Raw genomic sequence first — 57671 nt, forward strand, 5'->3', positions numbered from 1 at the left:
CGACGGGCTCGCCGAGGGCGCTCAGGCTCGGGGCGGCAGTGCGGCCGAGCACGGTGCCCCCGCGGCGGTTGACCAGGTGCCCCCGCCCGCCGCGGTCGGCCGGGGAAGGGAGCGGGCAGCGGCACCGGCCCCAGCACCTCGGCCTCGGGCGGCAGTTGGGCCGCGCGGAGGAAGTCGGCCACCGCCTCCGCGGGGCCCGACACGGCCGCCATCCGCGACACCGGCGGAAACCCCAGCTCCGCCCGCTCGGCGAGCTCCCGCACCGCGTGCCCGACGGGGTCCCACCGGACGAGCGCCTGCACGGGCCGCAGCGTCGGCTCGGCCACGACCACCACCGTGCCGCCCTCCGACTGCGGCCGGACGAGCGACGCGGCCGCGATCCACCGCCGCAACGCGTCCTCCCCGGCCCGCAGATCGGGCCGTCCGAGCATCGCCCAGCCGTCCAGCAGCAGCGCCGCCGCGTACCCGCCCTCGGCGACGGGCTCGGCGCCGGGCGTACTCACGACCAGCGCGGGAGCCCCCGGCACCGTGTCCAGCACGTGCTCCCGCCCCGAGGTGCGTACCGGTACGGCGGGGAAGGCCCGGCCGAGCTCCTCGGCGGTCCGGCGCGCCCCGACGACCGAGGCGCGCAGGCGGAAGGAGCCGCACTCCGGGCAGTGCCAGCCGCTCTCCTCGCGTCCGCACCACCCGCAGTTCAGTCCCCCGCCGTCCGGAGCCTCCAGCGGCCCGGAGCAGTGCCGGCACCGCGCGGGCGCCCGGCAGCCGGCACACGCCATCCGCGGCACGTACCCCCCGCGGGGCACCTGCACCAGCACCGGGCCGTGCCGCAGGCCCTCCCTGACGGCCTGCCAGGCGAGGGTCGGCAGCCGGGCGGCCCGGGCGGCCTCGTCGCGGGCGAGATCCTGGTCCCCGACGGTCCGTACGAGCGGGGCGGCGGCCCGGACCTGGTCCCGGCCGGATACGAGCGGCCGCGCCCAGCCGCTCTCGACGAGCTGCGCGGCCTCCACCGTGCAGCCCCAGCTCCCCAGCAGGAAACCGCACTTGTCCTGCGCGGCCCGCAGCAGGAGCACCTCGCGGGCGTGGGGCTGCGGGGCGTGCTGCTCGCTGTGACTGTCGTCGCCGTCGTCCCAGAGGGCGACCAGGCCCAGGTCCTGGACCGGCGCGAACATCGCGGCCCGGGTCCCGATCACGGCCCGTACGGAACCGCGTCGCACCGCGAGCCACTGCGCGTACCGCTTCTCGGGGCCGGCGTCGGCGGTGAGCACCGCGTGCCGCCCCTTCCCCAGCAGGGAGGTCAGGGCGGCGTCGACCCGCGCGACCGCGCGTCCGTCGGGCAGGACGGCGAGCGCCCCGCGTCCGGAGGCCAGCGTCGCGGCGACGGCCCGGGCCAGCTCCTCGCTCCACTGCGGCCCTGGCAGCGCGTTCCACACGGCCCGGGGCGCCCCGCCGGAGGCCAGGGACTCCAGGAACGCCGCTCCTCGCTCGTACCGCTGCCAGGAGCCCGCCTCCGGCGCCGGGGGCGGTGGCAGCGGGTCGGGTGAGGGCCGCTGCTCGGCCCGTGCGTTGCGCGGCGGTACGGCGAGCTGCAAGACGTCGGCGAGGCTGCCCGCGTACCGGTCGGCGACCGCCCGGGCCAGCCCCAGCAGTTCCTCGCTGAGCACCCGCTCGGGCGACACGACCTGGGCGAGGGCTGCCAGCGGCCCCGAGTAGTCGGACTCGGCGCGGCGCTCGACGAGGAACCCGTCGATCAGTCCGCCGCCCTCGCGCCGCCCGTCCCGCACGCGATGCCGTCCGGCCCCGAACCGCACCCGTACCCGCACGCCCGGCCGGGCGTCCGCGTCCAGCTCCTCGGGGACGGCGTAGTCGAAGTAGCGGTCGAGGTGGAGGACGCCCTTGTCGACGAGGACGCGTGCGACGGGGAGCTCCTTGGCGAGCGCGGCGCCCCGCCAGGTGCGCGGTTTGGCCCGGGGCGTCCTGGCCTTGCGCACGCTGTCCCGGATGAGCGCGAGCTGCTCGGGCGGGGCACCCTCGGCCCCGCCGCCCGTCTGTTCGTTCTCGCTGCTCACGCTTGCATTCTTACCAAACGCCACTGACAAGCGGAGGCGCCCGAGTTCCCTCGCGGTGACGGCGCGCACTCGCCTTGGACCACTCGGCCACGCCACCGGGCACCGCCCGGCCGACGGCGGGATTCGAACCCGCGGGGGCTGCTTCGAGCCCAGAAGTATCCGTCACCTTCGCACCGGGCGCCCCGGCACTGTCCACCGTAGAGAGCGCCCGCGCCGCCCGCGAACCGATTTGAAGGCCCCCAGGCCCGGCAGGCCCGCAGGGCAGGCACGAGCCCGCGCAAGGCAGGAACGGCCCGCGTGAAGCGGAAACAGGCGCGCGCAAGGTAGGAGCGGCCCGCGTAAAGCGGAAACAGGCGCGCGCAAGGCAGGAGCGGCCCGCGCGAGGCAGGAACGGGCGGGCGAACGGGCGGGCGAGAGCGGCCCCGACGCGGCCCGGAGCGCACGCCGAAGGCCCGGCCCCCCAAGGGTGCCGGGCCTCACGCGATGCCTGAAGGGCGGGACCTACAGCCCCGCGGCCGTGCGCAGCGCGTCCACGCGGTCCGTCCGCTCCCAGGTGAAGTCGGGCAGCTCGCGGCCGAAGTGGCCGTACGCCGCCGTCTGGGAGTAGATCGGGCGGAGCAGGTCGAGGTCGCGGATGATGGCGGCCGGACGGAGGTCGAAGACCTCGTCGATCGCCTTCTCGATCTTCTCCGTGTCGATCTTGGCGGTGCCGAAGGTCTCGACGAACAGGCCCACCGGCTCGGCCTTGCCGATCGCGTACGCGACCTGGACCTCGCAGCGGGTGGCGAGGCCCGCGGCCACGACGTTCTTCGCGACCCAGCGCATCGCGTACGCCGCGGACCGGTCGACCTTCGACGGGTCCTTGCCGGAGAACGCGCCACCACCGTGCCGAGCCATGCCGCCGTAGGTGTCGATGATGATCTTGCGGCCGGTCAGGCCGGCGTCACCCATCGGGCCGCCGATCTCGAAACGGCCGGTCGGGTTGACCAGGAGACGGTAGTTCTCCGTGTCCAGCTTGATGCCGTCGTCCAGGAGCGCCTTGAGCTCCGGCTCGACGACGAACTCCTTGATGTCCGGAGCCAGGAGCGACTCCAGGTCGATGTCGGAGGCGTGCTGGGAGGAGACCACCACGGTGTCCAGGCGGACCGCCTTGTCACCGTCGTACTCGATGGTGACCTGCGTCTTGCCGTCCGGGCGCAGGTAGGGGATCGTGCCGTTCTTGCGCACGTCGGACAGGCGCTTCGACAGGCGGTGCGCCAGGAAGATCGGCAGCGGCATCAGCGTCGGCGTCTCGTCCGTCGCGTAGCCGAACATCAGGCCCTGGTCGCCCGCGCCCTGCTTGTCGAGCTCGTCGTCGTCACCCTCGACACGGTTCTCGTACGCCGTGTCCACGCCCTGGGCGATGTCCGGGGACTGCGCGCCGATCGACACCGACACGCCGCAGGAGGCGCCGTCGAAGCCCTTCTTGGAGGAGTCGTAGCCGATTTCGAGGATCTTGTTCCGGACCAGCGTCGCGATGTCCGCGTACGCCTTGGTCGTGACCTCGCCGGCCACGTGCACCAGGCCGGTCGTGATCAGGGTCTCGACGGCGACCCGGGATGAGGGGTCCTCGCGCAGAAGCGCGTCGAGAATGGTGTCGCTGATCTGGTCAGCGATCTTGTCGGGGTGACCCTCGGTCACGGACTCCGAGGTGAACAGACGACGGGACACAACGCTCCCTGAGGTTGCAGCGGCTGCTGGCTGATCATTGGCGGACGGCGGGGGCTGCACCCGGCGCCGTCCGTGGAACAGTTTACGGGTCACGCTTCGGCCACGGTCCCCCCGTCTCGCCACTCGGGAGTGCTGTGACCTGCGGCACGGGCATTCTGCCCAATGCCGAGCGACGTTGGCCAGAGGCGCCACGCCCCGATCCACCCGCATTCGAGGGGGTACGCGGCGCCCGGGTCATCAGCTCAGGCGCTCGGCCACCAGGTCCCACACGGTCTCGGCCAGGGCTTCCTTGGGCCCGTGCGCCACCGCGGTCTCGCTGCCGTCGGCGCCGAGCACGACCGCCTCGTTCTCCTCGGAACCGAAGGTCTTCCGCTCCCCCACCTCGTTCACGACCAGCAGGTCGCAGCCCTTGCGCTTGAGCTTGGCGCGGCCGTTGGCCAGGACGTCGTCCGTCTCGGCGGCGAAGCCGACGATCACCTGTCCGGGGCGGGCCCGGTCGGCCGAGATCTCCGCGAGAATGTCCGGATTCCGCACCAGGGTGACCGGCTCCGGCTCCTGGCCGTCCTTCTTCTTGATCTTCCCTGCCGCGTACGCCGCGGGACGGAAGTCCGCCACCGCGGCCGCCATCACCACGGCGTCGGCCTCCGGGGCGGCCCGCAGCACCGCCTCGCGCAGCTCCACGGCGGTTCCGACCGGTACGACGTCCACGCCCGCGGGGGCCGGCAGGGTGCTGTTGGCCGCGATCAGCGTGACCCGGGCGCCGCGGGCGGCGGCGGTGCGGGCAAGGGCGTAGCCCTGCTTGCCGGAGGAGCGGTTGCCGAGGAAGCGGACGGGGTCCAGGGGCTCGCGGGTGCCGCCGGCGCTGACGACGACGTGCCGGCCCGCGAGGTCGGGCTCGGTGACGCCCCGGGCCAGGACGCGGCGGCAGACCTCGAAGATCTCCCCCGGGTCCGGCAGCCGGCCCTTGCCGGTGTCGACGCCGGTGAGGCGACCGACGGCCGGCTCGATGACGAGGGCGCCGCGGCGGCGCAGCGTCGCCACGTTCTCCTGGGTGGCCGGGTGCTCCCACATCTCCGTGTGCATGGCGGGGGCGAAGACGACCGGGCAGCGGGCGGTGAGCAGGGTGTTGGTGAGGAGGTCGTCCGCGAGGCCGTGGGCCGCCTTGGCGAGGGTGTCGGCGGTGGCGGGGGCGACGACGACCAGGTCGGCCTGCTGCCCGATGCGGACGTGCGGGACTTCGTGGACGTCGTCCCAGACCTCGGTGGAGACGGGGTTGCCGGACAGCGCGGACCAGGTGGCGGCGCCGACGAAGTGCAGCGCGGAGGCCGTGGGCACCACCCGCACCTCGTGGCCCGACTCCGTCAGCCGCCGCAGCAGCTCACAGGCCTTGTACGCGGCGATGCCCCCGCTGACCCCCAGAACGACCTTCGGCTTGTCCACGTCTCTCCCCGGACCTCGGCAACCGGCACACCGTACGACTCCATGACACACCACAGGCCCGGCAGTCGGCCTGCCGGGCCTGTGGATAAGTCAGCGCAAAGCTGTAAATCCTACTTACTGCGCCGGGCCCTCGACGGCCTCGGACGTCAGGAGCCCCGCGTTGATCTCGCGGAGGGCGATCGAGAGCGGCTTCTCGTGGACGTGGGTGTCGACGAGAGGACCGACGTACTCGAGGAGACCCTCGCCGAGCTGCGAGTAGTACGCGTTGATCTGGCGGGCACGCTTGGCCGCGTAGATCACGAGGCTGTACTTCGAGTCGGTGGCCTCGAGGAGCTCGTCGATCGGCGGGTTGATGATGCCCTCGGGCGCGGAGATGGAAGAGGACACGCTCTACCTTCCGATGGATGGGAAAGAATCTGTCGGGCTGATCAGCCGACCGGAACGGTCAGCGATGGTCACACGACGTCCATCAAGGCTAGCAGCTCGCGTGCTACGTCCTCGACGGAGGTGTTGACCAGGGTGGTGTCGAACTCCGGCTCGGCCGCGAGTTCGATCTTCGCCGCTTCGAGCCTGCGCTCGATCACCTCGGGCGGTTCGGTGCCCCGCCCGGTGAGCCGGCGCACGAGCTCCTCCCAGGAGGGAGGAGCCAGGAACACCAGCTGGGCCTCGGGCATCGACTCGCGGACCAGCCGGGCGCCCTGGAGGTCGATCTCCAGGAGGACGGGCTCGCCGTTCTCCAGGCGCTCCTGCACGGCCGCACGCGGCGTGCCGTAGCGGTTGCCGGCGAACTCGGCCCACTCCAGCAGTTCCCCGTTGGCGATCAGCTTGTCCATCTCGTCGTCGGAGACGAAGAAGTAGTGGACTCCGTGCTGCTCGCCGGGGCGGGGCTTGCGGGTCGTCGCCGACACCGAGAGCCAGACCTCGGGGTGTTCCTTGCGCATATGAGCGACGACCGTGCTCTTGCCGACCCCGGAGGGGCCGGAGAGCACGGTCAGCCGCGGACGTACGTCCGGGGGTACGGGGGACGTCCCCCGGGGTGTTGCAGCCATGCAGCGATTATCCAGCAATCGCGGAGTGCCCGGGACTCGCTTCCCCGGAGCGCCCGGTTCAGGAACCGGTGCTGCCGAACTCGCGCTCCAGGGAGGCGATCTGGTTGGAACCGAGACCCCGCACGCGGCGGCTCTCGGAGATGCCGAGTCGCTCCATGATCTGCTTGGCGCGGACCTTGCCCACGCCCGGCAGCGACTCGAGGAGGGCGGAGACCTTCATCTTGCCGATGACGTCGTTCTCCTGGCCCTGCTTGATGACCTCGTGAAGGGAGGCGCCGGAGTGCTTGAGTCGATTCTTGACCTCGGCCCGCTCCCGGCGAGCCGCGGCGGCCTTTTCGAGCGCGGCTGCGCGCTGTTCAGGGGTAAGGGGCGGAAGAGCCACGCCTACGTCACCTCGGATGTCGAACTGTCGGATACGGACCGGTGAGGAACCTAGTCGCCCCACACCTGGGGAGCCACGAGCAACACACGCTTGCCCGTTCTCTCGTCGGAGACTAGCGGGCAAGTCCGCCAGAGTCAGCGAGAACAGCGGAAAAGTCCTGGTCAGCCTTCATCTGAACGGACATTTAGGACATACTGCCCCGGATTTGAGGATGTATTCAGACTCAAGCGGGCCACTGACCACTCATCGGAGGTCTCGCGGTAAGGTCTGGACCGCCTCACGACGGCGTCACGGCGTGCCGGATCTCCTCCGCGAAGCGCTCCGCCGCGTCACGCAGAGCGACCGCGTCGGGACCGTGGCGTAGCACTCCCCGGCTGACGTTCGGCACGACGTTGCGCACCGCCGCACCGAAGACGCCGGGAAGATCGGCCGGCGTGGCACCCTGCGCGCCGATGCCGGGTGCGAGGAGCGGGCCGTTGATGTCCAGGTCGTATGTCGACAGATCACCGAGGGTGGCGCCGACGACCGCGCCGAAGGACCCCAGGGGCTCCTCCCCCGTGTTCTCGGCGGCCAGGTGCGCCAGCATCGTCGCTCCGACGTTCCGGCCGTCGGAGCGCACGGCGTGCTGGACCTCGCCGCCCTCCGGGTTGGACGTCAGCGCCAGCACGAAGAGGCCCGCGCCGTTCTCCCGGGCCAGGGCCACGGCCGGGGCGAGCGAGCCGTAGCCGAGGTACGGCGAGACCGTCAGGGCGTCGGAGAACAGCGGCGCGTCCTTGTGCAGGAAGGACTCGGCATACGCGGCCATGGTGGAGCCGATGTCGCCGCGCTTGGCGTCCATGACGACCAGCGCGCCCGCCGCCCGGGCCTCGGCGACCGACTTCTCCAGCACGGCGACGCCGCGCGAGCCGAAGCGCTCGAAGAACGCGCTCTGCGGCTTGAGCACGGCGACCCGGTCGGCCACCGCCTCGACGACCGTGCGGCTGAACCGCTCAAGGCCCGCCACGTCGTCGTTCAGGCCCCACTCGGCGAGCAGGGAGGCGTGCGGGTCGATGCCGACGCACAGCGGGCCACGCTCGTCCATGGCCCGGCGCAGGCGCGCGCCGAAGGGTTCGAGACCACTCATGCCGTCTTCCTCACGTCGGCGCCCACCGCGTCGGCGAGCGTGGCGTAGGGGCTGGTGGCCAGGCGTGCGGCGAGCCCCTTGTGGATGGCGCGGCCCCAGAAGGGACCCTCGTAGATGAAGGCGCTGTAGCCCTGGACCAGCGTGGCGCCTGCCAGGATGCGCTGCCAGGCGTCCTCGGCGTTCTCGATGCCGCCGACGCCCACCAGGGTGATCCGGTCGCCCACGCGCGCGTAGAGGCGGCGCAGGACCTCCAGGGAGCGCTCCTTCAGGGGCGCCCCGGACAGGCCGCCGGTCTCCTTGACCAGGGAGGCGTCCGCCTTCATGCCGAGGCCCTCGCGCGCGATGGTGGTGTTGGTGGCGATGATGCCGTCCAGCCCGAGCTCCACGGCGAGGTCGGCGACGGCGTCGACGTCCTCGTCGGCGAGGTCCGGCGCGATCTTGACCAGCAGCGGGACGCGCCGCGCGGACACCGTGCGGTCGGCCGCCTCGCGGACGGCGCTCAGCAGGGGGCGGAGCGCCTCCGTCGCCTGGAGGTTGCGCAGGCCCGGCGTGTTCGGCGAGGAGACGTTGACGACCAGGTAGTCGGCGTACGGCGCGAGCCGCTCGGCGGACTTCACGTAGTCCGCGACGGCCTCCTCCTCGGGGACGACCTTGGTCTTGCCGATGTTGACGCCGACGACCGGCTTGAAGACGGGCGTACGGGAGGCCAGGCGGGCGGCGACACGGAGCGAGCCGTCGTTGTTGAAGCCCATGCGGTTGATCAGCGCACGGTCCTTGACCAGGCGGAACAGCCGCTGCTTGGGGTTGCCGGGCTGCGGTTCGCCGGTCACCGTGCCGATCTCGACGTGGTCGAAGCCGAGCATGGCCATCCCGTCGATGCCGACGGCGTTCTTGTCGAAGCCCGCGGCGAGCCCGAACGGGCCGTGCATCCGCAGGCCCAGGGCCTCGGTGCGCAGCTCCTTGTACCGGGGTGCGAGGGCGGCCGCCAGGAAGGTTCGCAGTACGGGCACGCGGGCGGCCAGGCGGATCCAGCGGAAGGCCAGGTGGTGGGCCTGCTCCGGGTCCAGCCTCTTGAAGACGAGACGGAAGAAGATGTTGTACATGGTGTCCTCACGAGGACTCGGCGTCCTCACGAAGAGGGGGACACCGTTTCCGGTGTCCCCCTCGGGGCTGCTAGTCGCGGGCCGCGGTCAGGTGTTCCGCGTGTTCCTGGAGCGAGCGGACGCTCACGTCGCCGCGGTTGAGGGCGTCGATGCCCTGGACCGCCGCCGCGAGCGCCTGGACCGTCGTCAGGCAGGGCACGGAGCGTGCCACGGCCGCCGTTCGGATGTCGTAGCCGTCGAGGCGGCCGCCCGTGCCGTACGGGGTGTTGACGATGAGGTCGACCTCGCCGTCGTGGATGAGCTGGACGATGGTCTTCTCGCCGTTCGGGCCGGTGCCCTCGGACTGCTTGCGCACGATGGTGGCGTTGATGCCGTTGCGCTTGAGGACCTCGGCGGTGCCGGAGGTGGCGAGCAGTTCGAAGCCGTGACCGACCAGTTCGCGGGCCGGGAAGATCATCGAGCGCTTGTCGCGGTTGGCGACCGAGATGAACGCGCGGCCCTTGGTGGGCAGCGGGCCGTAGGCGCCCGCCTGCGACTTGGCGTACGCCGTGCCGAAGACGGAGTCGATGCCCATGACCTCGCCGGTGGAGCGCATCTCCGGGCCGAGGACGGTGTCGACGCCGCGGCCGTGGATGTCGCGGAAGCGCGACCACGGCATGACGGCCTCCTTGACGGAGATCGGCGCGTCGAACGGCAGCTCGCCGCCGTCGCCCGTGGCCGGGAGCAGCCCCTCGGCGCGCAGCTCGGCGATGGTCGCGCCCAGCGAGATCCGGGCGGCGGCCTTGGCCAGCGGCACCGCCGTCGCCTTCGAGGTGAAGGGGACGGTCCGGGACGCGCGCGGGTTGGCCTCCAGGACGTAGAGGATGTCGCCCGCGAGCGCGAACTGGATGTTGATCAGGCCGCGGACCCCGACGCCCTTGGCGATGCCCTCCGTGGAGGCGCGCAGGCGCTTGATGTCGAAGCCGCCCAGTGTGATCGGGGGCAGGGCGCACGCCGAGTCGCCGGAGTGGATGCCGGCCTCCTCGATGTGCTCCATGACGCCGCCGAGGTAGAGCTCCTCGCCGTCGTAGAGGGCGTCGACGTCGATCTCGATCGCGTCGTCGAGGAACCGGTCGACCAGGACCGGCCGGGACGGGCTGATCTCGGTCGACTCGGCGATGTAGGACTCCAGCCGGGTCTCGTCGTAGACGATCTCCATGCCGCGCCCGCCCAGGACGTACGAGGGGCGCACCAGGACCGGGTAGCCGATCTCGTCGGCGATGGCCTTGGCCTCGGCGAAGGTGGTGGCGGTGCCGTGCTTGGGGGCCGGGAGGCCGGCCTCCTGGAGGACCCGGCCGAAGGCGCCCCGGTCCTCGGCGGCGTGGATGGCCTCCGGGGAGGTGCCGACGATCGGCACGCCGTTGTCCTTGAGCGCCTGCGACAGGCCCAGCGGAGTCTGGCCGCCGAGCTGGACGACGACACCCGCGACGGGCCCGGCCTGCTGCTCGGCGTGCACGATCTCCAGCACGTCCTCGAGCGTCAGCGGCTCGAAGTACAGGCGGTCGGAGGTGTCGTAGTCCGTGGAGACGGTCTCCGGGTTGCAGTTGACCATCACCGTCTCGTAGCCCGCGTCGCTGAGCGCGAAGGAGGCGTGGACGCAGGAGTAGTCGAACTCGATGCCCTGGCCGATGCGGTTCGGGCCGGAGCCCAGGATGATGACGGCCGGCTTATCGCGGGAGGCGACCTCGCTCTCCTCGTCGTAGGAGGAGTAGAAGTACGGCGTCTTCGCGGCGAACTCGGCGGCGCAGGTGTCGACCGTCTTGTAGACCGGGCGGATGCCCAGCGCGTGCCGGACCTCGCGGACGACGTCCTCGCGCAGGCCGCGGATCTCGCCGATCTGCGTATCGGAGAAGCCGTGCCGCTTGGCCTCGGCGAGCAGGTCGGTGGTCAGCTCGGGCGCCTCGGCCAGCTCGTCGGCGATCTCCTTGATCAGGAAGAGCTGGTCGACGAACCAGGGGTCGATCTTCGTGTACTCGAAGATCTCCTCGGGCGTGGCGCCGGCACGGATGGCCTGCATGACGGTGTTGATGCGGCCGTCGGTGGGGCGGACCGACTCGCGCAGCAGCTCGTTCTTGTCGCCGGGCTCGCCGACGAAGGTGAACTGGCTGCCCTTCTTCTCCAGGGAGCGCAGGGCCTTCTGGAAGGCCTCGGTGAAGTTGCGGCCGATGGCCATGGCCTCGCCGACCGACTTCATCGTGGTGGTGAGCGTGGCGTCGGCGCTCGGGAACTTCTCGAAGGCGAACCGCGGGGCCTTCACGACCACGTAGTCGAGCGTCGGCTCGAAGGAGGCCGGGGTCTCCTGGGTGATGTCGTTCGGGATCTCGTCCAGCGTGTAGCCGACGGCGAGCTTCGCGGCGATCTTGGCGATCGGGAAGCCGGTCGCCTTGGAGGCGAGCGCCGAGGAGCGGGACACGCGCGGGTTCATCTCGATGACGATGACGCGGCCGTCCTCGGGGTTCACCGCGAACTGGATGTTGCAGCCGCCGGTGTCGACGCCGACCTCGCGGATGACGGCGATGCCGATGTCGCGCAGGATCTGGTACTCGCGGTCGGTGAGCGTCATCGCGGGCGCGACCGTGATGGAGTCGCCGGTGTGCACGCCCATGGGGTCGAAGTTCTCGATGGAGCAGACGACCACGACGTTGTCGTGCTTGTCGCGCATCAGCTCCAGCTCGTACTCCTTCCAGCCGAGGATGGACTCCTCCAGAAGCACCTCGGTGGTCGGGGAGAGCGTGAGGCCCTGGCCGGCGATGCGGCGCAGCTCCTCCTCGTCGTGGGCGAAGCCGGAGCCGGCGCCGCCCATGGTGAAGGAGGGGCGGACGACGACGGGGTAGCCGCCGAGCGTGTCGACGCCCTGGATCACGTCGTCCATGGAGTGGCAGATCACGGAGCGGGCGGACTCGCCGTGGCCGATCTTGCCGCGGACGGCCTCGACGACCTCCTTGAAGAGGTCGCGGTCCTCGCCCTTGTTGATGGCCTCGACGTTGGCGCCGATCAGCTCGACGCCGTACTTGTCGAGGGTGCCGGCCTCGTGCAGCGAGATGGCGGTGTTGAGGGCCGTCTGACCGCCCAGGGTGGGCAGCAGCGCGTCGGGGCGCTCCTTGGCGATGATCTTCTCGACGAACTCGGGGGTGATCGGCTCGACGTAGGTGGCGTCGGCGATCTCCGGGTCGGTCATGATCGTCGCCGGGTTGGAGTTCACCAGGACGACCCGCAGACCCTCGGACTTGAGGACGCGGCACGCCTGGGTGCCGGAGTAGTCGAACTCGGCGGCCTGGCCGATGACGATCGGGCCGGAGCCGATGACCAGGACGGACTGGATATCGGTGCGCTTAGGCACGCTGGCCCTCCATCAGGGATACGAAGCGGTCGAACAGGTAGGCGGCGTCGTGCGGGCCGGCTGCCGCTTCGGGGTGGTACTGGACGCTGAACGCGGGGCGGTCGAGGAGCTGGAGTCCCTCCACCACGTTGTCGTTCAGGCAGACGTGGGACACCTCGGCGCGGCCGAACGGGGTCTCGGAGACCTTGTCGAGCGGGGCGTCGACGGCGAAGCCGTGGTTGTGCGCGGTGACCTCGACCTTGCCGGTCGTGCGGTCCTGCACCGGCTGGTTGATGCCGCGGTGGCCGTACTTCAGCTTGAAGGTGCCGAAGCCGAGCGCGCGGCCCAGGATCTGGTTGCCGAAGCAGATGCCGAACAGCGGGGTGCCGCGCTCCAGGACGCCCTGCATCACGGAGACGGGGTGGTCGGCGGTGGCCGGGTCGCCCGGGCCGTTGGAGAAGAACACGCCGTCCGGGTTCACCGCGTACACGTCCTCGACGGTCGCGGTCGCCGGGAGCACGTGCACCTCGATGCCGCGCTCGGCCATGCGGTGCGGGGTCATGCCCTTGATGCCGAGGTCGACGGCGGCGACGGTGAACTTCTTCTCGCCGATGGCCGGGACGACGTAGGGCTCGGTGGTGGCGACCTCGGCGGAGAGGTTCGCGCCCTTCATCTGGGGGGCTTCCTGGACACGGGCCAGCAGCGCGGCGTCGTCCTGGACGGCGCCGCCGCTGAAGATGCCGACGCGCATGGCGCCCCGCTCGCGCAGGTGGCGGGTGAGGGCGCGGGTGTCGATGCCGCTGATGCCGACGACGCCCTGGGCGTCCAGCTCCTCGTCCAGCGTGCGCCGGGAGCGCCAGCTGGACGGCACGCGCGCGGGGTCGCGCACGACGTAGCCGGAGACCCAGATCTTCTTCGACTCCATGTCCTCGTCGTTGACGCCGGTGTTGCCGACGTGCGGCGCGGTCATCACCACGACCTGGCGGTGGTACGAGGGGTCGGTCAGGGTCTCCTGGTAGCCGGTCATGCCGGTGGAGAACACCGCTTCGCCGAAGGTCTCCCCCACGGCCCCGTAAGCACGGCCGCGAAAGATCCGGCCGTCCTCCAGGACGAGTACGGCGGGAGTTTTGACGGCTCCCCTGGTGGAGGTGGTCATCGTTCGGCGCCTTCCCTGGTGTTCGTTTCGATCATGGAGTTGATGGCTTCGACCCACGCGTTGTGCTCGGCCGCGTGGTCGGAGCGGAAGCCGGAGTCGATCAGCCGGTCGCCGTGCTCCCAGGTGACGACCAGCAGGCCGCCCTCGGTGAGGACCTTGCCGGCGATGCCCTTGTCGAGCCGGGCCTCGCGCAGCGCCGCGGCCGGGACGAAGAAGTCCCGGGCACCGGGGCGTACGACGTCGAGGCCGGCGTCCGTCAGCGTCAGCTCGGCTCGGCTGCGGGTGCCCAGGCCGTGCGCGACGATGCGGTCGAGCCACTGCCCGGCGGTGGTGGAGCCGTGGTAGCGGCCGCTCAGGGTGAGCTTCGCGGGACCCGGGCCGGCCGGTGTGACGGGCAGCTCGGGCAGGTCGCCCTGGAGGGTGCCGCGCCACTTCCAGCCCTCGCGCATCAGCCAGTAGACGAGGGCGACGAACAGGGCGAGGCCGACGACCCAGCCGATGCGGGCGGCCCAGTCGGTCACTTGCGCCGATTCCTTCTCGGCGGCCAGCAGGAGTACAGGTGTCACGTGAGCTTCCCGTCGACGAGCGTGGCCTTGCCCCGCAGCCACGTGTGCGTCACACGGCCCGGCAGCTCACGTCCCTCGTAGGGGGTGTTGCGGCTGCGCGAGGCGAAGCCCGCGGGTTCCACGAGCCCACGGTATGCCGTGTCGACCAGGGTGAGGTTGGCGGGCTCACCTGCCGAGACGGGACGGCCGTGGCCCGTGGCCTGTCCGATCTGCGCGGGCTTGACGGACATCCGGTCGGCGACGCCGGCCCAGTCCAGCAGACCCGTTGCGACCATGGTCTCCTGCACCACCGACAGCGCGGTCTCCAGGCCGACCATGCCCATGGCGGCCGCGGCCCACTCGCAGTCCTTGTCCTCGTGCGGGTGCGGGGCGTGGTCGGTGGCGACGATGTCGATCGTGCCGTCGGCGAGCGCCTCGCGCAGGGCCATGACGTCGCGCTCGGTGCGCAGCGGCGGGTTGACCTTGTAGATGGGGTTGTAGGTGCGCACCAGCTCATCCGTGAGGAGGAGGTGGTGCGGGGTGACCTCGGCGGTGACGGCGATGCCGCGGGACTTCGCCCAGCGGACGATCTCGACGGACCCGGCGGTCGACAGGTGGCAGATGTGGACGCGGGAGCCGACGTGGTCGGCGAGCAGGACATCCCGGGCGATGATCGATTCTTCGGCCACCGCGGGCCAGCCTCCGAGGCCCAGCTCGGCGGAGACGATCCCCTCGTTCATCTCGGCGCCCTCGGTCAGCCGCGGCTCCTGCGCGTGCTGCGCGACGACACCGCCGAAGGCCTTCACGTACTCCAGGGCCCGGCGCATGATGACGGCGTCGTGGACGCACTTGCCGTCGTCGGAGAAGACGGTGACGCCGGCGGCCGACTCGTGCATGGCGCCCAGCTCGGCGAGCTTCCTGCCCTCCAGGCCGACGGTGACGGCACCGATCGGCTGGACGTCGCAGTAGCCGTGCTCCTTGCCGAGCCGCCAGACCTGCTCGACGACACCGGCGGTGTCGGCGACCGGGAAGGTGTTGGCCATGGCGAAGACGGTCGTGTAGCCGCCGGAGGCCGCGGCCCGGGTGCCGGTGAGGACGGTCTCGGAGTCCTCGCGGCCGGGCTCGCGCAGGTGGGTGTGCAGGTCGACCAGGCCCGGCAGCAGCACCTTGCCCTCGGCCTCGACGATCTCGGCGCCCTCGGCGGACAGCCCCGTGCCCACCTCGGCGATGGTCCCGCCGTCGATCAGCACGTCCTGCGGCTCGCCGCCGAGCACCTTCGCACCACGGATCAGGATCTTGCTCATCTGTCTTACTTCTCCTCGGTACGGGGGTGGGTGACGGCGGGCTCGTTGCCCCCGAGCAGCAGGTACAGGACGGCCATCCGGATGGACACTCCGTTTGCGACCTGCTCGACGACGGTGCAGCGGTCGGAGTCGGCGACCTCGGCTGTGATCTCCATGCCGCGGACCATCGGGCCGGGGTGCATCACGATGGCGTGCTCGGGCATCCGCGCCATGCGGTCGCCGTCGAGGCCGTAGCGCCGGGAGTACTCGCGCTCGGTCGGGAAGAACGCGGCGTTCATGCGCTCGCGCTGGACGCGCAGCATCATCACCGCGTCGGACTTGGGCAGCGTGCTGTCGAGGTCGTAGGAGACCTCGCAGGGCCAGGTCTCGATGCCGACCGGCAGCAGGGTCGGCGGGGCGACGAGGGTGACCTCGGCGCCGAGGGTGTGCAGCAGGTCGACGTTGGAGCGGGCGACCCGGCTGTGCAGGACGTCGCCGACGAGCGTGATGCGCTTGCCTTCGAGGTCCTGGCCGAGTCCGGCGTCCGGGCCGATCAGGCGGCGGCGCATGGTGAAGGCGTCGAGCAGCGCCTGCGTGGGGTGCTGGTGGGTGCCGTCGCCGGCGTTGACGACGGCCGCGTCGATCCAGCCGGAGTTGGCGAGGCGGTACGGGGCTCCGGAGGCGCCGTGCCGGATGACGACGGCGTCGACGCCCATCGCCTCCAAGGTCTGGGCGGTGTCCTTCAGGGACTCGCCCTTGGAGACGCTGGAGCCCTTGGCGGAGAAGTTGATGACGTCCGCCGACAGCCGCTTCTCGGCGGCCTCGAAGGAGATCCGGGTCCGGGTGGAGTCCTCGAAGAAGAGGTTGACGATCGTGCGGCCGCGCAGGGTCGGCAGCTTCTTGATCGGCCGGTCGGCGACCCGGGCCATCTCCTCGGCGGTGTCGAGGATCAGGACGGCGTCGTCGCGGGTGAGGTCGGCGGCCGAGATGAGATGACGCTGCATCTGTCAGGCTCCGTAAGGCAGTTCATTCGGGAGATTCGGGGCAGACGGGCGCGCCGGGGCGCGCACTGAGCCGGCGCACGACGGCGGCGTACGCCTCTGGAGCGCTACTGAGGGGTCGGCTTGGCACCGAGCAGCACGGTGTCGCGACCGTCCTCCTCGGCGAGCTGGACCTTGACCGTCTCCCGCAACGACGTGGGGAGGTTCTTGCCGACGTAGTCGGCGCGGATGGGCAGTTCGCGGTGTCCGCGGTCGACGAGGACGGCGAGCTGCACCGCGCGCGGGCGCCCGAGGTCGTTCAGCGCGTCGAGGGCGGCGCGGATGGTGCGGCCGGAGAAGAGCACGTCGTCGACGAGGACGACTAGCTTGCCGTCGAGGCCGTCACCGGGGATCTCGGTGCGGGCGAGCGCGCGTGGCGGGTGCATGCGCAGGTCGTCGCGGTACATGGTGATGTCGAGCGAGCCGCAGGGAACCTTGCGCTCGGTGATCTGCTCCAGCTTGTCCGCGATCCTCCGGGCGAGGAAGACGCCCCGGGTCGGAATGCCGAGGAGCACCACGTCGTCGGCGCCCTTGGCGCGTTCGACGATCTCGTGGGCGATGCGGGTCAGCACCCGCGCGATGTCGGGCCCTTCGAGAACGGGCCGGGCATCGGACTGCGTGTCGTGCGTGTCCATACGAAACGGACCTCCTTCTCCGCCTCACGGGACGGACCTTAAAGGACGTCGGGATTGCGCCATACACGGTAGCAGGTCACCGTTGTCGCTCCGATGGCCCCCTCGGATCACCCACTCGGCCTAACGGAACGCCGATACCACGGAAGAGTCGGTGCGGACCATTCGGCTTGACGCGGCAGAGTAACGCTGCGTAACCTCACAGTGAGTTACCAGCCGCGCGGCCTGGCACCCACGCCAGACGCGTCGACACAGTGCCGGGGAGCTATATGTCCAGCGAATACGCCAAACAGCTCGGGGCCAAGCTCCGGGCGATCCGCACCCAGCAGGGCCTTTCCCTCCACGGTGTCGAGGAGAAGTCCCAGGGACGCTGGAAGGCGGTCGTGGTCGGTTCGTACGAGCGCGGCGACCGTGCCGTGACCGTACAGCGCCTTGCCGAGCTGGCGGATTTCTACGGCGTTCCGGTGCAGGAGCTGCTTCCGGGCACGACCCCGGGCGGGGCCGCCGAGCCGCCGCCGAAGCTGGTCCTGGACCTGGAGCGGCTGGCCACGGTGCCGGCCGAGAAGGCAGGCCCGCTTCAGCGCTACGCGGCCACGATCCAGTCGCAGCGCGGTGACTACAACGGCAAGGTGCTGTCGATCCGCCAGGACGACCTGCGCACACTCGCCGTCATCTACGACCAGTCGCCGTCCGTCCTCACGGAACAGCTGATCAGCTGGGGTGTCCTCGACGCGGACGCGCGCCGCGCCGTGGCCTCCCACGAGGAGGCCTGACCCGCTCCGCGGGCTCAGCAGAAACGTGCCGCCGGGGTGGCCGAAACCGTATGGTTCTCGGCCACCCCGGCGGCGTTGTGCGGCTCTGACACCCCCGCGCCCCACCGAGGGCCCACAGGAACGCCGGAGGGCCCGCAGGAACGCCGGAGGGCCCGCAGCAGTCACGCTGCGGGCCCTCCGGCATGTGGTCCGTCTCAGACCTCGTCGCGGCGGAGCGAGGGCTTGAGTTCCTTCAGCCGGCCGAGCAGGCCGTTGACGAACGAGGGCGACTCGTCCGTGGAGAACTCCTTCGCCAGCTGCACCATCTCGTCGAGGACGACGGCGTCCGGCGTCGCATCGACCCAGATCAGCTCGTAGGCACCGAGCCGCAGGATGTTGCGGTCGACGACGGGCATCCGGTCCAGCGTCCAGCCGACGGAGTACTGCGCGATCAGCTCGTCGATGCGCTTCGCGTGCTCCGCGTAGCCCTCGACCAGCTCCATCGTGTACTCGCTGACCGGCGGCTGCCGGGTGTCCGCCCGGGACAGCCGGACCCAGTCCGCGAGGACGGTGAGCACCTCGACGCCGCGCTGGTCCCCCTCGAAGAGGATCTGGAAGGCGCGCTTACGGGCCGTGTTGCGGGCAGCCACGGTTAGCTGTTCACCCGGCCGAGGTAGTCGCTGGTGCGGGTGTCGACCTTGATCTTCTCACCGGTGGTGATGAAGAGCGGCACGTTGATCTGGTGGCCGGTCTCCAGGATGGCGGGCTTGGTGCCACCGGTGGAGCGGTCGCCCTGGACGCCCGGCTCGGTCTCCTGGATGACCAGCTCGACGGCGGCCGGCAGCTCGACGAAGAGCACCTCGCCCTCGTGCTGCGCGACGGTGGCGGTGAAGCCCTCGATCAGGAAGTTGGCGGCGTCGCCGACGGCCTTCCGGTCGACGTGGAGCTGGTCGTAGGTCTCCATGTCCATGAAGACGAAGTAGTCGCCGTCCATGTAGGAGAACTGCATGTCGCGCTTGTCGACGGTGGCCGTTTCGACCTTGACGCCGGCGTTGAAGGTCTTGTCGACGACCTTGCCGGAGAGCACGTTCTTGAGCTTGGTGCGCACGAAGGCCGGGCCCTTGCCGGGCTTGACGTGCTGGAACTCGACGACGGACCAGAGCTGGCCGCCTTCGAGCTTGAGCACCATGCCGTTCTTGAGGTCGTTCGTGGAAGCCACGGTTGCGGAATCTCCTGGACTGACGTACGACCCCGGGGCACGCGCCTGCCTGGCTACAGGGCGAGCAGCTCCTTGGTCGTGATGGTGAGTAGCTCGGGTCCGCCGTCCGCCTCGGGGCGGACGACGAGCGTGTCATCGATCCGGACGCCGCCCCGGCCCGGGAGGTGGACCCCCGGTTCGACGGTGACCGGCACGCAAGCGTCCAGTTTACCCATGGCCGCGGGGCTCAATTGAGGGTCCTCGTCGATTTCGAGCCCCACACCGTGTCCGGTCAGGACCGTGAGGCCCTCCGTGTACCCCGCGGAGTCCAGGACCTGGCGGGCGGCGCGGTCGACGTCCCGGCAGGCGGCGCCGGGTACCAGGCTCTCACGCCCGGCCCGCTGGGCTGCGAAGACCAGGTCGTACAGCTCGATCTGCCAGTCCGCGGGAGCGGTGCCGATGACGAAGGTGCGGCCGATCTCGCAGCGGTAGCCGCGGTAGGTGGCCCCGAGGCACACGGAGAGGAAGTCGCCCTCCTCGACCCGGCGGTCGGTGGGCCGGTGGCCGGGGCGGCCGGAGTTCGGCCCGGTGGCCACCGAGGTGGGGAAGGCCGGCCCGTCCGCCCCGTGGTCCACGAGCCGCCGCTCCAGTTCCAGGGCGAGGTGGCGCTCGGTGCGGCCCACGAGGATCGACTCCAGGAGCTCGCCGAGGGCCTGGTCGGCGATCTCGGCGCCGATGCGCAGACACGAGATCTCTTCCTCGTCCTTGACGACCCTGAGCTGCTCGACGGCGCTGCCGAGCCCGGTGAGACGCAGTCGGGGAGCGACCGAGCCGAGGGCTCTGTGCCGGGCCACCGTGAGGTGGTGCTCCTCCACCGCGAGGGAGTCGGCGCCCTGGGCAGCGGCGAGGCCCGCGGCCGCGACGGCCGGGTCACCGCCGCCGGCTCCGGGCAGGGTCTGTACGCGCAGTGCCTCGTCGGGGCGCTCCTGCGTGGGGCGGTCGGCCGTGGGTCCGGCACGGACCAGGAGGTCCTGCTCCTCGGTCCTGCCCAGGAGCAGAACGGCGCCGTGCGGGGCGGCGCCCGCGAGATAGCGCACATTGGCGGGGCGGGAGACCAGCGCCGCCGCGCTGCCGCCCGCGTTGCAGTAGTCCCTCAGACGCGTCCGGCGGGCCGCGTACACCTCTGACATGACCCGAGCGTATGAGCTCCGCCGGTTTGGCGCCGGTTGAGGGGGTCTGAGTGGGCGGTGCCTGGTTTGTCCGGGCGGGTTGGGGGGCTGTTTCGGGAGGGGTCGTGCCGCGCGGGGTCGCGTGCCGTCCGCGCGCGTGTGGGGGCTGGTCGCGCAGTTCCCCGCGCCCCTATGGGGCGCTCACCACTGGGGTGGGCTGGCGATCGAGCGGGCGAGGACGTCGTCCAGGACGCGTGCCGTCTCCGGGACGTCCAGCTGGGAGTTGTCGATGATCGGCAGGCCGGATCCGTACCAGCCGGCCATGCGGCCGTGGATGCGGGCCACCTCCTCGTCCGAGAGCCGTCGGTTGCCCGAGCGCTCCGCGTTGCGTTCGAGGACGATGTCCAGCCCGGGCAGCAGGACGACCGGCAACAGGCCCGGCCCGACGTGGCGCTTCCAGCCGCCGAGGCCGACGACCGGGCGGTCGGGGAAGACCGCGTCGTCGAGGATGCACGAGATGCCGTTGGCCAGGAAGTTCCGCGCGGCGAAGCCACACGTGCGGCGGGCCAGGCGGTACTGCGCCTCGGAGTTGTCGTTCCAGCCGGACTGGGGGTCGGCGAAGCCGGAGCGGACCCACTCGCGCACGTCGTCGAGGCTGATGTGGGCCGTGGGCACCCGGCGGTGGTCCGCCCAGTACTTGGCGACGCTGGTCTTGCCCGCGCCCGCGGGGCCGATGAGCAGCACCGCGAGGGTCGTGCCGGCGGGATCGGGAACGGTCGCGGCGGGCGGGGCCATCGGCATGGCGACCGGGCCGCCCGGAGGCAGCGGCACGTGCCCGGTGGTCTCCGGCGTCGGCGGGACCGACGCCACGGCCGGTCCCGGTCCGGGCGGGGGCGCGGGATATCCCGGTGCCGGGGGCGGCGGGGGCACGGGCCCGGGGCCCTGGTGCGTGCCCACGTTCGGCGTGACCGGGTGTTGTGCGGCCGGCGACCAGCCGGTGGCCGGTCCGTGCCCCGGCTGATGGGGCGGCGGCAGCGGAGAACCCACTGCGTGCTGCATCCGGTGCCACTCCGTCTCGTACAGGCGATGGGCGCTGACAGCGGGGCGGTACCCGCGTGCTACCGAACGGTACCGCCCCCGGTCGTCGATGTGTGAACGGCCGGGGGCGGCCCGAAGTGCCCGGCTCCGCAAGGTGGTTTCGGGCGGAAGGAGCGACCGGGGACTTACTGCCCCACTTCGCCGTAGGCGGCGAGCAGCACGGCCGGGTCGGGTCCCTCCAGGACGGTGGGCTTGGCCAGGCCGTCGAGGACGATGAAGCGCAGCAGGTTGCCGCGGGACTTCTTGTCGACCTTCATGGTCTCCAGCAGCTTGGGCCACTGGTCGTACCGGTAGTGCAGGGGCAGTCCGACCGCTTCGAGGATGGTGCGGTGGCGGTCGGCCGTCGCGTCGTCCAGCCGGCCTGCCAGGCGCCCCAGTTCGGCGGCGAAGTGCATGCCGACCGAGACCGCCGCGCCGTGGCGCCACTTGTAGCGCTCGTTCTTCTCGATGGCGTGACCGAGCGTGTGGCCGTAGTTGAGGATCTCGCGCAGGCCCGACTCCTTCAGGTCCGACGACACGACGTCGGCCTTGACCCGGATGGAGCGCTCGATGAGCTCGGCGGTGTGCGGGCCGGCCGGGGTGCGGGCCGCCTCGGGATCGGACTCGATGAGGTCCAGGATGACCGGGTCGGCGATGAAGCCGGCCTTGATGACCTCGGCGAGCCCGGAGACGTAGTCGTTGACCGGCAGGGAGTCCAGCGCGGCCAGGTCGCACAGCACACCGGCGGGCGGGTGGAAGGCGCCGACGAGGTTCTTGCCCTCGGCGGTGTTGATGCCGGTCTTGCCGCCGACGGCCGCGTCCACCATGGCGAGCACGGTGGTCGGGATGGCGACCCAGCGCACCCCGCGCAGCCAGGTGGCGGCGACGAACCCGGCGAGGTCCGTGGTCGCGCCGCCGCCGACGCCGACGACGACGTCCGTGCGCGTGAAGCCGGACTGGCCCAGCGCCTTCCAGCAGTAGGCGGCGACCTCGGCGGTCTTGGCCTCCTCCGCGTTGGGCACCTGGACGGCGACCACCTCGTAGCCCTGCTCGGCCAGGTCTGCCCGCAGCGCGTCGCCGGTCTCGGCGAGCGCCTCGGGGTGGACGATGGCGACCCGCTGGGCCTTCTCACCGATCAGCCCGCCGAGTTCACCCAGCAGCTGCCGGCCCACGAGGACCTCGTACGGGTCGGTCCCCGCGGTGCCGCCGACCTGGATCCGCGTGACTGCCTCGCTCATGCTTCTTTCAACTCCAGTGCGTCCAGGGCGGCTTCGGTGACCTCTTCGGGCGTACGGCCGTCGGTTGCGACGACGGCCGTGGCGACCTCTTCGTACAGGTGGCGGCGGGCCTCCATCAGCTCGCGCCACTGCTTGCGCGGGTTGACCGCGAGCAGGGGCCGGGCCGCGTTGAGGCCGGTGCGCTTGACCGCCTCCTCGACGTCCATCGACAGGTACGCCACCCGCTGCCCGGCGAGCAGGGCGCGCGTACCGGCGTCGAGGATCGCGCCGCCGCCCAGGGCCAGGATGCCGTCGTGCTCGGCGAGTGCCCGGTGCACGGCCGTCTTCTCGATCGCCCGGAAGGCCGACTCGCCCTCGTCGACGAAGATCTCGGCGATGGTCCTGCCCTGCTCGGCGACGATGTCGTCGTCGGTGTCCCGGTAGGAGACACCGAGCCGCTCGGCCAGCAACCGCCCGACGGTGGACTTGCCGACGCCCATCGGGCCGACCAGGACGACCAGCGGGCCGCTCATCGGATGGCGAGGTTGTCGAGGTACGACGTCACGTTGCGGCGGGTCTCGGCCACCGAGTCGCCGCCGAACTTCTCCGCCACCGCGTCCGCGAGCACCAGGGCCACCATGGCCTCGGCCACGATGCCGGCGGCCGGGACCGCGGAGACGTCGGAGCGCTGGTGGTGGGCCTGCGTGGCCTCGCCGGTGGTGACGTCCACGGTCTTCAGGGCGCGCGGCACGGTCGCGATCGGCTTCATCGCGGCGCGGACGCGCAGCAGCTCACCGGTGGTCAGACCGCCCTCGGTGCCGCCGGAGCGGCCGGAGGTGCGCCGGATGCCGTCGTCGGTCCTCACGATCTCGTCGTGCGCCTTGGAGCCGGGCACCCGGGCCAGCTCGAAGCCGTCGCCGATCTCTACGCCCTTGATCGCCTGGATGCCCATGAGGGCGCCGGCGAGCCGGGCGTCCAGCTTGCGGTCCCAGTGCACGTGCGAACCGAGGCCGACGGGCACGCCGTAGGCCAGGATCTCGACCACGCCGCCGAGGGTGTCGCCGTCCTTGTGGGCCTGGTCGATCTCGGCGACCATCGCCTTCGACGCGTCGGCGTCCAGGCAGCGCACGGGGTCCGCGTCCAGCCTCTCGACATCGGCCGGGGCCGGGTACACGCCCTTCGGCGCCTTTGCCGCCGCCAGCTCCACCACGTGCGAGACGATCTCGACGCCGGTGGTCTCCTTGAGGTACGACCGGGCCACCGCGCCCAGTGCCACGCGAGCGGCGGTCTCACGCGCGGAGGCGCGCTCCAGGATCGGCCGGGCCTCGTCGAAGCCGTACTTCTGCATGCCCGCGAGGTCGGCATGGCCGGGGCGCGGCCGGGTCAGCGGGGCGTTGCGGGCGAGCCCGGCGAGGATCTCCGGGTCGACCGGGTCGGCCGCCATGACCTGTTCCCACTTGGGCCACTCGGTGTTGCCGACCATGATCGCGACCGGGGAGCCGAGGGTGAGGCCGTGCCGGACGCCGCCGAGGAAGGTGACCTCATCGCGCTCGAACTTCATCCGGGCACCGCGTCCATAGCCCAGGCGCCGCCTCGCGAGATGGTCCGCCACCATGTCCGTGGTGATCGGCACGCCGGCGGGAAGGCCCTCCAGCGTCGCGACGAGTGCGGGACCGTGGGACTCCCCCGCGGTCAGCCAGCGCAACCTGCTCAACGGTGCTCCTCAATGCTCGCGCCCCGGTACTGCCCTGCGTACGCGCCTCGTCGCGTACGGCGACGGCGTGACCGGGTGCGCGGCCCGGTCCGCCACCCCCGATCCTCCCACGCCGGGGCCGTTCGCCCGGCGGCCGGTCCATCAAGCGGACGCGTTCGCGGACGGACCGTCCGTCTGACGCTGCCGGGGCGCGTACGACCCGAGGAAGTCGGCACCGCTCGGCTGCTGCGCGGGCTGGGCCGGTGGGGCGTACGCCCCCAGGTGGTCGGCGCCGCTGCCCTGCTGCTGCGCCTGCTGGGGCGCGTACTCTCCCAGGTAGTCCGCTCCGCGCCCCTGCCCGTACCGGGCCGCCGCGTGGACCGGCTGTCCGGTGCGGACGGCGCGCCGGTGGGCGATCTTGCGCTTGATCTTGACGACCCAGGACGCCACGACGGCGAGCACGATCAGGGCGAGCACGGTGATCTGCACCCAGTCGGGCAGGAATCCGAGCACGGACTCGAATATCTGGGACTTGACGGATGCCTGAGGCAGGCCTGCGGACATGACGGACGTTCCCCTCCCCTGTTCCGCCCCCTGCGGAACCGAGAGCGGATCTTATCGGTCGGCCAGCGCCCGCTCGCCCGCTTTTCGCATGGCGTCCAGGGGCGCCGGGGCCAGCCCCGTCATCTGCTCGACCTGGAGCACGGCCTGGTGCACCAGCAGGTCGAGACCGCTGACGACGGCACCGCCGTACGCCGACCAGCGGGCGGCGAGGTCGGTCGGCCAGGGGTCGTACAGGACGTCGAAGAGCGCCGCCGGGCGCTCCGGCACGGACCGGGCGAGGGCGTCGGTGACACCGGCCGGCGTGGTGCTGATCACCAGCGGGGCACGCAGGGCCTGCTCGGCGTCCGCCCAGTCGGCGACGCGGACGGCGACGTCGAGCCGCTCCGCCCACTGCCGCATCTCGGCGGCCCGGGCCTCGCTGCGCACGTAGACGGCGATCTCACCCGGGCAGATCCGGGACAGCGCGGCCAGCGCGGAGGAGGCGGTGGCGCCGGCGCCGAGGACGGCGGCGGAGTCGACCGCGTCGATGCCGTGCTCGCGCAGGGCGGCGACCATGCCGGGGATGTCGGTGTTGTCCCCGACCCTGCGCCCGTCCTCGGTGCACACCACGGTGTTGACGGCTTCGACCGAGGCGGCCGTCTCGCTGATCCCGTCGAGCAGCGGGATCACGGCCCGCTTCAGCGGCATGGTCAGCGAGAGCCCGGCCCACTCGGCACCGAGCGTCTCGAAGAACGCGGGCAGCCCGGACTCATCGACCTCGAACCTGTCGTACGTCCACCCTTCCAGGCCCAACTCCCGGTAGGCGGTGCGGTGCAGCACCGGGGAGAGGGAATGGGCGATGGGGCTGCCGAGCACTCCGGCGCGGCGGGCGTCAGTTGCCCGAGCTGGCATCGAACTTTTCCTTCAGCTTCAGGAACTGCGCATGGGTCTTGGCGAACTCGGTCTTGCTCACGCCGTCGGTCGCCACGAAGTAGATCCAGCCGTCCTTCGTGGGGTTCAGGGCCGCCTGCAACGCGACGTCGCCCGGATTGCCGATCGGACCGGGCGGCAGGCCCTTGTTGGTGTACGTGTTGTACGGGTCCTTGTTGCTGTTGATCTCGGACTCGCTGATGTGAATGTTGCTCTCGTTCTTCAGGTAGTTGAAGGACGAGTCGAACTGGAGCAGCTGGTTGGTCTCCGTGTTGGTGGGCTTGAGGCGGTTGTAGACCACCTCGGCCATCTTGCGGAAATCGTCGTGCGTCTTGCCTTCGGCCTGGACGAGACTCGCGACGGTGATCAGCTGCCACGGGTTCTCGAGTCCGAGGCTCTTGGCCTTCGTCTCGACGCCGGCCTTCTTGTACGTCGCGGCGGCCCGGGCCACCATCTGCTTCAGCACGGCTTCGGGCTTCTGCCCCTTGCTGACGCCGTAACTGGACGGGTAGAGGAAGCCTTCGAGCGGATCCTTGACATCCGGATGGTTCAGCGCCCAGGCGGGCAGGCCCAGCTTCTTGTAGTCCTTCTCGGCGACCTTGGCGGTGGTGCCACCCTTGACGCCCAGCCGCTTGTCGATGAGCCGGTAGATGTCGGCGTTGCGCTTGCCTTCCGCGATGATCAGGTTGTCGCGGCTCTTCGGACTGAGCATCAGTTCGACCGCACTCTCGGCCGACATTTGCTTTTGCAGCGTGTACACGCCGTCCTGGATGCTCTTGCCCTCGGGGTTGCTCTGCTGGGCCGCGACGAAGGCGTCGACGCTCTTGACGACCCCCGCGCTCTTCAGCACCTGACCGATCTTGTACCCGAGTGCACCCTCGGGGATCTCGACCGTCACCTGCTGCCCGTTGCCCCCGCCCGCGAAGTCCGGGGCGTCGCCGAAACGATCCTGGTAGAACTGGTAGCCGAAGTAGCTGACGCCGGCCAGGCCGCCGCCGAGGATCACGACGACCAGCAGGCATGCCATGCCGTTGCGGCGCTTCTTCGGTTTGCCGCCGCCGCGCCCGCGCTTGTCCTCGCGCCCTCGGCGCTCCCCCGGCTCGTCGCCGTCGTCATCGTCGTCGCCGCCCGCGAAGAAGGCGTGTTCACCCTGGTCGGGGCCGGGGTCCCAGTCGGTCGCCGGTTCCTGGGCGGGCTCCTGAGCGGGCTCGGCCCCGCGCCGGCCGGGCGGCTCCGGGGGTGGGTACGCGTCAGGCGTGCCGTAGTAGTCCTGCCGGCCCCCGCCGTACGAACCGGCCTGCTGGCCGTACGGATCTCCCGGGTCACCGGGGTACGAGGCCTGCTGGTGGGGGTCGTTGGCCCAGCCGCCGGTGTCGTACTGCTGCTGGTGGTAGCCCTGAGCCTGCTGGTGTCCGTGGTCCTGCCCGGGGTACTGCTGGTGCCCGTGGGCCTGTGCCACGTACTGCTGGTCGTACGGGTACTGCTGCTGCGCCTGACCGTATCCGGCCTGGTCACCGGTGCCCCAGTCGCCGTACTGCGACTGCTGCGGCTGCTCTGGATAGTGCTGCGGCTGGCCGCCGTAGGGGGACTGCTGACCCTGATGGGCCTGCTGTCCGCCCCATCCGCCGTCCCCGTACAACGGGTCCTCCGGATGCCACGGTTCGGAGCCTTGGCCCCGGCCATACTCAGTCATCGATCCCCTAGAGCCGCGAGGCGGCGGTCGCGCGGCTTCCGGCTCGGCTCCCGTCCCGCCTCTTGCTGTGCGGCGGCTGTTCGAATGCCGTCGCATCGCGCGGAACGTTACCGTATCGCGATCAGATGACCACTTCGACGCCTTCGCCGGGTGCTTTACCTGACACCCGTTCGGATTCGAGGGCCTGTTGCAGGATGACGACAGCCGCCGCCTGGTCGATGACGGACCGGCCCTTCTTGGATTTCACGCCCGAGGCGCGCAGTCCCTGACTGGCCGTCACCGTCGTCATGCGTTCGTCGACGAGTCTCACCGGAATCGGGGAGATCATGCGGGCCAGTTCCTGGGCGAAGCCCCGGACCTTGACCGCGGCCGGGCCCTCGCCCCCCTTGAGGGAGCGCGGGAGGCCGACCACGACCTCAAGGGGCTCGTACTCCTCGACGAGTTGCTTCAACCGTCGCTGAGCTGCGGGGATGTCACGCCCCGGGACCGTCTCCACCGGGGTGGCGAGGATCCCGTCGGGGTCGCACGAGGCGACCCCGATGCGGGCGTCCCCGACGTCGATCGCGAGTCGACGTCCTCTGCGCATGCTGTCCGACCTGTCTCTTACTTGGCGGTCTCGGTGACCAGACGCTCCACGGCGTCCACGGCGTCACCGATGGCGGCCGGGTTCTGTCCGCCACCCTGGGCGACGTCCGGCTTGCCGCCACCGCCGCCGCCGAGGGTCTTGGCAGCCGTGCGGACCAGGTCGCCGGCCTTCAGGCCGCGCTCGCGGGCGGCCTCGTTGGTGGCGATGACCGTCAGCGGCTTGCCGTTCGCCACCGTGAACAGGGCGACGACGGCGGCCCGTCCGCCCTGGATGCGTCCGCGCACGTCAAGGACGAGCTTGCGCAGGTCGTCGGCGGTCGTGCCGTCCGGCACCTGACCGGTCACGACGGCAACGCCACGGATGTCCTTGGCGGACTCGGCGAGACCGGCGGCGGCCTGGAGGACCTTCTCGGCGCGGAACTTCTCGATCTCCTTCTCGGCGTCCTTCAGCTTGCCGAGCATGGCGGAGACCTTCTCCGGGAGCTCCTCCGGGCGGCCCTTGATCAGCTCCTGGAGCTGGGCGACGACCGTGTGCTCGCGGGCGAGGAAGTTGTAGGCGTCCACGCCGACCAGGGCCTCGATGCGGCGCACACCGGAACCGATGGAGGACTCGCCGAGCAGCTTGACCAGACCGAGCTGGGCGGTGTTGTGCACGTGGGTGCCGCCGCACAGCTCCTTGGAGAAGTCGCCGATGGTCACCACGCGCACGCGCTCGCCGTACTTCTCACCGAACTCGGCGATGGCGCCCTGCTTCTTGGCCTCGTCGATGCCCATGACGTCGGCACGGACATCGAGGTCGCGGGCGAGCACCTCGTTGATCTTCTGCTCGACATCGGTCATCACGGCCGTCGGGACGGCGGACGGGGAGCCGAAGTCGAAGCGGAAGCGGCCCGGCTGGTTCTCGGAACCGGCCTGGGCGGCCGTCGGGCCGAGGGCGTCGCGCAGGGCCTGGTGCGTCAGGTGGGTGGCCGAGTGGGCGCGGGCGATGGCCTTGCGGCGGCGGTCGTCGATCGAGGCATGGGCCTTGGCGCCGACGGTGACCTCGCCGACCTGGACGACGCCCTTGTGGACGTACACGCCCGGGACCGGCTTCTGGCAGTCGCGGATCTCGATGACGGCGCCGGAGTCGACCTTGATCTTGCCGGTGTCGCCGATCTGACCGCCGCCCTCGGCGTAGAACGGGGTGCGGTCGAGGACGATCTCGACCTCGTCGCCCTCGGTGGCGGCCGGCGAGGAGGCGCCGTCGACGAGGATGCCGACGATCGTGGACTCGCTCTCGGTGTCGGTGTAGCCGATGAAGTCGGTGGCGCCGGCCTGGTCGGCGATCTCGCGGTAGGCACCGGTGCCGGCGTGCCCGGTCTTCTTGGCCTGGGCGTCGGCCTTGGCGCGCTCCCGCTGCTCCTTCATCAGGCGGCGGAAGCCGTCCTCGTCCACGGAGAGGCCCTGCTCGGCGGCCATCTCCAGGGTGAGGTCGATCGGGAAGCCCCAGGTGTCGTGGAGCAGGAAGGCCTTGTCGCCGGGCAGGACGGTGCCGCCGGAGGCCTTGGTGTCGGTGACGGCCGTGTCGAGGATGTTGGTGCCGGCCTTCAGCGTCTTGAGGAAGGCGTTCTCCTCGGCGAGGGCGACCTTCTCGATGCGCTCGCGGTCGGTGATGAGCTCGGGGTACTGCTGGCCCATCATCTCGATCACGGTGTCGATCAGGTCCTTCACGACCGGACCGGTGGCGCCGAGCAGGCGCATGTTGCGGATGGCGCGGCGCATGATGCGGCGCAGCACATAGCCGCGGCCCTCGTTGCCGGGGGTGACGCCGTCGCCGATGAGCATCACCGAGGTGCGCATGTGGTCGGTGACCACGCGCAGGGAGACGTCCGAGGCGTGGGCGTCGCCGTAGCGGACGCCGGTCAGCTCGGTGGCCTTGTCGATGACGGCCATCGAGGTGTCGATCTCGTACATGTTCTGCACGCCCTGCAAAATCATGGCGAGACGCTCGAGCCCGAGGCCGGTGTCGATGTTCTGACTGGGCAGGTCTCCGAGGATCGGGTAGTCCTTGCCCGGACCCTCGCCCCGCTCGTACTGCATGAAGACGAGGTTCCAGATCTCCACGTACCGCTCGTCGTTGACGGCGGGGCCGCCCCCGACGCCGAACTCGGGGCCGCGGTCGTAGTTGATCTCGGAGCAGGGGCCGCAGGGGCCGGGGACGCCCATGTCCCAGTAGTTGTCCTTCTTGCCCAGGCGCTGGATGCGCTCCTGCGGCACGCCGACGACCTGGTGCCAGATGCGCTCGGCCTCGTCGTCGTCCTGGTAGACGGTGATCCACAGGCGCTCGGGGTCGAGGCCGTAACCGCCCTTGTCCTGGGACGAGGTGAGCAGCTCCCAGGCGAGCTTGATGGCGCCTTCCTTGAAGTAGTCGCCGAAGGAGAAGTTGCCGCACATCTGGAAGAACGTGCCGTGCCGGGTGGTCTTGCCGACCTCTTCGATGTCCGGCGTGCGCACGCACTTCTGCACGCTGGTGGCGCGGTCGAAGGGCGGCTTGACCTCACCCAGGAAGTAGGGCTTGAAGGGCACCATGCCGGCCGGGACGAGGAGCAGAGTCGGGTCGTCCGCGATGAGCGACGCCGAAGGGACGACGGTGTGACCGCGCTCCTCGAAGAAGCTCAACCAGCGGCGGCGAATCTCAGCCGACTCCATCAGTGGTCCTCATTCCGGTTGTACGGGTACGTCTGGTAGGCCGAACCCTCGACATACTTGGGGTTGTTGCGGTTCTCGATGGCGGTGAACCGCCGGGGGCCGGGGAGTTCGGGATTCTCGTTGATCCCGAGGGCGTCGCCCAGCTCGGCCTCCCGCACGGCCATGTTGTCCCGGACGTCGAGCGCGAAGCCGACGGCGCGGTCCTTGATGCGGTGGCCGGCCTCGATCGCCTTGTTCCCGGCGGTTCTGGCAAGGCTCTCGGGGGTCAGCTGCTTCAGCTTGCGATTGACCTTGGTGGTGGCCCACACACCGGCGGCGACGCCCGTGGTGAACCAGAAGGTGCGGCGGAACATCGCTGGCTCTCAGTCCCTCTTGTCTCGGGCGCTGCGCCGGGTGACCGTACGGCCCACGATCACGGTACGCCTGGACGCCTTGGCGGGCACGTCCTCCTTGCGGCCGCCGAGGGCCCGGCGCACGCCGTAGCCGAAGGCCGCGACCTTGACCAGAGGGCCGCCGAAGGTGGAGGCGACGGTCGTCGACAGCGCCGAGGCGTTCGACGTGACCTCCTGGACGTCGGAGGCGATCGAGTCGACCCGGTCGATCTGTGTCTGCGCGGATCGCACCGCCGCGGAGGCGTCGGCCAGCAGCGGGACGGCCTGGTCGGTCACGTCCGCCACGAGCTTGGTGGTCGCCTTGAGCGTCTGGGCCACCCTCGCCAGCGCGACGGCGAGGAAGGAGACCAGGATCGCCCAGAAGACGGCCACCAGGATCCCGGCCACCTCTCCACCGGACACTGTGTGCACCCGCTCCCTGAAACGTGCCTGAACATCAAAAAGTCGTGCGACGAGCCTATCGCGCCGGAGGTTGCGCTCCGTACCGGTTTCCCGCGCGGGAGCAGGGGAATCGCGAAAGCCCGCCGCCTCGCCCACCCGGACAGGTGGGGAGACGGCGGGCTGGGGTACCGCGTGCCTGCCGAGGATCAGCGGGCGTAGTACTCGACGACGAGCTGCTCGTCGCAGATCACCGGGATCTCCTTGCGGTTCGGCTCGCGGTCCAGGCGGAACGCCAGGGCCTTGAGGTTCACCTGGAGGTAGCGCGGGGTCTCACCGTCGGGGGCGAAGCCACCCTCACGAGCGATCGTGAAGAGGGTCTTCTCCTTGGAGCGCTCGCGAACCTGCACGACGTCGTCCGGACGGACACGGAAGGAGGGCTTGTCGACCTTCTTGCCGTTGACCGCGATGTGGCCGTGGACGACCATCTGGCGGGCCTGGTAGATCGTGCGGGCGATGCCCGAACGCAGAACCAGGGCGTCGAGACGGCGCTCCAGCTCGATGATCAGGGCCTCACCGGTCTTGCCCTGGACCTTGGAGGCACGGTCGTAGGCGCGGACGAGCTGACGCTCGGACACGTCGTACTGCGCGCGCAGACGCTGCTTCTCGAGCAGACGGACCTTGTAGTCCGAGTTCTGCTTGCGGCCGCGGCCGTGCTCACCCGGCGGGTAGGGGCGGGCCTCGAAGTACTTGACGGCCTTCGGGGTCAGCGCGATGCCGAGGGCACGCGACTTCTTGACCTTGGGGCGGGACTGGTTCGCCACTGTCTTCTTCTCTTTCCTGGTTTCCGGCTTGTCAGGGTTGAGGGAGGTCGCATCCGCAGCCGGGGAAACCCTCCTGGGTCCTGGTGGACCCCGGTGGGCAGCCGCTCCCCTGGTCTGGGCACATACGTGCAGCACGCGAGTGGCCCACCGACCGGTTCCGTCGTGCGACGGTGGTGGTGGGCTGCCCGCGACACCGTTCGACGGTGCGCGACGCTCCTGGAGCCGGTCCCGGAGGATCGGGCTCCGGCCGACTGTCCCGTTCTGACTGCACGGGACGCGGCACTCCGGACGAGTTTACAGGGTGCTCAGGACCGCTTTCGACCGAGGTTCTTCCGGGTCCACTCCACCGCGTCCGCGTAGCGGGCCTCCGCCCCGTGCCGGGTCGGCTCGTAGTACTCGCGGTCTTTGAGTTCGTCGGGGGCGTACTGCTGGGCCGCGATGCCCTCGGGCAGGTCGTGCGGATAGACGTAGCCCTGGCCGTGACCGAGCTTGGTGGCGCCCTTGTAGTGGCTGTCGCGCAGGTGGGCGGGGACGGGACCGGCCAGTCCCTCGCGTACGTCCGCCAGGGCGGCGCCGATCGCCGTGGTCGCGGCGTTGGACTTGGGCGCCAGGGCGAGGGCGATCGTGGCGTGGCTGAGGGTGAGAGCGGCCTCGGGGAAGCCGATCATGGCGACGGCCTGGGCGGCGGCGACGGCCGTCTGCAGGGCGGTCGGGTCGGCCAGGCCGACGTCCTCGCTGGCGGAGATCATCAGGCGCCGGGCGATGAAGCGGGGGTCCTCACCGGCCTCGATCATCCGGGCCAGGTAGTGCAGGGCCGCGTCGACGTCGGAGCCGCGGATGGACTTGATCAGGGCGCTGGCCACGTCGTAGTGCTGGTCGCCGTCGCGGTCGTACTTCACGGCGGCCCGGTCGACGGTCTCCTCCAGGGTGGTCAGGCCGATCTCCGCCTCGCCCTTGTCGAGGGCGGCTCCGGCGGCCGCCTCCAGGGCGGTCAGGGCACGCCGGGCGTCGCCGCCGGCGATGCGCAGGAGGTGGCTCTCGGTCTCCTCGGGGAGGGTGACGGCGTCCTTGAGGCCGCGCTCGTCGGTGAGGGCGCGCCGGATGAGGGCCCTGATGTCGTCGTCCGTGAGCGGTTCGAGGGTGAGCAGCAGGGAGCGGGACAGCAGGGGCGAGATCACCGAGAAGTACGGGTTCTCCGTCGTCGCCGCGATGAGCGTCACCCAGCGGTTCTCGACGGCCGGGAGCAGGGAGTCCTGCTGGGCCTTGCTGAAGCGGTGGATCTCGTCGAGGAAGAGGACGGTCTCCTTGCCGTACCCGCCGGAGGCGCGGCGGGCGCCGTCGATGACCGCGCGGACCTCCTTGACGCCGGCGGTGATCGCCGACAGCTCCACGAAGCGGGCGTCGGTCGCCTTGGAGACGACGTAGGCGAGGGTGGTCTTGCCGGTGCCCGGCGGGCCCCACAGCAGCACCGAGGAGGGACCGGCCGGGCCGGAGGCCTCCCCGACCAGTCTGCGCAGGGGTGAGCCCGGCTTCAGCAGATGCTGCTGGCCCACGACCTCGTCGAGGGTGCGCGGGCGCATCCGCACCGCCAGCGGACTGCTGGACGGCTCCTTCTCCTGGCGTTCTTCGGCTGCGGCGGTGAACAGGTCGGGCTCCACGTCAGAAACCCTAAATCACGGCACCGACAATCCGGCCGGGCCCGGCAGCCGGGGGCTCAGCTGAGCCAGAAGTCCCACCAGCGGGTCAGGATCAGCATGCCGATGATGCCGATGTGCAGCACGGGCATGACCCACGTGAACTCGCCGAAGAAGCTCTTGAGCCAGCTCGGGGCGGGCAGGAAGCCCTTGCGGATGTTGAACGACGTCACGTACCAGAACATCAGGATCGTGGCGACCCAGGCCAGGCTGCACCACAGGCAGAGCGCGTTGATCCGGTACAGGGACTGGAACATCAGCCAGGCGCAGAAGCTCACGCCGAAGAGGCAGCCGGCGTTGAAGGTGAGCCAGTACCAGCGCGGGAAGCGGGCGCGAGCAAGCAGGCTCATGCCGACGCCGATGACGATCCCGTAGCAGACGATGCCGAGCATCGGGTTCGGGAAGCCGAAGACCGCGGCCTGCTTGCTCTCCATGACGCTGCCGCAGGAGACCACGGGGTTGAGGCTGCACCCGGGCGTGAACGTCGTGCCCGCGACCTTGGCCTCGAGGATCTTGAACTTGTCGATCGTGATGACCCACGAGGCGAGCAGGCCGGCCGCGCCGGTGATCACCAGCAGCAGGGCCAGGGCCCGGCTGCCGCCCTCCGCGCGGGGCGCGCTCTCGGGGCGCTCCGGCTCGGACTCGGTGGAGACGTCCCTGACTGTCGTCTTGCTCATCACGCCGATTCCGTCACTTGAGACCTGAACATCTTCGGGCAGGGCCATTGTGCCGCACAGGGGCCCGTGTCCACCGTTCAGTGGACATAAGGATGGCCGCCCGGTCGTCCCTGAGGGGTGCTTTTCGGCCGACGCCTGTCGCACGACAGCACAGGGGTACGAAAGCAGGGCTGACCGGCGTGAACGGCGACGGCCTCGACCGCCGCAGCCGCATGGGCTGTGAAGGCCGAGGCCGTTGCCGTGCCGGCGGGTGATTCAGCCCAGGCGTGCTTCCAGCTCCGCCACGATCTCGTTCACGCCGACCGCCGTCTGCTCGCCCGACTCCATGTCCTTGAGCTGGACGACGCCCTCGGCGAGGTCGCGTTCGCCGGCGACGACCGTGTAGCGGGCGCCGCTGCGGTTGGCGTTCTTCATCGCGCCCTTGAGGCCCTTGCCGCCATAGGAGAAGTCGGCCGCGATGCCGTTCTTGCGCAGCTCGGTGACCTTGGCGAACAGGACGCGGCGGGCCTCCTCGCCGAGCGGGACGGCGAACACGCTGGTGGTGGCGGGCAGTTCGAGCTCGACGCCCTCCGCTTCAAGGGCGAGGACCGTGCGGTCGACGCCGAGGGCCCAGCCGACGGACGGCAGCGCGGGGCCGCCGATCATCTCGGACAGGCCGTCGTAGCGGCCGCCGCCGCCCACCGCGGACTGCGAGCCGAGGCCGTCGTGGACGAACTCGAAGGTGGTGCGGGTGTAGTAGTCGAGGCCGCGGACCAGCTTCGGGTCGTCCTCGAAGGTGACGCCCGCCGCCGTGATCAGCTCGCGGACCTCCTCGTGGTACGCCTTGCACGCGTCGCACAGGTAGTCGCGCAGCAGCGGTGCGTCCCCGAGCTGCTTCTGGACCGACTCGCGCTTGTCGTCCAGGACGCGCAGCGGGTTGATCTCGGCGCGGCGCAGGGTGTCCTCGTCCAGGTCGAGGCCGCGCAGGAACTCCTGGAGCGCCGACCGGTAGACGGGGCGGCACTCCTGGTCGCCGAGGCTGTTGAGGAGGATCCGGAAGTTGCTCAGGCCCAGCGAGCGGTACGCCTGGTCGGCCAGGATGATCAGCTCGGCGTCGAGCGCCGGGTCCTCCGCGCCGATCGCCTCGGCACCGACCTGGGAGAAGTGGCGGTAACGGCCCTTCTGGGGGCGCTCGTAGCGGTAGTACGAACCGGAGTACCAGAGCTTGACCGGGAGGTTGCCGGCCTTGTGCAGGTTGGCCTCCAGCGCGGCGCGCAGGACGGAGGCCGTGCCCTCGGGACGCAGGGCGAGCCTGTCGCCGCCCTTGGTCTCGAAGGCGTACATCTCCTTGGTCACGATGTCGGTGGACTCACCGACCCCGCGTGCGAAGAGTTCGACGTTCTCGAAGCCGGGCGTCTCGATGTAGCCGTAGCCGGAGTTGCGCAGCGGAGCGGCGATCGCCTCGCGGACGGCGAGGTACTTGGCGCTGTCCGGCGGGATCAGGTCGTACGTGCCCTTGGGGGCCTTGAAGGTGCTCACGGAAGGTCTCGTCACATTCCTCGTCGGGGAGCCTGAGCGGGTCCCTGGCCGGCGGCCACCTGTCGCAGATACGGATTGGTGGAGCGCTCCTGGCCGATGGTCGTCTGGGGGCCGTGGCCGGACAGCACCACGGTCGAGTCGTCGAGCGGCAGGCACACGCGGCCCAGCGAGTCGAGCATGTCGGCCATGTCGCCGCCGGGCAGGTCGGTGCGTCCGATGGAGCCGGCGAACAGCAGGTCGCCCGAGAAGAGGATCGGCGGGATGTCCGCCGCCTCGGGCATGCCGAAGGTCACCGACCCCTTGGTATGGCCGGGTGCGTGCGCGACGGACAGCTCCAGGCCCGCCAGCTCCAGCTTCGCCCCGTCGGCGAGCTCCTTGACGTCATCGGGCTCCCCCACGGTCAGCTCGCCCATCAGCGGCATCCCGATGGAACGGCCGAGCGCCTTCTCGGGGTCGCTCATCATGTACCGGTCGTCGGGGTGGATCCAGGCCGGCACGTCGTGCGCGCCGCACACCGGGACGACCGAGGCCACGTGGTCGATGTGACCGTGGGTGAGGACGACGGCGACGGGCTTGAGCCGATGCTTCCTGACCGCTTCCGCGACGCCGTCGGCGGCCTGATGGCCGGGGTCGATGATCACGCACTCCTCACCGGCGGCGGGGGCGACGAGGTAGCAGTTCGTCCCCCAGGCCCCGGCGGGGAACCCGGCAATGAGCACGATCGTCCTTCGTTGTGTCGATACGGGCGGCTACGGCTGCTCACAGAGCCTACCGGCGCTGCCGATTCCTCAGCGAACCCATATACGGTACGGGGCACACGCAGGCGGTCGGCACACAGGACGCACGCGTACCGGTCGACGTTCGAGACCCATGAGGAGAGAACCCGGTGGTCAGCCAGGAACAGCGGCGGCGTCAGCTCGCCCGGGAGAAGTTCTTGCGGCAGCAGCAGCGACGCACGGACGCGCGACGCAAGGCCCGTATCCGCAACTCCGTGATCGCCTCGGCTCTCGGCGTGATCGTGGTGCTCTCGGTGACGGTCTTCCTGACCAAGCCGTTCGAGGACGACGGCAAGACGGAGAACGCGAACGCGGACGTCACCCCGAGTGCCACCCCGAGCAAAGCCCCGGACCCGTGCGAGAAGCCGGCTCCGGGCAAGGTCAAGTCGGAGACCTGGAAGAAGGAACCGGCCATGACCATCGACGAGTCGGCGAAGTACACGATGAAGCTGGACACGACCTGCGGCGAGATAGACGTCGCGCTGAAGGCGTCGGCGGCGCCGCACACCGTGAACTCGTTCAACTTCCTTCTCGGCAAGGGCTACCTGGACCACAGCAAGTGCCACCGGCTCACGGCCCAGAACATCTACGTCCTGCAGTGCGGTGACCCGCAGGGCACCGGCATGGGCGGGCCGGGCTACACCATCCCGGACGAGAACCTCAAGGACAAGAGCCTCAAGGGCGGGATCTACCCGGCGGGCACGGTCGCGATGGCGAACCAGTACAACGCCCAGACGAAGCAGGGCCGCGACAGCGGCGGCAGCCAGTTCTTCCTCGTCTACCAGGACAGTCAGCTGCCGCCCGACTACACACCGTTCGGTACGGTGTCCGAGGCGGGCATGAAGGTCCTGAAGAAGATCGCCGACGCCGGAGCGCAGGCCCCCGACCCGCAGACGGGTAACACGGCGCCCAACGCGACGGTCGTGATCAACAAGGCCACGATCACGAAATCCTGACCCCTCAACTGCGAAATTTCGGTCGCGCGGGATGCGGACAGGCCCCCCGCCGGTCGCCTATGTTGGCCGTGACGAAACTGTGGACGATGCCCGGGGGAGCTTCAGGCCCCTCGCAGGCATCATGTGGAGGAGGCGCTGTGAGCAGCGACCCGTGGGGCCGCGTCGACGAGACGGGGACCGTGTACGTGCGTACGGCCGATGGCGAGCAGGTCGTCGGTTCCTGGCAGGCAGGCTCCCCCGAGGAGGCGCTGGCCTATTTCGAGCGCAAGTACGAGGGCCTGGTTGTCGAGATCGGCCTCCTCGAGAAGCGAGTGAAGACCACCGACCTGTCGGCGAAGGACGCCCAGGCCGCCATCGACCACATCCGGGAGCAGGTCGACGCCCACCACGTGGTGGGCGACCTGGACGCCCTGCGGGTCCGGCTGGACAAGCTCGTGGAGCTGGTGGAGGCGCGCCGCGAGGAGCGCAAGGCGCAGCGGGCGAAGCAGTCCGACGAGGCGCGCAGGTCGAAGGAGGCTCTGGTCGCCGAGGCGGAGGAGCTGTCGCAGTCCGACCAATGGCGGGCGGCCGGTGAGCGGCTGCGGGCCCTGGTGGACACGTGGAAGGGTCTGCCGCGTCTGGACCGCAAGTCCGACGACGAGCTGTGGCACCGGTTCTCGCACGCGCGGTCGGCGTTCTCCAAGCGGCGCAAGCAGCACTTCGCGCAGCTGGACGCGCAGCGCGAGGAGGCCCGCAAGACCAAGGAGCGGCTGGTCTCCGAGGCCGAGGCGCTGTCGAACTCGACGGACTGGGGCGTGACGGCGGCGCGCTACCGCGAGCTGATGTCCGAGTGGAAGGCCGCGGGCCGCGCCCAGCGCGAGCACGAGGACGACCTGTGGAACCGCTTCCGCGGCGCCCAGGACGTGTTCTTCGCGGCCCGCAGCTCGGTCTTCGCCGAGCGTGACGCCGAGCAGTCGGAGAACCTCAAGCTCAAGGAGGAGCTGGCCGAGGAGGCCGAGAAGCTCCTGCCGGTCACGGACCTCAAGGCGGCCCGGGCCGCCTTCCGGAACGTGAACGAGCGCTGGGAGGCCATCGGCCACGTACCGCGCGACGCCCGGCCGAAGGTCGAGGGCCGGATGCACGCGGTCGAGCGGGCCATCCAGGAGGCCGAGGAGGCCGAGTGGCGCCGCACGAACCCGGAGGCACGCGCGCGTGCCGAGGGTCTGACCGGCCAGCTCCAGGCCGCCGTGGACAAGCTGCGGGGCCAGATCGAGCAGGCCCGCGCGCAGGGCAACAACGCCAAGGCCGACAAGCTCCAGCGTGAGCTCGACGGCCGGCAGGCGCTGCTGGACCAGGCGCTGAAGGGCCTCCAGGAGTTCGGCGGCTGAGCAGTCGACCGGAAGGGGCTCCCGTACACCGTGTACGGGAGCCCCTTTCGTGTGGTCGTGCGCGACTCCCGGGTGGTGGGTGCGGCTTTCGCGTCCGGGACGGCCGGCTACGACCTGCTGCGCGCCGACGTCACCCGGTACACGTCGTAGACGCCTTCCACGCCCCGGACCGCCTTGAGCACGTGCCCGAGGTGCTTCGGGTCGCCCATCTCGAAGGTGAAGCGGGAGGTGGCGACGCGGTCGCGGGAGGTCTGGACGGCCGCGGAGAGGATGTTGACGTGCTGGTCGGACAGCACGCGGGTGACGTCCGAGAGGAGCCGGGAGCGGTCCAGGGCCTCGACCTGGATGGCGACCAGGAAGACCGAGGACTGCGTGGGCGCCCACTCGACGTCGAGGATGCGCTCCGGCTCACGGGACAGCGAGTCCACGTTCACGCAGTCGCTGCGGTGAACCGATACGCCGCTGCCGCGGGTGACGAAGCCGATGATGGGGTCGCCCGGCACGGGCGTGCAGCAGCGGGCCAGCTTGACCCACACGTCCTCGACGCCCTTGACGACGACGCCCGGGTCCGCGCTGGTACGGCGCTTGCGGCTGCGTCCGCGGGCCGGCGGGACCGACTCGTCGATCTCCTCGGTGGCGGCCTCCTCCCCACCGAGGGCCTGGACCAGCTTCTGCACGATGTTCTGTGCGGAGACATGGCCCTCGCCGATCGCCGCGTACAGCGCGGAGATGTCGGCGTAGCGCATCTCGTGGGCGAGGGTCACCAGGGAGTCGCCGGTCAGGATGCGCTGGATCGGCAGGTTCTGCTTGCGCATCGCGCGGACGATGGCGTCCTTGCCCTGTTCGATCGCCTCGTCGCGGCGTTCCTTGGAGAACCAGGCGCGGATCTTGTTGCGGGCGCGCGGTGACTTGACGAAGCCGAGCCAGTCGCGGGAGGGGCCGGCGCCGGGTGCCTTGGAGGTGAAGACCTCCACCAGGTCGCCGTTGTCGAGGGTGGACTCCAGCGGCACCAGCCGGCCGTTGACACGGGCGCCTATCGTGCGGTGCCCGACCTCGGTGTGCACCGCGTAGGCGAAGTCCACCGGGGTGGCACCGGCCGGGAGCGCTATGACGTCGCCCTTGGGGGTGAAGACGAAGACCTCGTTGCGGGACAGGTCGAAGCGCAGGGACTCCAGGAACTCGCCCGGGTCCTCCGTCTCCTTCTGCCAGTCCAGCAGCTGACGCAGCCAGGCCATGTCGTTGAGGTGGTCGTCCTTGCCCTTGCCGGACGACTTGGGGGCGTCGCTGCGCACCTTGGAGGCACCCGCGACGGCCTCCTGCTTGTACTTCCAGTGCGCGGCGATGCCGTACTCGGCGCGGCGGTGCATGTCGAAGGTGCGGATCTGGAGCTCGACCGGCTTGCCACCCGGGCCGATGACCGTCGTGTGCAGCGACTGGTACATGTTGAACTTGGGCATCGCGATGTAGTCCTTGAACCGGCCGGGGACCGGGTTCCATCGCGCGTGCACCGTGCCGAGGGCCGCGTAGCAGTCGCGGACGGTGTCCACGAGGACGCGGATGCCCACCAGGTCGTAGATCTCCGCGAAGTCCCGGCCGCGGACGATCATCTTCTGGTAGACGCTGTAGTAGTGCTTCGGGCGGCCGGTGACGGTCGCCTTGATGCGGGCCGCGCGCAGGTCCTGCTGGACCTCGTCGGTGACGATGGCCAGGTACTCGTCCCGCTTCGGTGCCCGCTCGGCCACGAGCCGTACGATCTCGTCGTACATCTTGGGGTAGAGGATCGCGAAGGCGAGGTCCTCCAGCTCCCACTTGATGGTGTTCATGCCCAGGCGGTGGGCGAGCGGCGCGTAGATCTCCAGGGTCTCGCGCGCCTTCTTCTCCTGCTTCTCGCGCTTGAGGTAGCGCATGGTGCGCATGTTGTGCAGGCGGTCGGCGAGCTTGATGACCAGGACGCGCGGGTCCTTGGCCATGGCGACGACCATCTTGCGCACCGTCTCGGCCTGCGCGGCTTCGCCGAACTTGACCTTGTCCAGTTTGGTGACGCCGTCGACGAGCAGGGTGACGACGTCGCCGAAGTCGCGGCGCAGGTCGTCCAGGCCGTACTCGGTGTCCTCGACCGTGTCGTGCAGCAGGCCGGCCATCAGCGTGGCCGGATCCATGCCCAGCTCGGCGAGGATGGTGGTGACGGCGAGGGGGTGCGTGATGTACGGGTCGCCGCTCTTGCGCTTCTGGCCGCGGTGCCAGCGCTCGGCGACCTGGTAGGCGCGCTCGATCTGGCGGAGCGTGGCCGTCTCGATCTTCGGGTCGTTGCTGCGCACTATCCGCAGCAACGGCTCCAGCACCGGGTTGTACGGGTTCGCGCGCTGCACACCGAGCCGGGCCAGCCGGGCGCGGACGCGGTTGGAGGAGCCGGAGCGGGCCGGCTGTCCGGGTGCCTGACGTACCGCGGGCGGCGGGGTGGGCTTGGGCCGCGACTGCTCCGCCGGTTTGTCGACCGGCGCCGCCTGGGCGTGCTCGACCGGCCCGCGGGTGTCGTTCTTCGCGTGGGGCGCGTTCGGCGCGGGCTTGGCCGCGGCTGCCGAGGCGGACTCGGGCTTGGCGGCGGTCAGGTGCTGGGCCTCGTCTGGCAAGAGGGCTCCTCGTGCGCGATCCGGTTCCCCCGGTCAGGCTCCGGACCCCCATGGTAGCGATCCCGGGCCCCGGGATCGCCTTCAGGCCAATGTGAGGACCGTCTACCCGGGAAACGCACGAGGCGGGCACCGGATCGTCCGGTGCCCGCCTGTGCGCTGTCCTGCCGGTGTCCACCGGCCCGCCGCGCGGTCGCTAGACCGTGAGCAGGGCCTCCAGCGGAGCACCGTTCAGGGCCGGCTCCAGGCGGGCGCGACCGCTCAGGAAGCCGAGCTCCATGAGGACGGCGAGGCCGGCGACCTCGGCGCCGGCCCGGCGGATGAGCTGGACCGAGGCCTCGGCGGTGCCTCCGGTGGCGAGGACGTCGTCGACGATCAGGACGCGGTCCCCGTCGCTGAGGTCCTCGGCGTGCACCTCGATCTCCGCCGAGCCGTACTCCAGGTCGTAGGCCTGGGCGAGGGTGGCTCCGGGGAGCTTGCCCGCCTTGCGCACGGGGATGAAGCCGAGACCGGCGCGGACGGCGACCGGGGCGCCGAGGATGAAGCCGCGGGCCTCCAGCCCGACGACCTTCGTGGCGCCTGTGCGCTGGGCGATCTCGGCGAGGGCGTCGGTCAGCGCGGTGAACGCCGCCGGGTCCGCCAGGAGCGGGGTGATGTCCTTGAACATCACCCCCGGCTCCGGGTAGTCGGCCACGTCACGGATGCGGCGGAGCAGCAGCTCCCTGATCTCGGTCATCGGCGCTTCCCCGAGGGGCGGCCGCGGCCGCGGGTGCGGGAGGCGGGCTGGTTGCGGGGCCCGACCACCGCGGGTGCGGCGTCCTCGGGCTCGTCGGCGTACGTCTCCTCGTCGTGGGCCTCGGGGCCTCCCTGGGCGGCGGACTGGGCCCGCTTGGCCAGGACGCGCTTCTTCAGGGCCTTCATCGCCGGCTCGCGCTCCTTGAGGTCGGCGACGAGCGGCGTGGCGATGAAGATCGAGGAGTACGCACCGGCGGCCAGACCGACGAACAGCGACAGCGAGATGTCGTTCAGCATGCCGGCACCGAGGACGCCGCCACCGATGAACAGCAGGCCCGCGACCGGCAGCAGCGCGACGACCGTGGTGTTGATGGAGCGGACCAGCGTGCTGTTGATCGAGCGGTTGGCGACGTCGCTGTAGGTCCAGCGGGTCTGTTTGGTGAGGTCCTTCGTCTGTTCCTTGAGGCTGTCGAACACCACGACCGTGTCGTAGAGCGAGTAGCCGAGGATGGTCAGCAGACCGATCACCGTGCCCGGGGTGACCTCGAAGCCGACGAGGGCGTAGATGCCGACGGTGATGGTGATGTCGTGGATCAGCGCGACGAACGCCGCGACGGCCATACGCCACTCGAAGGCGATCGCCAGGTAGATCACCACGAGGACCATGAAGATCCCGAGACCCTGCCAGGCCTTGTTCGCGATCTGCTCGCCCCAGCTGGGGCCGACCAGCTCGGCGTTGATCTGCTCCGAGTCGATCTTGAGGTCGTCGGCGAGCGTGCTCTTGATCTGGTTCGCGGCACCGGTGTCGATGCCGGCGACCTGGATGCGCATGCTGCCGTCGCCGAGCTGCTGGACGATCGCGTCGTGGCCGGAGGCCTCTTCCGCGTACTGCTCCGCCTGGGACACCGAGACGCTGGTGTTCTTCGGGGTGTTGAAGACCGCGCCGCCCTGGAACTCGATGCCCATGTTCAGGCCGCGGACCGCCAGACCGGCGATGGCCACGATGGTGATCAGGATGGAGAGGCCGTACCAGATCTTGCGGTTCTTGACGAAGTCGTAGCCGATCTCGCCGCGGTGCAGCCGGGCGCCGAGGTTGCCGAGTTTCGACATCTCACGCCTCCTTCGTCTCGACGGGGGCGGAGGGACGGCGGGTGCGGCGCAGCGGCGGCTGGGCACCCAGGCTCTTCGGGTCGAGGCCGGACCACTTGTGGCCGTTCGCGAAGAACGGGCGGCGGGCCATGAGCGTCAGCAGCGGCTTGGTGAAGAGGAACACCACGACCACGTCGAGCAGGGTGGTCAGGCCGAGCGTGAACGCGAAGCCCTGGACCTTGCCGACGGTGACGATGAAGAGCACCGCTGCGGCCAGGAACGACACGAAGTCGGAGACCAGGATGGTGCGACGGGCGCGCGGCCAGGCCCGCTCGACGGCGGGGCGCAGCGAGCGGCCCTCGCGGATCTCGTCACGGACGCGTTCGAAGTACACGATGAACGAGTCCGCCGTGATGCCGATGGCGACGATGGCGCCGCACACGGCCGGCAGGTTCAGCGCGAAGCCGATGGCCGGGCCGAGCAAGGACATGAGCGTGTAGGTGAGGGCGGCCGAGACCAGCAGCGAGAGGATCGCGATGAACGACAGGCCGCGGTAGTACACCAGCAGGTAGATGACGACCAGCGCGAGACCGATCGCGCCGGCGATCAGACCGGCCTGGAGCTGGTCACCGCCCAGCGCGGCGGTCACGGTCGTCATGCTGTCCACCTTGAACGTCAGCGGCAGCGCACCGTAGCTCAGCATGTTGGACAGGTCCTGGGCGGACTGCTGGTTGAAGTTGCCGGAGATCTCGGCGTTGCCGCCGGTCAGGGCCTCCTTGACAGACGGATCGGAGACCACGTCGCCGTCCAGGACGATCGCGAACTGGTTCTGCGGCGGCTGGTTCTGGGCCAGCTTGCCGGTGATGTCGCCGAACTTCTTGGCGCCCCCGTCGGTGAAGTCCATCTGGACCGTCCAGCCCGCGCCCCTCTGGGTGTCCAGAGTGGCCTGGGCCTTGTCGACGTCCGTGCCGTCGACCTCGGCGGGGCCGAGGATGTACTTCTGCCACTGGCCCTGCGAGTTCTTGCCGCAAGCAAGGGTCGGGTCGGAGGCCTTGGCGTCGTCACCCACGGTGGAACGGGTCTTCTCGTCGGTGCAGTCGAGCTTGGCGTACTTCGCCTGGAGCGCGTTCGCGTCGTCCTGGGCGGTGCCGCCGCTCCCCGACGGGGAGGGGCTGGACCCGGGCTTGTCCGAGGCGCTCGCCGACGGCGTGGCGTCGGCCTTCAGCGCGTCGGTGACCGCGCGGCCCTGGGTGGTGGGCGTGGCGGACGGCGAGGCGGAGTTCTTGTCGGTGGCCTCGGGCTTGTCGGACGCCTTGCCGGAGGGCTGGTCCGAGGGCTTGCCGGTGGGGCTCGGAGAGGGGCTGGCCGTGCCCTTGCCGCCGGCGATCTCGGTGGCGAGGACCGGACGGAAGTAGAGCTTGGCGGTGGTGCCGACCTGCTTGCGGGCCTGCTCCGAGTTGGTGCCCTTGGGAATGTTGACGATGATGTTTTCCCGGCCCTGCGTCTGGACCTCGGACTCGGAGACGCCCAGACCATTGACACGGCGCTCCATGATGGAGACGGCGGTGTCCATGTTGGTCTTGTTGATCGCCGCCTCGTTGCCGGCCTCGGGGACCGCGCGGAGCGTGATGCTCGTACCGCCGGCAAGGTCGATGCCGAGACGGGGCTTCGTGTGCCCCGAGGCGAACATCCCACCGGTGAGCGCCGCGATGGCGATCAGGATCAGGGCCAGCGAGCGCCCCGGCTTGCTCTGGGCGCTCGCGTTCCTGCCCTTTTTAGGTGTGGCCACCTTCTCGTACTCCCTCTCGGGCCACCTCGCTCCGGATCGGCGGACGGGCGGCCATGACATGGTGTCGGGACTCCGTGCGAGCTGGGCGTGTCCCGGGGCGCGCGGGCAGGACCCGCGCACCCCGGGACACGACTACTTCGCCTCGGAGTCGCCGTCGGTCTTCTTCGGCTCTGCGTCCGGCTTGGCCTCGGCCGCCTCGTCGGCCGGCTCCTCGGCTGCGTCCTTCTTGCCGAGGTCGACGGCCTTGTCGTCAGCGGGGGCGGCGGAGTCGTCGGTCCCGGTGAGGGAGGAGGCGTCGTCCGGGACGATGTCGGCGTCGGACTTCAGGTCGTGCTCGACGCCGTGGACGATGCGGTTGTACTCGTCGTCGGTGAGGACGGCGCCGACGGCGTTCTTGGCGAAGAGGAGTTCGACGCCGGGACCGGCGTCGACGAGGACGGTGTCCTCGTTGACCTCCTTGACCGTGGCGTACATGCCCCCGATGGTGCGGATGCCGCTGCCGGGCTGCATTTGGTTCCGCATGTCCACGGCCTGCTGCTGCTTCTTCTTTGCCGACCGGGTCATCAGGAACATGGCCCCGATGAGCACGATGAACGGGAGGAGGGTCAGGAGACTCACGGGTCGGTACTTCCTTCACACGACCGCGCTGTGAGCGGCCAGATGGTTGGGGGTGTGTACGCCGCCGTCAAAGGCGGCATCGGCGGAGTCTAAGCGAGTCCGCGCGCATGGAACAACGCTCAGCATGGCACCGGGGTTCCTGCTCCGGCCACTGACCTCGCCGCCCCGGAGCCGTGACGGCGTCGTCACGCCCCGAACAGGTCCTGTTGTCCGTTTCCGGCGGTCTGGGACCGTGGCGGGGTGAGGCCGAGATGCGCCCATGCGGCGGGCGTGGCGACCCGTCCGCGGGGGGTGCGGGCCAGCAGTCCCTCCCGTACGAGGAAGGGTTCGGCGACCTCCTCCACGGTCTCACGTTCCTCCCCGACCGCGACAGCGAGCGTGGACAGGCCGACCGGACCGCCGCCGAACAGCTTGAGGAGGGCTTCCAGCACACCCCGGTCGAGGCGGTCGAGGCCGCGCGCGTCCACCTCGTACACGGCGAGGGCCGCCGCTGCGATGTCCCTGGTGATCAGGCCGTCGGCCTTGACCTGCGCGTAGTCGCGGACGCGGCGCAGCAGGCGGTTGGCGATGCGGGGCGTGCCGCGGGAGCGTCCGGCGATCTCGGCGGCGCCCTCCGGCTCGATCTCGACTTCGAGGAGGTCGGCCGAGCGGTGGATGACCCCCTCTAGTTCGGCCGGCTCGTAGAACTCCATGTGAGCGGTGAAGCCGAAGCGGTCGCGCAGCGGGGGCGGCAGCAGGCCGGCGCGGGTGGTGGCGCCGACCAGCGTGAAGGGGGGCAGCTCCAGGGGGATGGCCGTGGCGCCGGGGCCCTTGCCGACGATGACGTCGACGCGGAAGTCCTCCATCGCCATGTACAGCATCTCCTCGGCGGGCCGGGACATGCGGTGGATCTCGTCGAGGAAGAGGACCTCGCCCTCCTGGAGGGAGGAGAGGATCGCGGCGAGGTCGCCGGCGTGCTGGATGGCGGGGCCCGAGGTGATGCGGATGGGGGCGCCCATCTCGGCCGCGATGATCATCGACAGGGTGGTCTTGCCGAGGCCGGGGGCGCCGGAGAGCAGTACGTGGTCGGCCGTCGCGCCACGCGCGCGTGCGGCGCGCAGGACGAGGTCGAGCTGCTCGCGGACCTTCTCCTGGCCGATGAACTCGTCCAGGTCCTTGGGGCGCAGGGCGGCCTCGACGGCCTGGTCCTCACGGTCGGCGACGGAGCCCACCAGCCGCTCGGCGGCATCGGCGTCGGTCGTGTCGTCCCAGTTCATGTGATGTGCCTCAGGGTGGGGGTCAGCGGGCGCGGTTCAGGGTCTGGAGGGCCGCCTTCAGCAGCTGGCCGACCTGGGGCGTGCCGTCGGCGGCCTCGGCCTGCGGGGCCACGGCCGTCACGGCCTCGTCGGCCTCCCGGGTCGCGTACCCGAGGCCGATCAGGGCCGCGTGCAGCTGGTCACGCCAGCCGCTGCCGGCCGGGGCGCCGACGGCCGGGGCGCCGACGGGCGCGCCGAGCCGGTCCTTCAGCTCCAGGAGCAGTTTCTGCGCGCCCTTCTTGCCGATGCCGGGGACGGCGGTGAGGGCCTTCTCGTCGGCGGTGGACACCGCCCGGCGCAGCGCGTCGGGGCTGTGCACGGCGAGCATGGCCTGGGCGAGTCTCGGCCCCACGCCGCTCGCGGTCTGAAGCAGCTCGAAGACCTGCCGCTCGTCGTCGTCCGCGAAGCCGTAGAGGGTCAGGGAGTCCTCACGGACGACCAGGGAGGTGTGCAGCTTGGCCGGCCGGCCCATGCGGAGCGTGGACAGTGTGTTCGGCGTGCACTGGACGGCCATGCCGACGCCGCCGACCTCGACGACCGCGGCGTCCGGAGCGAGTGCGGCCACTGTGCCGCTGACGAAGGCGATCATGCCGTCCGGCCTTTCGGTGCTTTGGCGGTGTGCAGGGCGACGGCCTGCTGGAGTCGGTTCTGCGCGGGGGCGCGCCAGATGTGGCAGATGGCGAGGGCGAGGGCGTCGGCCGCGTCGGCGGGCTTGGGCGGGGCGCTGAGCCGGAGGAGGCGGGTGACCATGGCGCCCACCTGTGCCTTGTCGGCGCGGCCGCTGCCGGTGACGGCGGCCTTGACCTCGCTCGGGGTGTGCAGCGCCACGGGGATGCCGCGGCGGGCGGCACAGAGCATGGCGACGGCGCTGGCCTGCGCGGTGCCCATCACCGTACGGACGTTGTGCTGGCTGAACACGCGCTCGACGGCGACGCATTCGGGCCGGTGCTCGTCGAGCCACTGCTCGATGCCCTGCTCGACGGCGACGAGGCGGTGACCGAGCTCGGCGTCCGCGGGCGTGCGCACGACGCCGACGCCGATCATCGTGAGCGGCCGTCCGGCGACGCCCTCGACGACGCCGACACCACACCGGGTCAGTCCCGGGTCCACCCCCAGTACGCGCACGCGCCCTCCCTTTCGCTCACCTGTTTGTGCAGGCTATCGGGTGCCACCGACAACGCGACGGGCCGACGGGGTGTGTCCCGTCGGCCCGTTGACTCGGTGGAGCCCGGCGTTACGCGTCGACCTTCTCCATGACCTCGTCGCTGACGTCGAAGTTGGCGAAGACGTTCTGCACGTCGTCGCTGTCCTCCAGCGCGTCGATCAGCTTGAAGATCTTCTTGGCGCCCTCCTCGTCCAGCTCGACCTGCATGGTCGGGACGAAGTTGGCGTCGGCGGAGTCGTAGTCGATGCCGGCGTCCTGGAGGGCGGTGCGGACCGCGACCAGGTCGGTGGCCTCGCTGAGGACCTCGAAGCTCTCGCCGAGGTCGTTGACCTCCTCGGCGCCCGCGTCGAGCACGGCGGCCAGCACGTCGTCCTCGGACAGCTCGCCCTTGGGGACGATCACGACGCCCTTGCGGTTGAACAGGTACGACACCGAGCCCGGGTCGGCCATGGAGCCGCCGTTGCGGGTCATGGCGACGCGGACCTCGGAGGCGGCGCGGTTGCGGTTGTCGGTGAGGCACTCGATGAGCACGGCCACGCCGTTCGGGCCGTAGCCCTCGTACATGATCGTCTCGTAGTCGGCGCCGCCGGCCTCGAGACCGCCACCGCGCTTGACCGCGGAGTCGATGTTCTTGTTCGGGACCGACTGCTTCTTGGCCTTCTGGATGGCGTCGTAGAGGGTCGGGTTGCCCTCGATGTCGACGCCGCCCATGCGGGCCGCGACCTCGATGTTCTTGATCAGCTTCGCGAAGAGCTTGCCGCGCTTGGCATCGATCACGGCCTTCTTGTGCTTCGTCGTAGCCCATTTAGAGTGGCCGGACATCTGCCTGTCTCCTTCGCGTAAACCGTCTCAGCAACGAACGCAGGAATCCTACAAGGACTCGGCTGCCCGGTTCGCCCGCACCATGTCGACGAACAGCGCGTGGACGCGGTGGTCGCCGGTCAGTTCCGGATGGAACGACGTGGCCAGCGCGGTGCCCTGACGGACCGCGACGATGTGGCCTTCGTGCTCGGCGAGCACCTCGGCCGCGGCGCCGACCGACTCCACCCAGGGGGCGCGGATGAAGACGCCCTCCACGGGGTCGCCCTCGATGCCCCGGATGCCGACGGCGGCCTCGAAGGACTCGTTCTGCCGGCCGAAGGCGTTGCGGCGCACGATCATGTCGATGCCGCCGATGGTCTCCTGGCCCGAGCGCGGGTCGAGGATCTTGTCGGCGAGCATGATCATGCCCGCGCAGGTGCCGTAGACGGGCATGCCGTCCCGCACACGCGCGCGGAGGGGCTCCATCAGGCCGAACAGGACGGCCAGCTTGGAGATGGTGGTGGACTCGCCGCCGGGGATGACGAGACCGTCGACCTCGGCGAGTTCTTCGGGGCGCCGCACCGGCCTGGCCACGGCATCGGCCGCGGCCAGGGCGACGAGGTGCTCCCGTACGTCGCCCTGGAGGGCCAGGACGCCTATGACGGGGGTGTCGCTCATGGATTCGTGTGCCTTACCAGCCGCGGTTGGCGTAGCGCTCGGCCTCGGGGAGGGTGTCGCAGTTGATGCCGACCATGGCCTCGCCGAGGTTGCGGGAGGCGTCGGCGATGATCTTCGGGTCGTCGTAGAAGGTGGTGGCCTTCACGATGGCTGCGGCGCGCTTGGCCGGGTCGCCGGACTTGAAGATGCCGGAGCCGACGAAGACGCCCTCGGCGCCGAGCTGGCGCATCAGGGCCGCGTCGGCCGGGGTGGCGACACCGCCGGCGGAGAACAGCACCACGGGGAGCTTGCCGAGCTCGGAGACTTCCTTGACCAGCTCGTAGGGGGCGCGCAGCTCCTTGGCGGCGGCGTAGAGCTCGTTGTTGTCGTAGCCGCGCAGGCGGGCGATCTCGTTCTTGATCTGACGCAGGTGGCGGACGGCCTCGACGACGTTGCCGGTGCCGGCCTCGCCCTTGGAGCGGATCATCGCGGCGCCCTCGGCGATGCGGCGCAGGGCCTCGCCCAGGTTGGTCGCGCCGCAGACGAAGGGGGTGGTGAAGGCGAACTTGTCGCTGTGGTTGACCTCGTCGGCCGGGGTGAGGACCTCGGACTCGTCGATGTAGTCGACGCCGAGGGACTGAAGGACCTGGGCCTCGACGAAGTGGCCGATGCGGGACTTGGCCATCACCGGGATCGAGACGGCGTCGATGATGCCCTCGATCATGTCCGGGTCCGACATGCGGGCGACGCCGCCGTCCTTGCGGATGTCGGCGGGGACCCGCTCCAGGGCCATGACGGCCACGGCGCCCGCGTCCTCGGCGATCTTGGCCTGCTCCGGCGTGACGACGTCCATGATCACGCCGCCCTTGAGCTGCTCGGCCATGCCGCGCTTCACTCGGGCGGTGCCGGTCTCGGGAGCCTGGTTTTCGGAGATGGACACGGGTGACCTCGCTGATGGGAAAGAGGGTTTCTGCAGCACTGAGGAAACGTGAGAGAACCAGGCCACAGCAAGGGCCAATGGGAACGCCGTGGATCCTTTTGCGACGGACGGCCGGAAAACGGCGGGTGAACGGGGTCAGGCAGCCCGGTCCACCAGGGCAGCCGGGGGCTCGTCGTCCATTTCGAAGGCCATCGGGAACGGCGCGTGACCGGCCAGGCGGAACCAGCGCACCTTGCGGTGCCGGCGCAGGGCCCGGGCCGCCCGTACGGCGTCGTTGTGGAACCGGCGGGCCATCGGCACCCTGCGGACGGCCTCAGTGAGTTCCCGGGCCGCTTCCTCTCCCCCGGGCGCCTCCCGCACCGCCTCCACCTGCGGGGCCTCCCCGAAGACGGCCCGCAGCGCCTGGCTCAGTTCGCTCTCGGCGATCTCCCGCTGCTCCTGCTCGGCCTGCCGGGCGGCGTGCGCGGCCTCGTACAGCACGATGGAGGCGGCCGGGTCCAGGACCCCGGAGGTCGCCAGTTCCTGCGCCACCGAGGCCCGGCGCAGCAGCTGCGCGTCCAGGGCGGCCCGGGCGGCGTCGATCCGGGCGTGGAGACGGTCGAGCCGGCCGGCGGTCCAGCTCAGGTAGAGCCCGATCGCGACCAGGGCGACGGCGATCCAGATGAGAGTGGTGGTCACGGGCGGCAAGGCTAGCGGCCCGCGCGGCAACCCCGTTCACCCCGCCCTGCGCTTGGCCGGCCGCTGCGGCGGGCGACTGGGCGGCCCGACCTCCGGCCCCGGCCGGGTTCGGGTGGCCCGCCGTCCGATCCTCGGACGCGGGCGCTTCCCGTCGGTCCCGGGCGCAGTCCCGGATCCGGCCGATCCGGGGTGGTGGCCTGCCGGCCCAGCCCGCACGGATCCGGCCGATCCGGGGTAGTGACCTGCCGGCCCAGCCCGCACGGATCCGGCCGATCCGGGGTGGTGACCTGTCGGCCCAGCCCGCACCATCGGCCAGCCCGGGCCCGCCCATCCCAGACGCGGAACCGGCCAGGCCGGGCGACCCGCCGCTCCAGACCGCACCACCGACCAGCCCGGACGGCCCGCCGCCCCAGACCGCGGAACCGACCAGCCCGGACGACCCACCGCCCCCGACCGCGGAACCGACCAGCCCGAACGACCCACCGCCCCCGACCGCGGAACCTACCAGCCCGGACGACCCGCCGCCCCAGGCCGCGGAACCGGCCGCTCCAGACGCCCGTCGGCACGGCGCTGTCCCGGACGGGCACACGCGGCACCGGCCCAGCCCGCAACACCGGCCACAACGGACGGCCCGCCTGCCCAGCCCCTACAACCGACCAGCCCAGGCCACCCGACGACCCCAGCCCGAACAAGCCGTCGCCCCAGCCCTCAGTCCCGGGCGAACCCCAGCCGCCCCCACAGCCCGGTCGTCCGCTCGTCCTCGGCGACCGCCGCCGCGCCGGCCGTCACCGTCTCGTAGACGGACAGGATGTCCGCGCCGACGGTCGACCAGTCGAAGCGCCGCACGTGGGCGCTCCCCCGCTCGCGCAGCTCCGCCCGCCGCTCCGGGTCGGCCAGGAGCCGTACGGCCGCGTCGGCCAGGGCGCCGGCGTCCTCGTTGGGGAACAGCTCGCCGGCCGCCCCCCGGTCCAGGACCTGGGCGAAGGCGTCCAGGTCGGAGGCGAGGACGGGGGCTCCGGCGGACATGGCCTCGACGAGGATGATGCCGAAGCTCTCGCCTCCGGTGTTGGGCGCGACGTACAGGTCGACGCTGCGCAGGAAGCGGGCCTTGTCCTCGTCGCTGACCATGCCGAGGAACTCGATGCGGGAGCGCAGGTCGGCCGGCAGGGACTCCACCGCCTCCTCCTCGTCACCGCGCCCGGCGACCAGCAGCCGGGTCTGCGGGCGCGCGGCGAGGATCTTCGGCAGGGCCTTCATCAGCACCGGGAGTCCCTTGCGGGGTTCGTCGATGCGCCCTATGAAGCCGATCGTGTCGCCCTGCCACTCCGCCTTGGGCTCGGCCTCCGCGAAGAAGCCGACGTCGACGCCGTTCGGGATCACGACCGCGTCGCCGCCGAGGTGCTCCACCAGCGTGCGGCGGGCGTACTCGCTCACCGCGATCCGGGCGCTGATCTTCTCCAGGGCGGCCTGGAGGATGGAGTACGCGGCGATCATCGCGCGGGAGCGCGGGTTGGACGTGTGGAACGTGGCCACGATCGGCCCCTGCGCGGCCCAGCAGGTCAGCAGGCCCAGGGAGGGCGAGGTCGGCTCGTGGATGTGGATGACGTCGAACGCGCCGTCGTGCAGCCAGCGGCGCACCCGGGCGGCGCTCAGGAAGCCGAAGTTCAGCCGGGCCACCGACCCGTTGTAGGGCACCGGTACCGCCCGTCCGGCCGAGACGACGTACGGCGGCAGCGGGGTGTCGTCGTCGGCGGGGGCGAGCACGGACACCTCGTGGCCGAGGCGGATGAAGTACTCGGCGAGGTCCCGGATGTGGAACTGGACGCCGCCCGGCACGTCCCAGGAGTACGGGCAGACGATGCCGATTCTCACGGGCGCCCCTTGCCGGGGTCGAGGTCCGCGAGCCACAGGCGCTGGAGCATGTGCCAGTCCTCCGGATGGTCGGCGATGCCGGTGGCGAAGGCGTCGGCCAGCGCCTGGGTCATGACGGACGTCTTCTCGGCGCGCGTGCCCGACTGGGGCACCTCGACCGGCGGGTGGACGCGGCCGCGCATCACGGGTGAGTCGTCGTACCAGAGCGTGACGGGCAGCAGCAGGGCGCCCGTCTGCTGGGCGAGCAGGGCAGGCCCCGCCGGCATGCGGGCCGTGTCGCCGAAGAAGTCGACCTCGACGCCGGAGGCGGACAGGTCGCGGTCGGCGACCAGGCAGACCAGGCCGCCGTCGCGCAGCCGCCGGGCCAGGGTGCCGAAGGCGGTGCCGCCGCTGTGCGGCAGGACCTCCATGCCGAGGCCCTCGCGGTAGGCGACGAACCGGTCGTAGAGCGTCTCGGGCTTCAGCCGCTCGGCGACCGTGGTGAAGGGGATGCCGAGCTTCGTGGTGACCCAGGCTCCGGCGAGGTCCCAGTTGGCGAGGTGCGGCAGAGCGAGTATGACCCCCTTGCCGGCGGCCAGGCCCTCGGTCAGGTGATGCAGGTCCTTGGGGTCGAAGCCGCCCTTGATCCGCTCCTCGCCCCACGCCGGGAGACGGAAGGACTCCATCCAGTAGCGCAGGTAGGAGCGCATGCCCGCACGGGACAGCTCGGCCAGGCGCTCGGGGCTCGCGTCCGGCACCACGCGCGCGTAGTTGCTCTCCAGGCGCTGGACGCCCTTGCCGCGCTGCTTCCAGGCCAGGTCGGCGATGGTCCGGCCGAGGCGTACGGCGGCCGGCTCGGGGAGCTTCTTGACCGTGCCCCAGCCGAGGCCGTACAGCGCGTCCGTCAGCCGGTCCTGTGCGCTCACGTGGCCGCCTCGCTCCCGTGGGAGGCGTTGTGCTGCTCGTCCTGGTCGTCCTGCTCGTCCCGCGCGGCCGCCTCGGCCTCCGCGGACTCCCGGCGCACCGTGACGACCCGCTGAATCAGCGTGACGAGGCTGCCGACGGCGACGATCCACAGGGCGACGGGCAGCAGGTACTGGATGCCGGGCACGCCGAACTTGTGCAGGCCCGCGAAACCGGCCGCGACCAGGGAGATCACCAGCCGCTCGGCCCGCTCGACGAGCCCGTTGACCGCCACCGGCAGGCCGATCGACTCGCCCCGGGCCTTGGTGTACGACACCACCTGGCCGCTGGCCAGGCAGAAGATCGAGACGGCGCACAGGACGAGGTCGTCGCCGCCACCGGCGTACCACAGGATGAAGCCGCCGAAGATCGCGCCGTCGGCGACCCGGTCGAGCGTGGAGTCCAGGAAGGCGCCCCAGCGGCTGGAGCGGCCGAGCTGACGGGCCATGTTGCCGTCGACGAGGTCGGAGAACACGAAGAGCGTGATCACGACCGTGCCCCAGAAGAACTCGCCCATGGGGTAGAAGACCAGCGCGCCCGCCACCACACCGGCGGTGCCGATGAGCGTGACGGTGTCGGGGCTGACGCCCCGCCGGATCAGAAACGCGGCGAACGGTGTGAGGACACGCGTGAAGAATGCACGCGCGTACTTGTTCAGCATGGCCTTCCCGAGGGTCGGTGTCGCCGTCTGGCCCCTGCTGGCCACCGGCTGGCCCATCGTAGTCACGCGCGCGCGTGGGCGAGGTGCGGGCACCCTGACCCCTTTCGGGGGAACCCGCGAGCCGCTGGTGGGCGGTGGGATCACGTCGTTCGTATGGACGCACCGTGACGGGAGTGGGAAGGTCGAATGACCGCGGGCGACGCCGGAGCCGCCACGCACGCGGACTCCGCGTGTCCGCGCCCACAGTGACCTCACCGTGCACGGGAGGCAGGATCATGGGCGACAAGGCACATACACACCCTGGGGCCGCCGGCAGGGCACAAGCGGCCGACCACCCTCAGTCCGTACGGAATGTGGTGCTGGTCGGCCACTCCGGATCGGGCAAGACCACGTTGGTCGAAGCCCTCGCACTCACGGCGGGGGCGGTGAACCGGGCGGGCCGCGTCGAGGACGGCGGCACCCTCTCCGACTACGACGACATCGAGCACCGGCAGCAGCGCTCGGTCCAGCTCTCCCTGGTGCCCGTCGAGTGGGACGGCATCAAGGTCAACCTCCTCGACACCCCCGGATACGCCGACTTCGTCGGTGAACTCAGGGCCGGTCTGCGCGCGGCGGACGCGGCCCTCTTCGTCGTCTCGGCCTCGGACGGCGTGGACGGCTCGACCCGCATGGTGTGGGAGGAGTGCGCGGCCGTGGGCATGCCCCGGGCCATCGTCGTCACGCACCTGGAGTCGGCGCGTTCCGACTTCGAGGAGATGACCCGCAGCTGCGCCGAGGCCTTCGGCGCGGACGACCCCGACGCGGTCCTGCCGCTCTACCTGCCGCTGCACGGCCCCCAGGCGGCCGACGGGCACGCACCCGTGACCGGGCTGATCGGGCTGCTGTCGCAGAAGCTGTTCGACTACTCGACCGGCGAGCGCAAGGAGTCCGAGCCGGGCGAGGACCAGCTGCCGCTGATCGAGGAGGCCCGCAACCGGCTCATCGAGGGGATCATCGCGGAGAGCGAGGACGAGACCCTCATGGACCGCTACCTCGGCGGGGAGCCGGTCGACGTCAAGACGCTCATCGAGGACCTGGAGCGGGCCGTCGCGCGCGGGGTCTTCTTCCCCGTCCTGGCCGCCGCCCCGGCGGGTGAGGGCGCCCGGCAGGGGCTCGGCACCGTGGAACTGCTGGAGCTGGTCACGCGGGGCTTCCCGACACCGCTGGAGCACGAGACGGTGCGCGTGACGACGATCGACGGCAAGCCGCGCGAACTCAAGCCCTGTGACCCGGACGCCCCGCTGGTCGCGGAGGTCGTGAAGACCTCCTCGGACCCTTACGTGGGCCGGCTGTCGCTGATCCGGCTGTTCTCCGGCACCCTGCGCGCCGACCAGACGGTCCACGTCTCCGGGCACGGGCTGGCCGACCGCGGGCACGAGGACCACGACGTCGACGAGCGGATCGGCGCCCTGTCCACGCCGTTCGGCAAGCAGCAGCGCCCGGTGTCGCACGTCATCGCGGGCGATCTGGCCTGCGTGGCGAAGCTGAGCCGCGCCGAGACCGGGGACACCCTGTCCGCCAAGGACGACCCGCTGCTCATGGAGCCGTGGCAGATGCCCGACCCGCTGCTGCCGCTGGCCATCCAGGCGCACAGCAAACCGGACGAGGACAAGCTGTCCCAGGGCCTGGCCCGGCTCGTGGCCGAGGACCCGACGATGCGGCTGGAGCAGAACCAGGACACCCACCAGGTGGTCCTGTGGTGTCTGGGCGAGGCGCACGCCGACGTCGCCCTGGAGCGGCTGCGCAGCCGCTACGGCGTCCAGGTCGACGTCGTCCCCCACCGGGTGTCCCTGCGCGAGACGTTCGCGGACAAGTCGGCCGGCCGGGGCAGGCACGTCAAGCAGTCCGGCGGGCACGGGCAGTTCGCGATCTGTGAGATCGAGGTCGAGCCGCTGCCCGGCGGGTCCGGCATCGAGTTCGTCGACAAGGTCGTGGGCGGTGCGGTGCCCCGGCAGTTCATCCCATCGGTGGAGAAGGGCGTACGGGCCCAGGCGGCCAAGGGGGTGGCGGCCGGGTATCCGCTCATCGACGTACGGGTGACCCTCCTGGACGGCAAGGCGCACTCGGTGGACTCCTCCGACGCCGCCTTCCAGACGGCCGGCGCCCTGGCGCTGCGGGAGGCCGCGGCCGACGCGAGGATCCATCTGCTGGAGCCGGTGGCCGAGGTGTCGGTGCTGGTCGGCGACGATTTCGTGGGCGCCGTGATGAGTGACCTGTCGGGACGGCGCGGCCGGGTGCTGGGCACCGAGCAGACACCGGGCGGGCGCACCCTGATCCGGGCCGAGGTGCCCGAGATCGAGATCGGCCGGTACGCGATCGACCTGCGGTCGATGGCGCACGGCACGGCGGGGTTCAGCCGCCGGTACGCGCGCCACGAGCCGATGCCGCAGCAGGTCGCGGACCGGGTGCGTGAAGAGGAGCGCAAGGCCTCGTAGTTGGCGCCGGGCGCCTCCAAGTGCCCTCCTGACGGCTCCCCTCCGCGGGGGCGGGCGGCTTGACAGGCCACCCGCCCCCGTCTGCCGGTCCGGACGGATACGCTGATGACCTGATCAACAGGTGTGCGGAGCGCGGAAGTCGGGAAGGCCGCAGATGCGGATGCGGCAGCGATGGGGGCGGCAGTGACGGACGGATTCGACTTCAGCCCTGGGGCCCAGGTGCCCCTGGCGGGTGCGAGCGGCCAGACGGCGGCGACCTACGCGCTGGCCGCGGCGGCGTACCGGGACGACGAGGTCACCAAGATCCTGGCCGC

General features: G+C 70.9%; 53 protein-coding genes (1 of these 53 running past the window's edge). 5 read left to right on the plus strand and 48 right to left on the minus strand.

Going from position 1 to position 57671, the window contains the following annotated elements; all coding sequences use genetic code 11:
* The 14 genes from AB0E85_RS08705 to pyrR form a co-directional block, all read right to left on the minus strand.
* Positions 1–2066: primosomal protein N' (locus AB0E85_RS08705; protein WP_361924076.1), on the minus strand; the 2066-nt coding region annotated here is incomplete at its 3' end.
* 501 nt (positions 2067–2567) lie between these two features.
* Positions 2568–3776, minus strand: coding sequence for a methionine adenosyltransferase (metK, locus tag AB0E85_RS08710; protein WP_361924078.1), 1209 nt, complete (start codon positions 3774–3776; stop codon positions 2568–2570).
* Between the two features lie 237 nt (positions 3777–4013).
* Complete coding sequence (coaBC, locus tag AB0E85_RS08715) at positions 4014–5216, minus strand: bifunctional phosphopantothenoylcysteine decarboxylase/phosphopantothenate--cysteine ligase CoaBC (RefSeq protein WP_361924080.1); 1203 nt, start codon at positions 5214–5216, stop codon at positions 4014–4016.
* A 114-nt stretch (positions 5217–5330) separates the two neighbouring features.
* Complete coding sequence (rpoZ, locus tag AB0E85_RS08720; protein WP_003988945.1) at positions 5331–5603, minus strand: DNA-directed RNA polymerase subunit omega; 273 nt, start codon at positions 5601–5603, stop codon at positions 5331–5333.
* Between the two features lie 68 nt (positions 5604–5671).
* The gene (gmk, locus tag AB0E85_RS08725; protein ID WP_031105569.1) at positions 5672–6265 is read right to left on the minus strand and encodes a guanylate kinase; all 594 of its coding nucleotides are present in this window, start codon (positions 6263–6265) and stop codon (positions 5672–5674) included.
* Between the two features lie 58 nt (positions 6266–6323).
* A complete protein-coding gene (locus AB0E85_RS08730; protein WP_003977346.1) occupies positions 6324–6647 on the minus strand; it encodes an integration host factor in 324 nt (107 codons plus the stop codon).
* A 277-nt stretch (positions 6648–6924) separates the two neighbouring features.
* Positions 6925–7770 (minus strand): orotidine-5'-phosphate decarboxylase, encoded by an 846-nt coding sequence (gene pyrF, locus AB0E85_RS08735; protein ID WP_361924083.1) that lies wholly within the window; start codon positions 7768–7770, stop codon positions 6925–6927.
* Positions 7767–8873, minus strand: a complete 1107-nt coding sequence (locus tag AB0E85_RS08740) for a quinone-dependent dihydroorotate dehydrogenase (protein ID WP_361924085.1) — start codon at positions 8871–8873, stop codon at positions 7767–7769. The genes pyrF and AB0E85_RS08740 overlap by 4 nt, the downstream gene beginning before the upstream one ends.
* Before the next feature lie 70 nt (positions 8874–8943).
* Positions 8944–12252 carry a carbamoyl-phosphate synthase large subunit gene (gene carB, locus AB0E85_RS08745; protein WP_361924088.1) on the minus strand — a complete coding sequence of 1103 codons (3309 nt, stop codon included), beginning with the start codon at positions 12250–12252 and terminating at the stop codon, positions 8944–8946.
* Positions 12245–13387 (minus strand): glutamine-hydrolyzing carbamoyl-phosphate synthase small subunit, encoded by a 1143-nt coding sequence (gene carA / locus AB0E85_RS08750; protein WP_361924090.1) that lies wholly within the window; start codon positions 13385–13387, stop codon positions 12245–12247. Before carA ends, carB begins: the two co-directional genes overlap by 8 nt.
* Entirely contained in the window at positions 13384–13953 is a 570-nt protein-coding gene (locus AB0E85_RS08755) for a hypothetical protein (protein ID WP_361924092.1), read from the minus strand. The genes carA and AB0E85_RS08755 overlap by 4 nt, the downstream gene beginning before the upstream one ends.
* The gene (locus tag AB0E85_RS08760) at positions 13950–15236 is read right to left on the minus strand and encodes a dihydroorotase (RefSeq protein ID WP_361924094.1); all 1287 of its coding nucleotides are present in this window, start codon (positions 15234–15236) and stop codon (positions 13950–13952) included. Before AB0E85_RS08760 ends, AB0E85_RS08755 begins: the two co-directional genes overlap by 4 nt.
* Positions 15237–15241: 5 nt before the next feature.
* The gene (locus tag AB0E85_RS08765; protein WP_161366446.1) at positions 15242–16219 is read right to left on the minus strand and encodes an aspartate carbamoyltransferase catalytic subunit; all 978 of its coding nucleotides are present in this window, start codon (positions 16217–16219) and stop codon (positions 15242–15244) included.
* A 104-nt stretch (positions 16220–16323) separates the two neighbouring features.
* Positions 16324–16890, minus strand: coding sequence for a bifunctional pyr operon transcriptional regulator/uracil phosphoribosyltransferase PyrR (gene pyrR, locus AB0E85_RS08770; protein WP_030843153.1), 567 nt, complete (start codon positions 16888–16890; stop codon positions 16324–16326).
* Positions 16891–17156: 266 nt separating this feature from the next.
* On the opposite strand from pyrR, the gene bldD reads away from it, so the two are divergent.
* Positions 17157–17660: a transcriptional regulator BldD gene (gene bldD, locus AB0E85_RS08775; RefSeq protein WP_018570201.1), complete on the plus strand. Its 504-nt coding sequence runs from the start codon at positions 17157–17159 to the stop codon at positions 17658–17660.
* 194 nt (positions 17661–17854) lie between these two features.
* On the opposite strand, the gene nusB is transcribed toward bldD, so the two are convergent.
* The 19 genes from nusB to AB0E85_RS08870 form a co-directional block, all read right to left on the minus strand.
* A complete protein-coding gene (gene nusB / locus AB0E85_RS08780; RefSeq protein WP_184843788.1) occupies positions 17855–18289 on the minus strand; it encodes a transcription antitermination factor NusB in 435 nt (144 codons plus the stop codon).
* A gap of 2 nt (positions 18290–18291) precedes the next feature.
* Positions 18292–18858 carry an elongation factor P gene (gene efp, locus AB0E85_RS08785; protein ID WP_361924097.1) on the minus strand — a complete coding sequence of 189 codons (567 nt, stop codon included), beginning with the start codon at positions 18856–18858 and terminating at the stop codon, positions 18292–18294.
* Between the two features lie 53 nt (positions 18859–18911).
* Entirely contained in the window at positions 18912–20027 is a 1116-nt protein-coding gene (locus AB0E85_RS08790) for an aminopeptidase P family protein (RefSeq protein WP_361924099.1), read from the minus strand.
* A gap of 180 nt (positions 20028–20207) precedes the next feature.
* Positions 20208–21065, minus strand: a complete 858-nt coding sequence (locus AB0E85_RS08795; RefSeq protein ID WP_361924101.1) for a Pro-rich N-terminal domain-containing protein — start codon at positions 21063–21065, stop codon at positions 20208–20210.
* Between the two features lie 164 nt (positions 21066–21229).
* Positions 21230–22321 (minus strand): 3-dehydroquinate synthase, encoded by a 1092-nt coding sequence (aroB, locus tag AB0E85_RS08800; protein ID WP_361924103.1) that lies wholly within the window; start codon positions 22319–22321, stop codon positions 21230–21232.
* On the minus strand, positions 22318–22833 hold the full coding sequence (locus AB0E85_RS08805; RefSeq protein WP_361924105.1) for a shikimate kinase: 516 nt from the start codon (positions 22831–22833) through the stop codon (positions 22318–22320). The genes aroB and AB0E85_RS08805 overlap by 4 nt, the downstream gene beginning before the upstream one ends.
* Positions 22830–24014, minus strand: a complete 1185-nt coding sequence (aroC, locus tag AB0E85_RS08810) for a chorismate synthase (RefSeq protein WP_361924107.1) — start codon at positions 24012–24014, stop codon at positions 22830–22832. The genes AB0E85_RS08805 and aroC overlap by 4 nt, the downstream gene beginning before the upstream one ends.
* A 141-nt stretch (positions 24015–24155) precedes the next feature.
* Entirely contained in the window at positions 24156–24557 is a 402-nt protein-coding gene (locus AB0E85_RS08815; protein WP_361924109.1) for a hypothetical protein, read from the minus strand.
* A 51-nt stretch (positions 24558–24608) separates the two neighbouring features.
* Positions 24609–25448 (minus strand): shikimate dehydrogenase, encoded by an 840-nt coding sequence (locus tag AB0E85_RS08820; protein ID WP_361924111.1) that lies wholly within the window; start codon positions 25446–25448, stop codon positions 24609–24611.
* Positions 25429–27159, minus strand: coding sequence for an endolytic transglycosylase MltG (gene mltG / locus AB0E85_RS08825; RefSeq protein WP_361924113.1), 1731 nt, complete (start codon positions 27157–27159; stop codon positions 25429–25431). The genes AB0E85_RS08820 and mltG overlap by 20 nt, the downstream gene beginning before the upstream one ends.
* A 121-nt stretch (positions 27160–27280) precedes the next feature.
* On the minus strand, positions 27281–27745 hold the full coding sequence (gene ruvX, locus AB0E85_RS08830; protein WP_107458321.1) for a Holliday junction resolvase RuvX: 465 nt from the start codon (positions 27743–27745) through the stop codon (positions 27281–27283).
* A gap of 17 nt (positions 27746–27762) precedes the next feature.
* On the minus strand, positions 27763–30432 hold the full coding sequence (gene alaS / locus AB0E85_RS08835) for an alanine--tRNA ligase (protein ID WP_361924116.1): 2670 nt from the start codon (positions 30430–30432) through the stop codon (positions 27763–27765).
* Positions 30432–30785 carry a hypothetical protein gene (locus AB0E85_RS08840; protein ID WP_361924118.1) on the minus strand — a complete coding sequence of 118 codons (354 nt, stop codon included), beginning with the start codon at positions 30783–30785 and terminating at the stop codon, positions 30432–30434. Before AB0E85_RS08840 ends, alaS begins: the two co-directional genes overlap by 1 nt.
* A 9-nt stretch (positions 30786–30794) precedes the next feature.
* Positions 30795–31235, minus strand: a complete 441-nt coding sequence (locus AB0E85_RS08845) for a DUF948 domain-containing protein (RefSeq protein ID WP_161364051.1) — start codon at positions 31233–31235, stop codon at positions 30795–30797.
* 176 nt (positions 31236–31411) lie between these two features.
* Positions 31412–32026 (minus strand): 30S ribosomal protein S4, encoded by a 615-nt coding sequence (gene rpsD / locus AB0E85_RS08850; RefSeq protein WP_053668303.1) that lies wholly within the window; start codon positions 32024–32026, stop codon positions 31412–31414.
* A 305-nt stretch (positions 32027–32331) separates the two neighbouring features.
* Positions 32332–33684: a replication-associated recombination protein A gene (locus AB0E85_RS08855; protein WP_361924121.1), complete on the minus strand. Its 1353-nt coding sequence runs from the start codon at positions 33682–33684 to the stop codon at positions 32332–32334.
* A 56-nt stretch (positions 33685–33740) separates the two neighbouring features.
* On the minus strand, positions 33741–34397 hold the full coding sequence (locus AB0E85_RS08860) for a vitamin K epoxide reductase family protein (RefSeq protein ID WP_361924123.1): 657 nt from the start codon (positions 34395–34397) through the stop codon (positions 33741–33743).
* Positions 34398–34652: 255 nt separating this feature from the next.
* The gene (gene hisS, locus AB0E85_RS08865; protein ID WP_361306679.1) at positions 34653–35915 is read right to left on the minus strand and encodes a histidine--tRNA ligase; all 1263 of its coding nucleotides are present in this window, start codon (positions 35913–35915) and stop codon (positions 34653–34655) included.
* A gap of 11 nt (positions 35916–35926) precedes the next feature.
* On the minus strand, positions 35927–36634 hold the full coding sequence (locus AB0E85_RS08870) for an MBL fold metallo-hydrolase (RefSeq protein ID WP_361924125.1): 708 nt from the start codon (positions 36632–36634) through the stop codon (positions 35927–35929).
* 167 nt (positions 36635–36801) lie between these two features.
* Between AB0E85_RS08870 and AB0E85_RS08875 the strand changes: the two genes are divergently transcribed.
* On the plus strand, positions 36802–37647 hold the full coding sequence (locus AB0E85_RS08875; RefSeq protein ID WP_361924127.1) for a peptidylprolyl isomerase: 846 nt from the start codon (positions 36802–36804) through the stop codon (positions 37645–37647).
* 137 nt (positions 37648–37784) lie between these two features.
* Entirely contained in the window at positions 37785–39014 is a 1230-nt protein-coding gene (locus AB0E85_RS08880; RefSeq protein WP_361924129.1) for a DUF349 domain-containing protein, read from the plus strand.
* Positions 39015–39121: 107 nt separating this feature from the next.
* Here the strand turns inward: AB0E85_RS08880 and relA are convergent, their stop codons facing one another.
* From relA to pgsA, 15 genes are all read right to left on the minus strand, one after another.
* The gene (relA, locus tag AB0E85_RS08885; RefSeq protein WP_361924131.1) at positions 39122–41644 is read right to left on the minus strand and encodes a GTP pyrophosphokinase; all 2523 of its coding nucleotides are present in this window, start codon (positions 41642–41644) and stop codon (positions 39122–39124) included.
* A gap of 193 nt (positions 41645–41837) precedes the next feature.
* The gene (locus AB0E85_RS08890) at positions 41838–42377 is read right to left on the minus strand and encodes an adenine phosphoribosyltransferase (protein ID WP_361924133.1); all 540 of its coding nucleotides are present in this window, start codon (positions 42375–42377) and stop codon (positions 41838–41840) included.
* Complete coding sequence (gene secF / locus AB0E85_RS08895) at positions 42374–43486, minus strand: protein translocase subunit SecF (protein ID WP_361924134.1); 1113 nt, start codon at positions 43484–43486, stop codon at positions 42374–42376. Before secF ends, AB0E85_RS08890 begins: the two co-directional genes overlap by 4 nt.
* Position 43487: 1 nt before the next feature.
* Complete coding sequence (gene secD / locus AB0E85_RS08900; RefSeq protein WP_361924136.1) at positions 43488–45254, minus strand: protein translocase subunit SecD; 1767 nt, start codon at positions 45252–45254, stop codon at positions 43488–43490.
* Positions 45255–45386: 132 nt separating this feature from the next.
* Complete coding sequence (gene yajC, locus AB0E85_RS08905) at positions 45387–45872, minus strand: preprotein translocase subunit YajC (RefSeq protein WP_361924138.1); 486 nt, start codon at positions 45870–45872, stop codon at positions 45387–45389.
* A 185-nt stretch (positions 45873–46057) separates the two neighbouring features.
* A complete protein-coding gene (gene ruvB, locus AB0E85_RS08910; RefSeq protein WP_361924140.1) occupies positions 46058–47128 on the minus strand; it encodes a Holliday junction branch migration DNA helicase RuvB in 1071 nt (356 codons plus the stop codon).
* 22 nt (positions 47129–47150) lie between these two features.
* Entirely contained in the window at positions 47151–47756 is a 606-nt protein-coding gene (gene ruvA, locus AB0E85_RS08915) for a Holliday junction branch migration protein RuvA (protein ID WP_361924142.1), read from the minus strand.
* Positions 47753–48292, minus strand: a complete 540-nt coding sequence (gene ruvC / locus AB0E85_RS08920) for a crossover junction endodeoxyribonuclease RuvC (RefSeq protein ID WP_361924144.1) — start codon at positions 48290–48292, stop codon at positions 47753–47755. Before ruvC ends, ruvA begins: the two co-directional genes overlap by 4 nt.
* Before the next feature lie 109 nt (positions 48293–48401).
* Positions 48402–49154: a YebC/PmpR family DNA-binding transcriptional regulator gene (locus tag AB0E85_RS08925; RefSeq protein WP_097215555.1), complete on the minus strand. Its 753-nt coding sequence runs from the start codon at positions 49152–49154 to the stop codon at positions 48402–48404.
* Positions 49155–49202: 48 nt separating this feature from the next.
* Entirely contained in the window at positions 49203–49811 is a 609-nt protein-coding gene (gene pdxT, locus AB0E85_RS08930) for a pyridoxal 5'-phosphate synthase glutaminase subunit PdxT (protein ID WP_361924146.1), read from the minus strand.
* 13 nt (positions 49812–49824) lie between these two features.
* Positions 49825–50730 carry a pyridoxal 5'-phosphate synthase lyase subunit PdxS gene (gene pdxS / locus AB0E85_RS08935; protein WP_030843057.1) on the minus strand — a complete coding sequence of 302 codons (906 nt, stop codon included), beginning with the start codon at positions 50728–50730 and terminating at the stop codon, positions 49825–49827.
* A 135-nt stretch (positions 50731–50865) separates the two neighbouring features.
* The gene (locus AB0E85_RS08940; protein WP_033309754.1) at positions 50866–51408 is read right to left on the minus strand and encodes a membrane protein; all 543 of its coding nucleotides are present in this window, start codon (positions 51406–51408) and stop codon (positions 50866–50868) included.
* Positions 51409–52116: 708 nt separating this feature from the next.
* Positions 52117–53280: a glycosyltransferase family 4 protein gene (locus AB0E85_RS08945; RefSeq protein WP_361924149.1), complete on the minus strand. Its 1164-nt coding sequence runs from the start codon at positions 53278–53280 to the stop codon at positions 52117–52119.
* Positions 53277–54185 (minus strand): phosphatidylinositol mannoside acyltransferase, encoded by a 909-nt coding sequence (locus tag AB0E85_RS08950; RefSeq protein ID WP_361924151.1) that lies wholly within the window; start codon positions 54183–54185, stop codon positions 53277–53279. The genes AB0E85_RS08945 and AB0E85_RS08950 overlap by 4 nt, the downstream gene beginning before the upstream one ends.
* On the minus strand, positions 54182–54940 hold the full coding sequence (gene pgsA, locus AB0E85_RS08955) for a phosphatidylinositol phosphate synthase (RefSeq protein ID WP_361924153.1): 759 nt from the start codon (positions 54938–54940) through the stop codon (positions 54182–54184). Before pgsA ends, AB0E85_RS08950 begins: the two co-directional genes overlap by 4 nt.
* Before the next feature lie 218 nt (positions 54941–55158).
* On the opposite strand from pgsA, the gene AB0E85_RS08960 reads away from it, so the two are divergent.
* Together AB0E85_RS08960 and AB0E85_RS08965 are read left to right on the plus strand one after the other, a co-directional pair.
* Positions 55159–57357, plus strand: coding sequence for an elongation factor G-like protein EF-G2 (locus AB0E85_RS08960; protein WP_361924155.1), 2199 nt, complete (start codon positions 55159–55161; stop codon positions 57355–57357).
* A 171-nt stretch (positions 57358–57528) separates the two neighbouring features.
* Positions 57529–57671, plus strand: the beginning of a protein-coding gene (locus AB0E85_RS08965; protein ID WP_361924157.1) for a hypothetical protein. It continues 1525 nt past the right edge of the window; 143 of the gene's 1668 nt are visible here — the first part of the coding sequence; it begins with the start codon at positions 57529–57531; the stop codon falls past the right edge of the window.

This window comes from Streptomyces sp. NPDC029044, assembly GCF_040637495.1.
In the GTDB taxonomy this organism is placed as follows: Bacteria; Actinomycetota; Actinomycetes; order Streptomycetales; family Streptomycetaceae; genus Streptomyces.

Coding starts and splice junctions, on each gene's coding strand:
- AB0E85_RS08925 (WP_097215555.1), bottom strand. CDS start 49,154: ATGTCCGGCCACTCTAAATGGGCTACGACGAAGCACAAGAAGGCCGTG.
- AB0E85_RS08820 (WP_361924111.1), bottom strand. CDS start 25,448: ATGCCAGCTCGGGCAACTGACGCCCGCCGCGCCGGAGTGCTCGGCAGC.
- pyrR (WP_030843153.1), bottom strand. CDS start 16,890: ATGGACACGCACGACACGCAGTCCGATGCCCGGCCCGTTCTCGAAGGG.
- ruvX (WP_107458321.1), bottom strand. CDS start 27,745: ATGCGCAGAGGACGTCGACTCGCGATCGACGTCGGGGACGCCCGCATC.
- pyrF (WP_361924083.1), bottom strand. CDS start 7,770: ATGAGTGGTCTCGAACCCTTCGGCGCGCGCCTGCGCCGGGCCATGGAC.
- AB0E85_RS08815 (WP_361924109.1), bottom strand. CDS start 24,557: ATGTCCGCAGGCCTGCCTCAGGCATCCGTCAAGTCCCAGATATTCGAG.
- AB0E85_RS08740 (WP_361924085.1), bottom strand. CDS start 8,873: ATGTACAACATCTTCTTCCGTCTCGTCTTCAAGAGGCTGGACCCGGAG.
- mltG (WP_361924113.1), bottom strand. CDS start 27,159: ATGACTGAGTATGGCCGGGGCCAAGGCTCCGAACCGTGGCATCCGGAG.
- ruvA (WP_361924142.1), bottom strand. CDS start 47,756: ATGATCGCCTTCGTCAGCGGCACAGTGGCCGCACTCGCTCCGGACGCC.
- gmk (WP_031105569.1), bottom strand. CDS start 6,265: ATGGCTGCAACACCCCGGGGGACGTCCCCCGTACCCCCGGACGTACGT.
- ruvB (WP_361924140.1), bottom strand. CDS start 47,128: ATGAACTGGGACGACACGACCGACGCCGATGCCGCCGAGCGGCTGGTG.
- AB0E85_RS08840 (WP_361924118.1), bottom strand. CDS start 30,785: ATGTTCCGCCGCACCTTCTGGTTCACCACGGGCGTCGCCGCCGGTGTG.
- alaS (WP_361924116.1), bottom strand. CDS start 30,432: ATGGAGTCGGCTGAGATTCGCCGCCGCTGGTTGAGCTTCTTCGAGGAG.
- AB0E85_RS08790 (WP_361924099.1), bottom strand. CDS start 20,027: ATGTCAGAGGTGTACGCGGCCCGCCGGACGCGTCTGAGGGACTACTGC.
- AB0E85_RS08890 (WP_361924133.1), bottom strand. CDS start 42,377: ATGACCGAGATCAGGGAGCTGCTGCTCCGCCGCATCCGTGACGTGGCC.
- bldD (WP_018570201.1), top strand. CDS start 17,157: ATGTCCAGCGAATACGCCAAACAGCTCGGGGCCAAGCTCCGGGCGATC.
- AB0E85_RS08760 (WP_361924094.1), bottom strand. CDS start 15,236: ATGAGCAAGATCCTGATCCGTGGTGCGAAGGTGCTCGGCGGCGAGCCG.
- pdxT (WP_361924146.1), bottom strand. CDS start 49,811: ATGAGCGACACCCCCGTCATAGGCGTCCTGGCCCTCCAGGGCGACGTA.
- secF (WP_361924134.1), bottom strand. CDS start 43,486: ATGTCGAAACTCGGCAACCTCGGCGCCCGGCTGCACCGCGGCGAGATC.
- AB0E85_RS08805 (WP_361924105.1), bottom strand. CDS start 22,833: ATGAGCGGCCCGCTGGTCGTCCTGGTCGGCCCGATGGGCGTCGGCAAG.
- AB0E85_RS08795 (WP_361924101.1), bottom strand. CDS start 21,065: ATGCAGCACGCAGTGGGTTCTCCGCTGCCGCCGCCCCATCAGCCGGGG.
- AB0E85_RS08765 (WP_161366446.1), bottom strand. CDS start 16,219: ATGCAGCGTCATCTCATCTCGGCCGCCGACCTCACCCGCGACGACGCC.
- AB0E85_RS08860 (WP_361924123.1), bottom strand. CDS start 34,397: ATGAGCAAGACGACAGTCAGGGACGTCTCCACCGAGTCCGAGCCGGAG.
- aroB (WP_361924103.1), bottom strand. CDS start 22,321: ATGAGCGAGGCAGTCACGCGGATCCAGGTCGGCGGCACCGCGGGGACC.
- carA (WP_361924090.1), bottom strand. CDS start 13,387: ATGACCACCTCCACCAGGGGAGCCGTCAAAACTCCCGCCGTACTCGTC.
- AB0E85_RS08960 (WP_361924155.1), top strand. CDS start 55,159: ATGGGCGACAAGGCACATACACACCCTGGGGCCGCCGGCAGGGCACAA.
- pgsA (WP_361924153.1), bottom strand. CDS start 54,940: ATGGGCCAGCCGGTGGCCAGCAGGGGCCAGACGGCGACACCGACCCTC.